Raw genomic sequence first — 57671 nt, 5'->3', positions numbered from 1 at the left:
TTCCGCCTTCATCAACTGTCCAGGTATGGTAATGTAATCTTTTCCATTTACCACCATCTTCACCATGACGACCTTTAGTCGGCCACGCCAATTGATCCCCGGATAGTTCTGCAAGTCTCCACCAACCATCTTGTCCGGAAGGTGTAGCCCATGCATTGGCATGGGTATATGGTCTTAAAACAGCGGATATGACTTCAGTTTTATTGTTATAAAAATCATCTGCAGCAATTACGTTATACGCATTTTCATCCAGTTTGGTACAAGCGTTTGTTAAGCACAATACGCCAACCAATGCAGTATATATAAGTGATTTACTTTTCATTTTTTTATTAATTAAAATCCAACATTTAGACCTACTAAGAAAGAACGTGTACTTGGGTAAGGCCCCCTGGTGTCGATTCCTAAAAATCTTCCGTTGTCCTCATTCCCAATTCCTGTATCCAATACATAGTCGGGATCATTACCAGAATAACCAGTGATCGTAGCCAAGTTCTGACCTGTAAGGTATACCCTTAGGTTTCTCAGGCCTTTAGCTTTCAATTTGAAGTTGTACCCTAAAGTGATCTCATCAATTTTCACAAAACTTCCGTCCTCTATATAGTAATCAGAATACATGTAAGTATCGTTGATCTGGCTGTATTTGGTAAACGCATCTTTTAAGATGTTTCCGCTCCAGGCCGATTTATTACCATAGCTTAAAGCTGTTGTATTTAGAATATCAAAGTCAAATTTCCCTCTAAGGAAGATACTTAAATCAAAGTTTTTGTATTTGAAATTGTTGGCCCATGACGCATAGTACTTAGGTACCGCATTTCCAATTGGTGCAAGATCTGTTGCATTTAAATCATTTCTTGAATTGTTGATTTGATCATTTCTGACCTTTTCTCCATTTCTATTGTAGAATAACCACTTACCATCATCTGTAAAACCGGCGAACCTTTTTCCAAAGAATACACCGATTTCTTTACCTTCAAAAGTGGTAAAAGCTTGCCCTAGATCACCTGCCCCTTGTATATCTCCTTTTTGGATAAATTTAACAACATATTGAGAGTTGGAGTAACTATCCATAACGTTGTTGGTTGTACTTGCTGTTATATTGGTATTCCAGGAAAAATCTTCGGTAGTAATGGCCTTATAGCCTAATGCTAACTCAATCCCTTTCGATGAAAATGTACCTACGTTAGTCCAAATTTCCTTCACTACGTACGGAGGCTGAGGTGATCTGTAAACGTCAAGGAGATCTTTTGTTTTACGGTTAAATACATCCAATGATCCGGTCAATTTATTGTCGAACATGGTGAAGTCAACACCAATATTTATCTCTCTTTTTGATTCCCATTTCAAATCAGGATTATAGTTGGTGGTTGGGCCATATGTTTCATAATAGCTACCATCCGGATACAGGTATTTACCACCTCCTCCGAGCATAACTCTTGAAACATTATTTGCTGTAGGCGCATTCCCTGTCATACCATAACCAGCTCTCAATTTCAGATAATTGATAAATTTAACATCCTTCATGAAATTTTCCTGAGACATATTCCATCCAAGAGATACTGCGGGAAAATTACCCCATCTGTTGTTTTTACCAAATTTCGAAGAACCCTCATGACGTAAAATAAATTGCGCCATATACTTGTCATTGAACACATAGTTCACCCTTCCAAAAAAGGCGATCAATGTGTTATCAGATTTTGAGCTGGACATACCTGCTTTTCCAACACCCAGGGCTGCACCAGCGCCTATATTATCTTCATGAAATACATCATTGATAAAACCCCTGTTTTCCAGGCTAGATGCCTCCTGAATCTCGTATCTGTAGCTGTAACCACCGATTGCAGTTATTTTATGTTTATCAGCGAAAGTATTTTCATACTGAATTGTTGGCTCCAAAGCATATTTCTGCTCTAAAAAGTCACCTTTATAAGCGTATCCGCCGCTCGGAAAATCTGTGTTTTCCATTGAATCTTCACTGGCTTTCAAACGGTATTGTCCATCAGTATAACTGTTGCGCTGTACCGATCCGAAAATTGATGCTTTCAGACCTTTAACAATTTCCAGGTCTGCCTTTGCATCTGCAGAACTCGTTTGCTGTTTCCTGTACGAGGTTTGCTGGGCTAAACGCGCATACTCATTGGTACTGGTCAGGTCAAAACGGTAACTGCCATCGTCATTAAAATTAGATAATGTCGGGTTTTTTGTAGATTCGCTTTCCCAACCACCACCGCCTAACAAGTTTGCTTTGTTGATGTTGGTAGCTAAATTAAGCTGCACATTTAGCTTATCATCTAATCCCTTTTGATTTACATTTAAACGCAGTCCATATTCCTCGCGACCGTTTTCACGGGCGATACCATCAAGATTTCTGTAATTTACGCTGGCACGATAGCTGGTTTTATCGGAACCTCCAGTTAATGCCAGGTTATGATTCTGAGAAAAATTGTTGTGATTGATCAAGTCATCAAAAAAATCAGTACTATGACCGAAATCTTGTTGTTTAAGTTCGCCAGAAGCAATTTTCTGTCTGTACTCATCTGCTGTTAAGAAATCTGGTCTGTTTTGGATATACTCTTTTCTAAAGTATGAAGAGTAATCAAATGTAGCAGGCCCTGATTTACCTTTTTTGGTGGTAATTAGAATTACCCCAGCATTGGCACTGGTACCATATATTGCAGCACCAGATCCGTCTTTCAAGATATCTACCGAAGCGATATCGTCTTGTTGCAAGAGATCAGGGTTACCACCTGGTATACCATCAATGACATACAAAGGAGTTCCGCTACCTGTTGAGGTTACCGCTCCCCTTAGCTGAACACTTACACCAGAATTCGGATTAGATCCACCCGGTCTGGAAATTTGAAGACCCGCTACTTTACCTTGGATAAGGTCAAGTGGGTTTCTTGAGCCACTTTGTCTGAAATCTTCTCTGCCTACGTGAGCCACTGATGAAGTAACCTCTTTTTGCTTTAATGTTCCGTAACCTACTCCTACTACAACAACATCATCAAGGTTCACACCTTCATCAAGAGCCATTTTAATAGTTAATGGTGAAGTACCATTTCCAGCAGCTTTACTTTGTGTTGCATAGCCTAAATAAGAGAAGGTAATTAGTTCTGTCTCACTTTCGGCTTCTATGCTAAATTTACCACTAGCATCAGTTACTGTAGCTTTATTTGATGCTGTCTTAACTCCAACACCTGGTATAGGCTGAGATTTTTCGTCAAGGACTACCCCTGATACGATTACTTTACGTGCAATAGCCTGCCTATCTGGCTCAGATAAGGCCCGACTTAAATTATTCGTTTCCAGATAACCCTCTGTAGCAGAGTAGCTTCGAAAACTCATGGAACAGAGTAGACATACCCCCGTACCAATTAGTAGTTTAATGTTCATGGGTTTTTAGTTTAAATTATAGTTAGTGTTAATAAATATTTCAAGTTCATACTGTTGCAAAAGCGCCTAAAACGTTTTACTAGCGACTCCCATTTATCAAAACCGTAAGGCATAAAAAGTCTGCGGTTCTACTTTGGAAGTAGCCTAAAAAGAGAGAAAATTAGATTAGTTGAGAGAGGGTTTAAGATTATACCCTTACGCGGTTATTGATAAAAAGAAAATATTTTTTTAACGGAACAACCTGAATGTTTTGTGAGAGTGCAGCAGCTAAGAATAATCGTTGGTTTTTCATGAATATTTGGTGTACGTAGATTTCAGTAAAACGTTTTATCAACGCCAATATTAAAGAAAATTGTTCAAACCTGAATTTTTTTTTTGTTTTTTTTACAAACAATATTGTTACAATTTGAAATTATATGAAGGTAAAACTGAAGCTAAGTCCCCTTAAAATAAAGCAATTACTATAAGAATTTAAGGCAAAAAAAGAAGTCATATAATTGACGAAAAAACTAGGCTTTGTAGCAAAAAAATCACAAAAAAAAGCCTGCAGTATAAACATGACTGCAGGCTCTATCCTGATTAATTATTGTTAAATATTATTGATATCCGGGATTTTGAGGTGTAAGATTAGGATTGTTTTGAAGCTCCGGCCTTGGAATAGGGAAAAGCAGGTGTTTGCTCTGTAAAGGTTGATTGGAACTCAGGTTCACGTGCCCTACAAAATTATCAAATCCCTTTGTAGTTTCGTTATATACTTTTCTAAGCCGCACCATATCAAACCATGTGATCTGCTCATAACACAGCTCATGCCAGCGCTCTCTCCAGACAGCTTCCCGGAATGTTGTTTGATTGTAAGTGCCAAGTGCCGGGGTTACCAGCTTGGCGCGATCGCGAATGCGCTTAAAGGCATCATAAGCATCCTGCGTTGGGCCACCTAACTCGTTTTGGGCTTCAGCGTAAACAAGCAGAATTTCCGCGTAGCGAATCACCGGTACATTCAAATTGTTATTGCGTGTACCCGCTACACCCGAAGAACCATTGGCTATGGTATTAAAGTGTTTGAATATATAGGGTGCACCCAGTTGAAATAAAGCTCCGTTACCATTAGTAAAGTAGCTGGTATAAAAATACCCTTCCCTGTCTTTGGCACGTTCATCTCCTGGCTCGTAGGAATTATAAAACTGACGGGTAGGAACGGTACTTCCTGTACCCGATGCACCATTAAATGTAACTGGTTTGAAGTTTGGATACATATTGTCCATTGGGTTACCTGCGACTAACGAATTGTACTGAAGCATAAAGAGGTGTTCTTTTTCATTTTTCAGCTTTTCACTATGTACATCAGCATAAGTAGGAAAAAGATCAATGGAAGCAGGATTGGCTTTTGCATAAGTAATTACCTCATTGGCCTTATCAGCGGCCAGTTTGTAGTGAGACGCCCCTTTGTTTAAAGGTTGGCCTGCCATGGTCAGGTACACAAGGGCTAATTCCGATTTCACTGCAGCCAAGGAAACCCTGCCCCTTTTATCCATCCAGGGCAGCCCTGCATTTTCCGCTGCAATCAAATCTTCTACAATTAAAGCATATACACTTTCGGCTGTAGCCCGCTTAGGGAAAAAATCCTCTGACTCCAATGTCTGTGGTTTTGTGATTAATGGCACATCTCCCCACAGTCTTACCGCATAAAAGTATGCCCAGGCACGTAAGAAACTTGCTTCTCCTAAAATGCGTTTCTTTTGTGCGTCATCCATAGGCGTAATGCCAGGAACTTTTTCAAGAACAAGATTTGCCTGAGCGATAACCCTGTATATCCCGTTCCAGTAATTGATCACATGGCCGGTATTCGAATCATAAATCAAGCCGTATAGGTTATTAAGGTCCGAGTTTTGAGCAGTTTCAGTGGTAGATGTTCCGGTAACCGCTTCCAGTAATTGCCAGTTTGAAGAGAAAATTCCGGCCCCGTCGCCCATGAATCTGGAACTTGAATATACTGCAAATATCGCAGCCTCAGCATGTTCTGGTATTTTATAGAAATTCTCGGGAGTTAGGTTCGAGGGATCCTGTTCATCTAAGAATTTTGAACAGCCTGATCCAAGCAGCAACAATCCAGAAAGGAAAATTCCACCTATATATTTTGTTATGTTAATTTTCATCAGTATAAATTTTATATTCATGTAATAAATTATAAACCAACATTTAAGCCCAGCATAAAAATTGTTGGTTTTGGATAACTGTGCCAGTTCATCCCCTGAGAGAATACGTTATTGCCGTCATTTGCATACCCTCCCGTAGGTGTTGTCTCAGGATCCCCCTGGAGCTCCTTACTGGTGATCAGAAAAAGGTTTTGCGCAGATACGTAGACCCTTAATCTATTCAACCGCATTTTTTGAACAATTGAATTGGCGAAGTTATATCCGAGCAATACATTCCTCCCGCGAATGAACGATCCGTCTTTGATCCAGTGTGTATCCACATTGGTTACATATCCTGCACGGGTATCACGGATCTCGGCTATCTGCGTATTCTGGTTTTGAGGAGTCCACGCGTTCAATACCGTAGCATAACTGTTGGCCAGAGAAACCCTGTCTTCACTAGAGTGAGCAGTCATGTCCATTACGTCGGCCCCCACTGAATATTGAAGTTCAACAGTTAGGTCAACATTCTTATAGCGGAAAGTATTGGATAATGCGCCCCATGCATCCGGACTACCATTACCAATGATTGATCTGTCGGCATCGTTTATAGCATAATCTCCATTCACATCAAGATATTTAATATCCCCTGGAAGGATTGTATTCCCATTTCGGTAGCTGACAAATTTGGCGGCTTCAGCTCTTTCTGCTTCAGACCAAACACCCAAACGGGTAAGTCCCCAGAAAGATCCGGCAGCTTCTCCAATCCTGATGATATTCGTTGGATTGGTAAAATTAGGTCCCCCGATTCCAAAAATATCAGCAGGAGTAGCCAACGAAAGAACCTTATTCTTATTTAGAGAGATATTAAAAGAGGTTTTCCAAGAGAAATTTTCTGACTCGAAGTTTGTGGTATTTAATTGAGCCTCTAACCCTTTATTTTCCATTGATCCAATATTTTTTCGGATGGTTACGTAACCACTTGTACGTGGAACAGGAGCATCTAACAACATATCAGTGGTTTTTCTATAATAAAGATCCAGCTCCAGTGATATTTTCCCACCAAACATTCCCAGTTCAACACCAACATCACTTTGTGTGGTTTTTTCCCAGCGCAGATCCCTATTAGCCAGTCTGTTGAGACCCATTCCCACAACCCTTTCATCGTTAATAACAGCTGGATAATTTGAACTCAACAGAGACAATGAAGAATATGGAGGGATCTCAGAGTTACCCGTAACGCCAATGCTACTGCGAAGTTTTAAATTAGAAATTATCCTGCTGTCTTTTAGAAAATCCTCTTCAGAAACCCTCCAGGCTATTGCCGCTGAAGGGAAAAAAGCATATTTATTATTTTCACCAAATTTGGATGACCCATCAGCCCTTCCGGTAGCAGTGAACAGGTATTTATCTTTCAGACTGTAATTGATCCTTCCAAAGTAGGAGTTGAGTGCCTGACTTGATTTATTAGAGCCAACCTGCGGATTCCGGCTGCCGGCTCCTAAATTGTTAAATTCGAAATAATCCGTTGCAAAGCCTCTTACTTCAGAGCTGATGTTATTAAAATTACTTTTCTGCCAGGATATCCCCAATAAACCAGTGATGGAGTGATTCTCGTTAAATCGCTTGTTGTAGGTCAGGAAATTTTCTATAGACCAGAAGGCTTCTTTCCTGGTGCGTCCGGCAGCATAACCTTGATCAGAAATGTTCAGTGTACGCCCACTATATTCATTATTTTCCTGTGAAATCACATTTGCACCAATTATGGTCTTCATTTCTAACCCTTCGGCAAACTTGATGTTTGAATACATACTTCCAAGAGTCGTTTGAGTTCCAAGTAAAAACTTGGTATCGTACAACCTGTGAACTACATTGAAACGGCCCTCAGCATTTGGATAGTCCCTGTTGTCAGCATATAACCCGTTATCATATTTTACAGGTAAAAACGGAAAATCTTCTACGATGCTACGCGCGACCTGGTCACTTTGATCTACCAGATTTTCGTTCTGATTGGTATAGCTTAGCGTACCGCCCACCTTTAACCATGGTTTTACCTGGTCATCAATACTGAACCTGCCCGAATATCTTTTAAGAAATGAGGTCTTGATCAGTCCCTGATCATTTCGGTGTCCGATTGAAAAAGCATAAGTAGTACGCTCATTACCTCCACTAAAACCAAGCTCATGATTTTGAGATAGCTTGTTCTGAGTAGCCTCTTTAAGCCAGTCCGTATCAAAATAAGGATTGCCGCTGCTGTCAAACAACCTCGGATCCTTTCTGGCCAGTGCCGGATTTCTGGTAACATATTTACCTGCTGCCCATCCTGCCGGATCATATTTCTCCATGTTTTTATATGCCAGATCTTCCACAGCCAGGAATTCTTTCGCATTTAACACTTTTGGGAAATTAGGCCCTACAGATGGTACGCTTACGTCAACGTTATAATCTATTCTGCTTTCACCGGTCTTTCCGCGCTTGGTCGTAATCAAAATAACGCCATTGGCTCCCCTGGAACCATAAATAGCGGTAGAGGATGCATCTTTCAACACTTCTACCGAAACAATGTCATTAGGATTGATGTAGTCAATCGCCTGACTGGCCTGAGCTTGATTCCCCGTAGGTAACTGAACCCCATCTACTACATACAATGGATTATTAGATGAGTTGATGGAGCTAAAACCACGGATCCTAACATTAGCCCTTCCCCCAGGTCTTCCTGAGTTTGTATTGACCTGAACGCCGGATATCCTTCCTGTTAAGGCCTGATTAAGAGAAGATGCCGGCCGTTCCTGCAGTTGCTCTGCTTTTACCGTACCTACTGCTCCCGTTAAATCAGACTTTTTGGAGGTACCATAACCAATCACAACTACATCTTCCAGCTCCACCCCTTCGGCAGGAACCATTTTAATTGTAAGTGGTGAAGCTCCGGATCCCGCGGCCCGTGTTTGAGTAGCGTACCCGATATACGAGAATGTGAGCTGCTCATTTGCATTATCTACCTCAATGCTGAATTTACCACTGGCATTGGTAACGGTAGACTTGTTTGTTTTGAGAGATTTGATCCCTACCCCAGGTATGGGTTGAGATTTTTCATCAACCACAGTACCTGTAATTACAATTTTCTGTGCCTGAAAGAAGGCGACGCTGCCCATACCGGAACTGATTTTGGTGTAATCAGCGGGATGCGCATAGGATTGTAACCCTGTTAAACAGAGCATTGGAATCCCTGCGAGGATAATTTGTTTGATTTTCATTAGCTTAATTTTAGTTTATATTTAGTTAGAGTAAGCGTACAAAAAAAACCATTCCAATATAAAATCATAAGTGCACAACTAACACACATGACCTCTAAGAGGAATGCTTAAGAAAAGTTTGAAAAGGGTATAATTAGGATGCTTTTATAGCAACGGGATCATACATCGTGGGTTGTAAAAAAAATCTAATTTCTCTTACAATCAAAAGGAGAAATTCCTGGTGTAGATTTACTGCTGGTTGGTTGGTTCTGTTTCTCATAATATATGGGAGCTATATTTTATAAAAACGTTTTATCTATATCAATAATAAGGAAAATAATTCAAAAAAGAATGTTTTTTTAAAAAATAAATCAAGCTTAAAAAACTGAAAAAGAGGAACTTCCTAATTCCCCTTTAGATACGAAATTATGAGCTTTGCAGTCCGTTCTGATGCACCCGAAGTCCCCATTTTTGAAGACAATTCTTCGTAATCGCTCAGCATTTTTTGTCTGCCTTCTCCACTTAAGATGATGCCAAGCTCATCAGAAATATTTTGTGTATTACAATCTTCCTGAATTAATTCTGTAACCACCTTTCTATCCATAATTAAGTTCACCAAAGAAATGAACCTTATTTTAACAAGCATTCTGGCAATAGCAACAGAGATTGCCCCTCCGCGATAAACCACAACTTGCGGTATATGAAATAACGCAGTTTCAAGCGTTGCCGTGCCAGAAGCCACAATTGCGGCCGTAGCAACATTCAATAAGTCGTAAGTTCGTTCAAAAACGAGCGTTACATTTTCAGACGAGATGAATTGTTTGTAATAGCCCTCATCAAAATTAGGAGCGGCTGCAACAACAAACTGATAATCGGAAAAACGACCTGTTATGCTTAGCATATCCGGCAACAAACGCTCAATTTCTTGTTTTCTGCTGCCAGGAAGGAGTGCAATAACTTTATCATTTAACCCATAAGTTTTTTTGAAAGAAGGGTCAGGAGTAAATTGGGCAATTGCATCCAGTAAAGGATTGCCAACATAATCAACCTCCATGCCCCATCCTTTATAAAAATCAACTTCAAAGGGTAAAATGCAAAACAGCTTATCAACTATTCTTTTGATTTTTAAGACACGTTTTTGGTTCCACGCCCAAACCTTTGGAGAGATATAATAGCAAACCCGAATTCCATTCTCTTTTGCAAACGCTGCGATTTTTAAATTGAAGCCCGGAAAATCAATAAGGATCAGTGTATCCGGATGATATTCTAATACATCAGCCTTACATGCCTTCATGTTTTTGAGGATGGTCCGCAGATTTAATAAAACCTCAGTGAAACCCATAAATGCCATTTCGGCATAATGCTTTTTGAGAACACCACCCTCAGCTTTCATTTTATCGCCACCATAAAATCTGAATTCCGCATTTGGATCTTGAACTTTTAATGCCTTCATTAAGTTGGCTCCATGTAAATCTCCGGATGCTTCTCCGGCTACTAAATAGTATCTCATGATTGGGTAACTTTATAATAAAAGAAGGCAAATGCCCATAGAAAAGTCGCACTAATAATACCTCTACCCACATTATCCTTATTCTGCTTAAAAAAATAGTGCATTAATAAGGCATTAACAGCAATACAGCCAATCAGCAAAAGATCTGCTTTAGCTAAAAAAGCAAACCTATGCATCAGGTACCATACCCCCGCAACCAGCACACCTGGCACCAATGCACCAATACCCAAACCTATTAATACAGAATTCTTTACATTTCTAAACATCAAATGTCCAGGTATTTAAAACAGGAATTGCATGATGAGCTGTTAAATCAAACTGAACAGGAACAACTGAAACAAAACCATTCTCAAGCGCCCAAACATCTGTATCCTCACCTTTATCATTATTTTGAAAAACGCCCGTTAACCAGTAATATGGACGCTCATATGGGTCTTTTCTTTCATCAAATTCTTCTGCCCATTTAGCATTCGCTTGCCGGCAAATCTTAATGCCTTTTAAACCATCGCCTTTGGGAAAATTAACATTAAGCAATGTTGCAGGCGGCAAACCATGCTCAAGTACCTGTAAAGAAATGGCCTTAATAAACTTTTTGCAATGGCTAAAATCTGCTTCTTGCGAAAAATCATCAAGTGAGAAACCAATTGAAGGAATGCCTTCTATTGCCCCTTCAACCGCGGCTGACATGGTTCCTGAATAGATCACGTTGATGGAATTATTTAACCCATGATTTACACCAGAAACACACAGATCGGGCTTTTTACCTTTAAATATTTTGTTTACAGCAAGCTTAACACAATCAACCGGTGTACCAGAACATTTGTACATTTCCACACCCGGATACAAATCTACCCGATCAAAACGCAATGGCTTACCAATGGTAATTGCATGGCCCATCCCTGACTGAGGTCCATCTGGTGCTACGACAACTACATTCCCGATTTCCTGAACAACTTCAATCAAATTCTTAATTCCCGGAGCGGTTATACCGTCGTCGTTTACCACTAAAATATTAGGTCTGGATTGCTGCTTTTTCATTTAAGATATATCTGTTTTGTTATGATCATGAAAGCCTGTTGATATGTCAGAATCACCTATTTAAGCAAAACTGGTATGCCTACAGCCCTTGTTGCTGTAAAAGTACAAGAATTCGATCTAAAGTTCAGGACTTAATATACAATCCACATATATTTGATGTATAACTTAAAAGCTGTGAGGCCATATGGGATTTACATTTATTTTAATAAGAACCCAAAACAACCTTACAATACATAAAAAAATAAAATATATGAAGAACAAACTATTAACGCTATCCTTTTTCCTTTTAATAGGGTTTGGGGTTATGGCTCAATCTGGCTATCAATGGAAAACAACCACCACTGATGGATACACTTACAAATACGTAACAAACGACCCAACCAAGTCGCGGTTTTACACACTAAAAAATGGGCTAACAGTTATTCTATCACAAAATTTAAAAGAGCCTACCATTGAGTTCAGAATGGCGGTTAGAGCTGGAAGTAATACCGATCCGCGTACAGCAACCGGTTTAGCACATTACCTGGAGCACTTGCTATTTAAAGGTACCGACAAATTCGGCACAATGGACTATGCAAAGGAGAAACCTTTGTTAGACAAAATAGATGGATTATATGAGCAGTACAACAAAACCACTGATCCTGCTAAACGAAAAGAGATTTACGCACAGATAGATAAAACATCTGGTCTGGCATCTAATTATTCTATTGCCAATGAATACGATAAAATGATTAAAGCAATTGGCGGGCAGTCTAGCAACGCCCATACATGGTATGAAGAAACTGTATACAATGAAGATTTTCCGGCCAATGCCACTGATAAGTTTTTAGCCCTGCAGGCAGAAAGATTCCGCAATCCTGTTTTCCGCATCTTCCACACTGAACTGGAGGCTGTTTATGAAGAGAAAAACCGTGGACTTGATAATGATGCCTGGAAAATGGATGAGAAAATGTCGGCATTATTATTCCCTACCCACAACTATGGTCAGCAAACAACAATTGGTACAATAGAGCATCTTAAAAACCCATCTCTTGTCGAAATCAGAAAATATTACAACAAATACTATGTGCCTAACAATATGGCAATAGTATTGGCTGGAGATTTTAACCCGGATGAAATGATTAAAAAAGTTGACAAGTCATTTGCCTTTATGCAATCAAAACCTGTTACACTTTACAACCCGGCTCCTGAAAAACCATTGATTAAAATTCAAAAGGTCGACATATATGGCCCCAGCGCAGAGAGTGTAGAAATATCTTATAGAGGATATGCCGAGAACACCAAACAGAGCATGTTATTAGATTTGATATCAAGCATTTTAGCTAACGGAAAAGCAGGTTTGTTCGACATCAATTTAAACAAGCAACAAAAGGTTTTACGCTCAAGCGCCGGCTATCAGCAGATGAAGGATTATGGTGTTTTCAATATGTCAGCCCAGCCTAAACAAGGCCAAACATTAGAAGAAGTTCAAAAGCTATTACTTGATCAAATTGAGATCTTAAAAAAAGGAGATTTTGATGAAAGCCTTATCAAAGCAACCGTAGCCAATAGCAAACTAGGATTACTGCAAGCCTTCGACAATAACGCTTACCGTGTTGACGCCGCCACTAATGAGTTTATTTTAAACCGTGGAACCAAATGGGACAAATCTTTAAGCAATCCTGATGAGATGGCCAAGATTACCAAAAGCCAGGTTACTGCATTTGCAAAACAGTTTTTCATTAATAATTATGTTATTGCATTTAAACACAAAGGCGAAGACAAAAACATTGCAAAGGTCGAAAAACCTGCTATCACTCCCGTAAACACAAATGCTGCAGAAACATCTGTTTTCACCAAAGATCTGCTTGCAGCCCCAACAAATCCTATAGCACCTAAGTTCCTGGATTACAAAAAAGACTTAAACTATGGCAAAGTGGGCATCGCCGATGTAATAACAGTTCAGAATAAAGAAAACAGCATTTTCCGCTTATCTTACCGTTTTGAAATGGGTGCATTAAACAATCTGCTGCAACCATATGCTTCGCAATACTTAACTTTTTTAGCGACTGATAAATACTCTGCCGAACAGATCAGTAAAGAATTTTACAATATTGCCTGCACCTACAGCATCAATGTGGGCAACGAAGTTACCACTATAAATATCAGTGGATTGCAAGAAAACTTCGAGAAAGCTGTAACTCTGGTTGAGCATATTTTAGCCAACTGCAAACCTAATGAGCAGGCATTGGTAGAACTTAAAAGCCGCATCCTTAAAGCAAGAGAGAACAACAAACTTAATAAGAGTGCAATACTAGGTGGTTTAATGAACTATGCTCAATATGGTGCTAGCAATCCTTTTAATTCTACCTCAAGCAACGAAGAAGTAAAAAACATTACTTCAGACCAGTTGATCAGCATCCTACATAATATCGACAACTTTAAACACACCATTACCTATTATGGACCACAAACGCTGGAAGCATTTACAGAAAGCATAGGTAAACTTCATAAATTACCTGCAGCGTTTAGCCCTGAACCACCAGCCAAAAAATTCACCTATACCAACAATGCGACCAATCAGGTCTATTTTGCAGATTACGACATGGTTCAGTCAGAAATTCGCTGGATAAGAAATGGAGGTGTTTTTAACCCGGAGCTTACAGCCAAAGTAAACTTATTTAATAGCTATTTTGGTGGCGGTATGGGATCTATAGTTTTCCAAACTATACGTGAATCTAAAGCTTTGGCTTATTCAACGTTTGCCGTTTATTCCTCGCCCGATAGAAAGGACAAGAATTACGCTATGATAGCTTATGTAGGTAGTCAGGCTGATAAAATGAACGACGCTGTAGCAGGGATGAATGAATTGCTGAATGTTTTGCCACAAGCAGATAAGTCTTTCGAAGCCTCAAAATACAATGCATTAAATGCATTGGAAACCAGTCGTGTGACTAAAGATGATATTATACAGAGTTACTTTGCAGATCAGAAACTTGGGGTTGACCATGATTCGAGAATTGATGAGTACAATGGTTTAAAGCCTTTAACATTTGCTGACATCAAAGAATTCCATACCAACAATGTTGCCAATAAACCTTACAATTATTGCATTGTTGCTTCAGAGAAAAAAGTGAAATTAGAAGATATGCAGAAGTTCGGAACGGTAACCAAGCTAACATTAGAACAGATATTTGGGTACTAAAACCAAAATATCCTTATAAATAAAACGCCTGATCATGATCAGGCGTTTTATTTATGTTTTTTATAATGATTTTATCCAGGTTACCAGTTCATCTCTGGTTTTACCTGTTTTTTGTTGCAATTTGCCCAACAACTCATCATCTTTCCCTTCTTCATGCTTCAAATCATCCTCGGTTAAGTCAGCATATGCTTGTTTCACTTTACCCTTAATTTCATTCCATTTTCCTTTTAATTCTAACTTATCCATGATAGTTTCTTATTTTGTTTAACAATAAATAGATACTACATGAACAAGCTTAAGGAACAATTGTTTGTTACTTTTTTGCTTTTTCGATAATTTCATCAACCACAGCAGGATCCAGAAGTGTAGTAATGTCTCCTAAATTGGCAGTATCACCCTCTGCAATTTTCCTTAAAATACGGCGCATAATTTTGCCAGATCTTGTTTTAGGTAATCCCGAAACGAAGAGTATTTTATCAGGCTTGGCAATAGCCCCGATAACACGGGTAACCGTTTGAAGAATATCCTTACGGGTAAGGTCTTCATCACCATGTGCATTAGGAAAAATTACAAAAGCATAAATACCTTGGCCTTTTACCTCATGAGGGAAACCTACTACCGCACTTTCTACCACACCTGCGTGCATATTTATTGCGTTTTCAACTTCGGCAGTACCAATTCTGTGACCAGATACATTAATTACATCATCTACCCTACCGGTAATTCTATAATAACCATCTTCGTCTCTTAAACAACCATCGCCTGTAAAGTACATGTTCTCGTAAGTAGAGAAATAAGTCAGTTTACAACGTTCATGATCTCCGTAAGTTGTACGCAGCATACCAGGCCAAGGGAATTTAATACATAAATTACCGCTCACACCGTTACCTTCAATCTCGTTGCCTTGCTCATCCACCAACACCGGCTGTATACCAGGTAAAGGAAGTGTTGCAAAACTAGGTTTAGTTGGCGTTACAAAGGCGATTGGCGAAATCATGATGCCACCAGTTTCAGTTTGCCACCAGGTATCAACAATAGGGCAATTGCTTTTGCCTATATTCTCGTCAAACCAATGCCAGGCCTCCTCATTTATAGGCTCTCCTACCGACCCTAAAACCCTTAACGAGCTTAAGTCAACCCCTTCAATAGGCTGCAGACCAAAACTCATTAAAGAGCGTATTGCTGTTGGGGCGGTATATAAAATATTTACTTTACGTTTTTCAACCACCTGCCACATTCTTGATGCATCTGGATAAGTTGGAATACCTTCAAATATTACCGTTGTTGCGCCCTGCGAAAGGGGCCCGTAAACAATATAAGAGTGCCCTGTTATCCAGCCTATATCTGCTGTACAAAAGAACACTTCATCAGGCTGATAGTTGAATACATTAGAAAACGTGTATCCGGCATAAACCATGTATCCACCAACGGTATGTACTACACCTTTTGGTTTCCCTGTAGAGCCGGATGTATATAGTATAAACAGCAAATCTTCGGCATCCATTTCTTCTGCCGGACAATTGGTATCAACTAATTTTATCTCATCTTCCCACCAGATATCACGTCCTTTTAACATAGAAACAGGAGTTCTGGTATGGGTTAAAACAATCACTTTTGCAACAGTCGGGCAACCGATCAGTGCATCGTCAATTACTTCTTTTAATTGAATTTGCTTATTACCTCTAAATGCACCATCAGCGGTAATTACGACCCTGCATTGGGCATCATTAATACGATCGGCTATAGATTTAGCAGAAAAACCACCAAATACAACAGAATGCACAGCGCCAATACGTGCACATGCAAGTACCGCCACCGCCAGTTCCGGAACCATTGGCATATAAATACAAACCCTGTCGCCTTTTTGCACACCGTTCTTTTTCAGAACATTGGCAAAGCGGCAAACCTGTTCATGTAATATTTTATAGCTTAAAGTAATGCTGTCTTTTTGCGGATCATTTGGCTCCCAGATAATGGCGGGTTTATCGCCATTTTCAGCCAGATGGCGATCAAGACAATTTTCGGTAATGTTCAGTTTGGCACCTTCAAACCATTTGATGCTAGGCTCTGAAAAGTTCCAGGAAAGTACTTTATCCCATTTTTTTTTCCAAAGAAAATTATCGGCTATACCTGCCCAGAATTGCTCAGGTTGATCTACGCTTAACTGATAAGTTTTTTGATATTCTTCAAATGAATTAATTTGCATATTTGGCTTATTTCAACAACTAAAACCCAAACTTAGATAAAATTGCGCTCTATAAAAACAATTTTATTGATCTATATTTACAGTATAGGAGAGTTCTTCGCAAGATTAGTGTTTTTTCATACATAGTTTACACCTCCTTCAAATCAATTCCACAATCAGCTCCCTTTTTGTGAAGAATGTGTGAACTAGGTGAGGACTTGACTACTCCGAGCATCCAACGAGGTCTTTACTTTAATACCAGTTGCTGGTGCTAAATAATAATTGAAATTATTTTTGACTCTTACTTGATGATTACAAATATTTTACTGATATTTGCACACTCTTAAAAAAATTAAGCGAAGAACAATTAACAATATATTTAAAGGCATGTCTAGAGTTTGTGATTTAACCGGAAAAATGGCAATGACAGGTTTTAATGTTTCTCACTCAAACGTTAAAACCAAGCGTAAGTTTTATCCCAACTTACAACTTCAGAAATTTTATATTCCTGATGAGGATCGTTGGATAACACTGAAAGTATCTACTTCAGCTATCAAAACCATCAATAAAATTGGTATTACAGAAGCGATTAACCGCTTCATGAAAAAAGGATATTTGTAGAAACATTGGTTGATGTGAAATCAACCTTAATATTAATAAAATGGCAAAAAAAGGTAACAGAGTACAAGTTATTCTAGAGTGTACAGAACATAGAGCAAGCGGCATGCCTGGTGCTTCTAGATATATCACTACTAAAAACCGTAAAAACACTACTGAGAGATTAGAGTTGAAAAAATTCAATCCAGTGTTGAGAAAAGTAACTGTACACAAAGAAATTAAGTAATACATTTAGTATTTAACTAAATACAATCTATTTAGATCATGGCAAAAAAGGTAGTTGCAACCCTGAAAACGGGTAAAGGAAAGGAATATTCGAAAGTTATTACAATGACTAAGTCGCCAAAATCTGGTGCTTATTCTTTCAAAGAAGTTATTGTTCACAACGATCACGTTCAAGATGCTATTTCTGCATCTAAAAAATAATTTTAATATTTTATAATATTAAAGCCGTCCCTTTATTCTGGGAGGGCTTTTTTTGTTTTTCTATACATTCTTATGGGTTTATTTGATTTTTTTAAGAAAAAAGAGACCGCGCCTGAAGCGCAGGAAGCTCTCGACAAGGGATTAGAGAAAACTAAAGAGGGTTTTTTAAGTAAGATCACTAAAGCTGTAGCAGGTAAATCTACAGTGGATGATGATGTACTGGATAACCTCGAAGAAGTTCTGGTAACCTCGGATGTTGGTGTAACCACCACATTAAAGATTATCGATCGTATACAGAAACGTGTAGCAAAGGACAAATACTTATCTACTTCTGAACTAAACAATCTGCTGCGCGATGAAATCCAACTGTTACTTGCAGAAAATAACAGCAACGATTTCAGAAGTTTCGAATACGGTAACCACAAGCCATACGTTATTATGGTAGTTGGTGTAAACGGTGTGGGCAAAACCACAACAATAGGAAAACTGGCACATAAACTTAAAGCAGAAAATCTAAAAGTTGTTTTAGGCGCTGCCGATACTTTTAGAGCCGCCGCAGTTGAGCAGATTAAACTTTGGGGTGAGCGTGTTGGCGTTCGTGTGGTCGCACAAGCAATGGGGTCTGATCCCGCTTCTGTAGCCTTCGACACGCTGCAGTCGGCCGTTGCCAATGGCGAAGATGTTGTAATTATTGATACAGCCGGACGTTTGCACAACAAGGTTGGCTTAATGAATGAGCTTGGTAAAATTAAAAATGTGATGCAAAAGGTAGTCCCTGGTGCACCGCACGAAATATTATTGGTACTTGACGGATCTACAGGACAAAATGCTTTTGAACAGTGCAAGCAGTTCACTGAAGCAACTGATGTAAATGCCTTAGCTATTACTAAACTTGATGGTACTGCTAAAGGTGGCGTTGTTATCGGAATCTCAGATCAGTTTAAAATACCCGTAAAATATATAGGCGTTGGCGAAAGCGTCAACGATCTGCAATTATTTGATAAAAAGGCATTTGTTGACAGCTTGTTTAAATAGCGGCAACCATACTATAATATATAATACACTCGTCATCCTGAATTTATTTCGGGATCTCGGAGGAGAAAAGCCGTCATGCATGTTTGGGATCCTGAAATAAATTCAGGATGACGTGATGCATAAAATAAATAAAAAAATATACTGACTTACAAAACATGAATACAAAAACTTCCACAAAAATAACCCCTGTTAAAAAACCAAAGATCAACGTAATCACACTGGGCTGCTCCAAAAACACTTACGATTCTGAGGTTTTAATGGGTCAATTGCGCGGAAACAGTTTAGATGTTGTTCATGAATCTAATCAGATTGGCAAAAATGATATTGTAGTAATCAATACCTGTGGATTCATAGATAATGCAAAGCAAGAATCTATAGATACCATATTACAATACAGCCAGCTAAAAGATGAAGGAAAAGTTGGTAAAGTAATTGTAACCGGATGCTTATCTGAACGTTACAAACCTGAATTAGAAGCTGAAATCACTAACGTTGATGCTTACTTTGGCACCAATGATTTAAATAACTTACTGCACTCTTTAGGTGCAAATTACAAGCATGAACTAATAGGCGAACGCCTGTTAACCACTCCTTCTCATTACGCTTATTTTAAGATTGCAGAAGGTTGCAACAGACCTTGTTCTTTCTGTGCCATTCCGCTGATGCGCGGTAAACACGTATCTCGTGATATGGAGGAGCTGGTGAATGAAGCTAAAATATTAGCGGCCAACGGGACCAAGGAACTTATTCTAATTGCACAAGACCTTACTTATTATGGCCTTGACATTTATGGAAAACGCAACCTTGATGAATTACTACGCAGATTATCAGACGTAAAAGGCATTGAGTGGATCAGATTGCAATACGCCTACCCATCTGGCTTCCCTATGGAAATTCTTGACGCCATGAATGAGCGTGAAAATATTTGTAAGTATTTAGACATGCCTCTGCAACACATTACAGACAACATGCTGAAATCTATGCGTCGTGGCATTACCAAGCAAAAAACCATCGACATTGTGAATCAGATTAGAGATAAAGTACCGAACATCGCTATGCGTACTACTTTAATTTGTGGATACCCTGGAGAAACTGAGCAAGATTTTGAAGAAATGCTTAGCTGGGTAGAGGAAACCCGTTTCGACAGGTTAGGATGCTTCACTTATTCTCATGAAGAAAAAACCCATGCACATAATTTAGTTGACGATGTTCCTGAAGAAGTAAAACAAGCACGTGTTGATGCGATTATGGAATTACAACAAGGTATTTCTTTTGATATAAACCAGGATAAAGTAGGTAAATCCTATAAAGTTTTGGTTGACAGAAAAGAAGGTGATTTCTTTATTGGCCGTACTGAATTTGACTCTCCTGAGGTTGACAACGAAGTTTTAATTGACGCTACAACAGGCTATGCAGCCAATGGAACCTTTGTAAATGTTAAGATTGATCGTGCTGAAGATTTCGATCTATATGGACAGATTGTAAAATAAAGGCTTCATATTTAGATTTATAATTTATTAGCTTAAATTCGTGGCAATGCAAGCTAAATACATCTCTTATCAGGAAACTAACGCGTTCTCTTCCACCGTACTAGACTACATCGGAAAAAATGAGAAGCTGAGCCCTTTTTACAAGTATGAACCGGATTTTACTGGTTTTGCAAAGGCTATTGCTGAACGAAATTTTAGTGCCGACAGCGCGATTCTGGTTAGCACTTTACAAAAACAATATTCATCAATTCATCCCTCGCCGCTTGTAAAGGCCAACATTGAGCTGTTAGCCGACAAGAAAACCTTTACTATTACCACGGGCCACCAGTTAAATATATTTACCGGACCTCTATATTTTATCTACAAAATAGTAACGGCAATAAACCTTGCGGCTGATTTGAAACAACAATTTCCTGAGTACAATTTTGTTCCCGTTTATTGGATGGCCACAGAAGATCATGATTTTGAAGAGATCAATCATGTTAAGGTAGAGGACAAAATGATTACCTGGAATAAAGAAGCTGCCGGTGCAACAGGAAGACTGGATACCTCCGATATTGCTGAAGCACTTGCTGCTTATAAAGGATACCTTGGGATAAGCGAAAATGGCATTAAGTTTTCTAAAACAGTTGATCATGCTTATGCTAAAAATAAAAAGTTAAGTGATGCTACCCGCGAACTGGTAGATGCCCTTTTTGGCAAATATGGTTTGGTTTGCGTAGATGCAGATGACCACAATCTTAAAAGTCAGTTTGCCGAAATTATATATAAAGACATTACCGAAGAAAACAGCTTTAAGCATATCAGCAAAACCAATGCTAAGTTGGAAACCCTTGGTTACAAGGCCCAGGTTAACCCGCGAGAGATCAATTTCTTTTATATGATTGATGGCTTAAGGGAACGTATTATTGAAGAAAAAGGCCATTACAAAGTGATGAACTCTTCGATTGATTTCACTAAAGAAGAGCTGCAAAAAGAAATAAATACGTACCCTGAAAGATTTAGCCCTAATGTGGTTATGCGACCTGTATACCAGGAGGTCATTCTCCCTAATATAGCCTATATTGGTGGTGGTGCGGAAGTTACTTACTGGTTGCAGTTAAAAGCAAATTTTGATCATTATAAAATAGATTTCCCTGTGTTGATACTACGTAATTCGGCTATGCTTATTGATAAAAGAAGCGAAGCCAGAATGGAAGTATTGGGGATTAGCCACAGGAATTTATTTAATGAACCAGAAGCGCTAAAGAACGAGTGGGTTAAATCTCACGTCAATCTTCAGTTCGATCTTGATAATGAAGAACGATCGATAAGAGCTGTTTTTGATCAAATAAAGCTTAATGCTTATAAAATAGACAAAAGCCTTTCTCAATCTGCAGATGCCGCAAAAACAAAGGCTTTAAAACTAATCTCTACGCTGGAGAAAAAGATGTTACGAGCCGAAAAGCGAAAGCATGTTACTTCATTCTCTCAAATAGATAATCTTAAAGAAAAACTATTCCCTTCGGGTGTGCTACAGGAAAGGGTACTTAATATTGCACCAATGATTGTACTTTATGGTGATGATTTTATTGATTCATTGATCACCCACTTCAACCCCTTAGACCATCAGTTTACAGTTCTTTTTGCTTAAAAAATCCGATGACCTTTTATACTTTTACAGAAACCAAATTACGCCAGTTTACAGAGAATGTATTTCTAAAAATGGGATGCCCATTAACGGATGCTCAGCTGGCGGCAGATGTATTATTAAAATCTGATTTAAGAGGTATTGATTCGCATGGTGTAGCACGTTTAAGCGGCTATGTTCGCTTATGGGAAAAGCAGCGGATAAATGCGAATCCGGTAATAAAAATTGTTCATGAAACGGCTACAACCGCCACAGTTGATGGCGACGGCGGTTTGGGCCTGGTGGTTGCCCCTTTTGCAATGAAGGTAGCCATTGAAAAAGCACGTATTTATGGCAGTGGATGGGTTGCTGTTAAAAATTCAAATCATTTTGGTATTGCGGGCTATCATTCGTTAATGGCAGTTGAACAGGAAATGATTGGAATTAGCATGACTAATGCAAGCCCGCTTGTTGCACCTACTTATGCCAATGAGCGTTTACTAGGCACTAACCCTATGTGTTATGCTTTTCCGGCAGGTAAATACCCTCCTGTTATAGTTGATATGGCCACTGCCGCAGCGGCAAATGGAAAACTGGAGATTGCGCAAAGAGCGAATCAGCCTATTCCTGAAGGATGGGTACAGGACGCTTCGGGTAATACTTCAACAAATCCGCATCAATTAAAAGAAGGTGGTTCTTTGCTGCCTCTTGGTAGCGACAAAGATCATGGAAGCCATAAAGGTTATGGTTTAAGTGCTACTGTAGATATTTTATCGGCAGTATTGTCTGGTGCAAATTATGGCCCTTGGGTACCACCATTTGTTGCTTTTTTAGAGCCGCCTACCGACCCTGTTGGAGAAGGTATAGGACATTTTCTTGGTGCGATGAGAGTTGATGGTTTTAGGTCGGCACAGGATTTTAAAGATCATCTTGACAATTGGATTGAGCGCTTTAAAAGCGCTAAAACTGTTGATCCGGATAAAAAGGTAATTATTCCGGGTGAACCGGAATTTGCTTATGAGCAAGAGCGCAGAATTAATGGCATTCCGTTAATTGACGTGGTTGTTAATGATTTGAATGAAGTCGCTAAAAAATTGGAAATAGAGGGGCTATAAAGCCCCTTTAAAAGAAAATGCTAATGCCGGTAGATCTTTCTGGATATTTTTTGGCAACCATACCTTTACAGTAGTCCCCTTATTTTCCCATTTTAGCTTCTGAGCGGTTTGAATTAGTTGAACTGCCGTTCCTTTGGCTGGTATGTTTCCATTCCAAACTACATATTCCGGAGTTTTATCTTTAAGGCAGGTTAATGCATATTTGGTTTTGCCGTCTTTACTCTGCGTAAACCAGGTATCACCATCGTGATATTCCTTAGTGATTCTTGTATTATAAATAGCTTTTCCATTTACATTTAGCCATTTACCTATATCTTCAAGTCTGGTTATTGCATCCTGAGGAATGGTTCCGTCTGCTTTTGGACCAACTCCCAGTAATAGACTACCCCCTTTTGCCACTACCTCAATTAAAGTATGGATCACCTGGGTGGCAGATTTATATTGGTCGTTAGGAACAAAGCCCCATGCACCACCTAAGGTCATGCAACTTTCCCATGGATTTGCCAATTGTTTTTTTGGCACGCTTTGTTCAGGTGTTTGATAGTTTTCGTAAGGCCCGTGAACGGTTCTATCCACCATTAGTAATCCTGGCTGCGCTTTACGTGCCATATCCGCAATTGCAGGCATATCAATGTCTTGACTCCATTCGGGAATTTTCATTCCCCATGCAAGTACTTCTTCATTTACAGTTTCTAATGGTCTAACCCATCCACCATCTAACCAAAGAATATCAACTGAACCATAGTTATGCATTAACTCGCTAATCTGGTTAAATGTTTGTTTTTTAAACATGCTCCATCTCCATGGATTTTTCCTGATATCGTAGTTATTGTTTCTATCTGCGGTTGCATATTTTGGCCACCAATAATATTCAGAATGCCAATCGGGTTTTGAAAAGTAAGCACCAATCATGAAGCCCTGTTTGCGAAAAGCATCGAATACGTATTTTGCCACATCTGCTTTAGGATTATCTTTAAATGGTCCGGCAGAGATCTTAAAATCTGATTCTTTAGTATCAAACATATTGAAACCGTCATGATGTTTGGTTGTAAATACCAGGTAACGCATACCCGCATCTTTACCTGCCTTTGCCCATTGGTCCGGATTAAATTTAACGGGGTTAAATTCTTTACTTAAGCCCCAGTACCATTTTTTATAATCTTCGTAATTGCTTGTACTATCTCTTGAGATCCAATCTTCAGAACATATAGACCATGATTCAATAATACCAGGAACGGCATATAGCCCCCAGTGAATAATCATTCCGAATTTTTGATCTTGCCATTTGTCTAGTTTTTGACTTACAAGAGGATCTTTGGGCCATTCGTAAATTGTAGATTGTTGGTGAACACCGTTATCCTGGGCATTTACAGTATTAAAAAAAGCCACTAATAAGGCTACAATTAGGAATCTCTTTCTTTTCATCAGCATATATTTATGATTACAAGGTATTAATTATTTATAGGCAAATGGTCCGCTAAAAAAATTGTCCTGCCTGCAAGTGCAGCCAGGACAATTTTATTCAAATTCACGAACCATCAAAACAAGTACTATGGTTGCCAGAATACTTTGGTCGCTCGGGTATCCTTACTTTGTACAGCTGAATAGTTGGCAGAGTTATTAGATTTTTCTATTGAAGGGTATAATAATCTGTTCGGTGGCAAAGTGTAATTAGCTAATGTCGCTGGGACAAATGTAAGTGCCGGAATACCGGTACGTCTCATTTCTGCCCATGCATGTTGAGCTTGCAATGTTCCGTAATGCAACCATTTCTGCGTACCAATCATTTTCAGCTTATTTGTGGCTGATCCTGTATAAGCAATAGTAGATGTAGTGATGAAGTTATCAATCACCACGTTTGTAGGTTTTTCTTCTTTTTTACCCGAACTGATGCTGTTCAAATAATAGTAAAAAGATACAGACTGACCAACTGCTGTTTCATATGCTGTTTTAGCAACGGCAGTGGATCCCCAGCGTTCCTGGGCTTCAGCTTTCAAGAAATTAACCTCAGATGAAGTCACCACCAAACCGGGTAATGCAGAGTTCATCCAAATTGTGGCTGAATCAAGGATAGAATAGTCCTGATAATTAGCGGATACCTGCGACTCATTAAAGGTAACGGGCATTGCTTTATAAGTAGTATTAGGAACAAATACATTGTCTGTAGTACGGCCGAATTTATCAAAAAGCACTGGAATCCTTGGATCGTTAGACGGGTTCATTACTGTATTCAACATATAATCAGGAGCATAATAGCTTGGACCCTCCCTAAATGCATCTACAAGTGAAGAGGTGAAGGTAGTTAAAGGTCTTAGCAAGATATCACTGGTAAGTGGTGAATAATCTTTGTTGTTGTTACCATCAACCAACGGATAAGTTGTCGGATTATTTAACATTTCCAATACAGCGGGCCTGGCCACAGCTTCATTTTTACTAGAAATCCGCATTAACAAACGAAGTCTTAATGAATTCGCATATCTTCTCCATTTATCGACACTACCGCTGTTCAAGATATCTGCTTTACTAAAATCTGGAGTGGCTGACACTGTAGAGAAGTATGTAGCTGAACTAGCTAGGCCTTCAATAAAAGAGGCATACAATGCTGTCTGATCATCAAACTTCGGAAGTGAGATGGTGTTTGTGGTAGGCAAACTACCAGCTTCTGAAAAAGGAATATCACCGAAGTTATCTACCATCTGTGCAGCCTGATCATATAATAGAACTTTAGCAGCTTCCATGTAGATTTTCTTAGATTCTTTTTCAGCTTCAGGAAGAGCATTATATGTTACTTCCATTGCCCTGTAAATCCCCAATACACCCGGAGAATAAAAATCCTTCCAATAATCGTTAGTGTATCCATCTTGCTGTTGGTACATGCTAGGTGCAGGAGAATAGAAAGAAGTTTGCGTATATACGGATGAATTTAACAGCAGAAATGTACGCAGGTTCCAATAGGAAGGTCTTACTCTGTCGTTATTGATCATATCAGTTAGGAAAGCAGGTAAACTTGCTGTTGTTGAAGACTCTGGATTCAGATATTTTTCTTCTAACGTCTTCTTACATCCGCTGAATATCAAAGCAAACAGGGAAAGAACGACGAATGATTTTATGGTTAAGTTTTTCATTTCTTTTTTATTTATTATGCATTTCTGCTGTTAGAAATTAGCGTTTAGAGAGATACCAAAGCTTCTTGTTGCAGCTGTTGAACCAAAGTCTACACCCTGAGAATACCATTGGTTACCGACTGGAGCCTCCGGATCAAGATTTTCGATAGTTTTCCAGAAGTAGAACAGGTTTCTTCCGATTAATGAGACACGAAGGTTGTTCATACCAATCTTTTTTGAAAACTTATTATCTACAGTATAACCTATTACCGCCTCACGCATTTTGATAAAGCTGTTATCGTATACCATTCCTTTTTCGTTCCAGGCATCATTACCCCAATAGAAAGTATTGATATAATAAGAAGCACCATCCAACTTAACTGTGTTAGGCTGGCCAGTATTTACATTAACTCCTTGAAGGGTTATGCCTGAATCACGATAAGGCAATGTACTTTCGTACAAACCTGCGCTTGTTCCATACTTCAATGGAGGGGAAACTAACTGGCCGCCAAAACGATAATCCACTGTAAAATCTAAGCTAAAGTTTTTGTAAGTGAATGTGTTTGATAAACCACCAACTGCCTTAGGTAAGATATTTCCCACTTTTTGAAAGTGCTCCGCGTTCTTATCCATAATGTAATAACCAGCGTCATTAATCAGGAAGTTTCCGTTAGCATCTGTACTACGTGGATAAACATAGATATTACCTAAAGATTCACCTGGCTTGGCACTAATCCTAACTGAACTCTGGTCAGCTTCGAAGAAAATTAATTCAGGTACATTTCCATTCAGATAATCCAGTTTGGAAGTATTTTTAGAGAAATTCAATCTTGTTTTCCAACTAAAATCAGGCGTCTGGATTGGTGTACCGCTTACTGAAACCTCAAGTCCTTTATTGGAAATTCTACCAACGTTAACCAGTTGGCTGTTCGCACCAGTACTTGGCGCAGTACTTAAGCTCAGGATCTGATCATCGATGTAGTTGGTATAATAACTTACATCAAACCCTACACGATTGTTAACAAACCTCATTTCGGCACCAAATTCAGTCTCATATTTACGTTCAGGCTTCAAAAGAGAGTTACCATAAGCACCTGGTAAGGTTAAAGATGGAACAGATCCATTTACTGTTTGAAGTGGCGTTTGTGTGTACGCTATATTTGATTGATAAATTGGCGCGTCGTTGCCAACAATTCCGTATGAAGCCCTTAGTTTACCAAAACTAATTGCATTTGGCATTTTGAACGCATCGCTAAATACAAAACCCGAGTTCAGGGAAACATACTTGTAGTTGTTATTTTGAGGAGGTAACGACGATGAATACTCAGAACGTCCAGTTGCTTCAAGGAACAAGTAGTTTTTATATGAAATATTAGCAATACCGATGTATGCATATTTCAATAATTCCTGTCTTTTAGTTTTACTACCTATTGAATTGTCAAGAACACCTACAGAATTTGCCAAAGAGAACCAGTTTTCGCTGATTAAACCTTGTTGTGTACCTGCATACTGGTCATTATACTTTTCAGCTCTTGACTGGAAACCTCCCGTTAAGGAGAAATCAAGATCTTTAGATATCTTATCGTTATAAGTTAACAATGCATCACCGTATGTAATGGCATAATTTCCTTTTGAAACACTATAAGAACCAGTGCTGCTACCACCTGAGTTATAAGCGATAGGATACTCGTTATAGCGCCTATCTTCAATCCCTAGTGAAGTAAAGTCATTACCAATTCTACCTCTTAATTTAAGTTTAGGAATGATTGTATAGGTTAATGTAGCACTAGAAAGCAATCTGTTTTCTGTTTCATCATAGCTATTTTTATATTGGCTCCAGAAAAAGTCCATCAAACCTCCAGCGTTGGTATTATAAATAAATGCTTCCGGCCTGTTTGAACCCAGCGTAGAATACTTATAACCTAGGGAGTTATGGTAGGTAGATTTTAACATATCCATATCTTCAGCACGGTTAATGAAACCACTATAAGAAGCTAACACATTACCCATCAATCCCGAACGGTTATGAGTTTTTGTATTCATGTAGTTAACAACGATATCAGCAGTTAAATTTTCTGCAATTTTCACGCTGCTATTGATGTTGAATGTATTGCGTTGTTGTTTGTTTCCTGGAGTAATACCTTTATAATCCATGCGTGTCGCCGAAAAACGATAGTTCAATTTATCAGTTTGGTTGGATATACTTAAGTTTGCATTGGAGTTGTAACCATGATCAAAAATCTCTGCATAGTTATTGTCCTGAGCTGAATATGGTCTTACAACACCATCCCACCATTTTACATCTCTACCATCATATTTAGGTCCAAATTGTGCCCAAGCACTCCACCAAGGACGTTTACCGCCCGGAGCATTTGCATCTGCTTGCCATCCTTCCACATTTCCTGTGCTAGATTGATTGGTTTCCGGATCATAACCCGGTCCGTATATATTCTGCATTTTAGGCAGAAAAGCCGCTCTCTCGATTGACCCGGTATAATTAAAATCAATACCTAAACCGCGGTCTTTAGAGCCTTTCTTGGTAGTAATTACGATTACACCACTTGCCGCATCAGAACCATATAATGCACTTGCACTCGCTCCTTTTAAAATCGTGAACGTCTCAATATCTGCAGGGTTAATATCCAGCATACCATTACCGGAAATACGGTCGTTGTTCCAAATACCCTGACCACCTGGATTACCTAATCCACCATTATTATTAGCACCACCAGAGCCATTTTGTTGATCGTTACGGATTACAACGCCATCTACAACATAAAGTGGCTGACGGTTGAATCCTAAAGAGTTGATACCTCTGATTTGAATGTTTACCGCGCTACTGGCACCTCCAGGGGCAGTTGTCACTTTAACGCCCGCAGCCTTACCATATAAAGCGGAGCCAAAATTGGTATTACCTGACTGTGTAATTTCTTTTGCTGTTACTGTACTAACTGCATAACCCAGGGATTTCGATTCTCTTTTTATACCTAGAGAAGTCACTACCACTTCGTTCAAATTGTTGTCCTGTTCCTCAAGAACAATGTTGATCACAGCGGCAGAACTCACAACAGCTTCTTTCGGTTTATAGCCTATGTAACTAAAAACCAGAACGCTTCCTTCCGCTGCTGATATTGCATACTTACCTGTAGCATCGGTGCTTACACCGCTTTTAGTGCCTTTTACCAGAACGCTGACTGCCGGAATAGCTGTTCCTGTCGCATCCCGAACAGTTCCGGTAACATTTTTTTGTGCGTAAACAGACATTGTTAAGAAGCTTAACAATAGCATGCTTAAACACATTAAGTACATTTTTTTCATGTTTTTGTCTTTAAGTTTAGAATTTAGTTAATTGTTGTTATTTGATTAGTTGTCAGGATGTTTCTTATATATTAATTGAAATTGCAATTCTCAATCACCAGGGTTGCTGCTCCTAAAAGTCCCGAATTCAAAGCCACATCAGACACTTGAATATCAGTTTGCTCAGCAAGTCTTGGGATGCAAAATTCATTTATCGCTTGTTGTATCGGGGCCATTAAAATTTTACCGGCTATTGCGCCTCTCCCACTCAAAACAATAAGTTTTGGATTTAGAATATGGATCAGGGTAGACATTCCCTTACCAATTAAAAATGCCGCATCGGAAAGTATTGATACCGCTAATGGGTCCCCGGCTTTTGCTGCCGCCAAAAAATGATCGCCAGGCAACTTACTTTCATCCTTAAATAAGTGTTCTAAACTGGAACTGACACCGGCTCGTAATTCTGATTTTGCTCTTTCAACCTGCACCAGTAGTGAGGTATCTACTTCAAGGCATCCTCTTTTACCGCAAGAACATAATTTATTACTTTGGGATAAAGGGATATGGCTAAATTCACCTGCATAGCCACTATGTCCTCTAAAAAGGCTTCCATTAATAATCATACCCAAACCTATACCCCATCCCACATTCACCACCAGGATCTCTTTTAGTCCTTTCCCAGCACCAAATTTTAATTCTGCAAGGGCAATCAGACTGGAATCATTCCCAACAGAAACCATCACACCCAGTTCTTTGGTTAAATATTTTTTTAAGTTCAGGTCTCCCTTAATTTTGAAGAAGGTATGACTTACACCCAACTCACTATTTACAAATCCGGGCATCCCTATACCTACCCCTAATATTTGGTCAAGAGGTATTTCAGAACGAGAAATATAATCCTTTAGGAATTCAGCAAGCGTCTTGATCAAAGAAGGATCCTCTGTAAGTACAAGCCTCTTTATTTCAGATTTCGTTTTAATTTCATTTAACAGGTCATAGATTACTACCTCAGTAACCAACTGGTCGACTGCTACTGCTACTATATATCTTTGTTTTTGTTTGTTTAAAAGAAAAGTAAGCGCTCTTCTTCCTCCAGTAGAGGGTGCAAGTCCATGCTCTAACACATAACCTTCACCAACTAAATCATTAACGGTACTAGTTACCAACGGCAAGCTTTTATGGGTTAGCTTACTCAATTCGGTCAGCGTAAGCATTTTATTATAATATAAATGCTTAATAACATCCTTCCGTAATTGATGGTATTTCTTAATAGTAGCCGTCATCCCTTTGTCATTAGTAAATCAAACTTAAAAATATTACATTGAAAAACATAATACTTTTTAAATTATTTTTCAACTTACCTTGTATTATATAAATAATTAACAAAAGAACGGCGTGATTTCAAATACTAAATAAAAAGAAAAGGAAATTGAATAATTATTTTAATAAAAAAAGCGGGATGTAGTCACACTACATCCCGCTTTACTATTTTTATATGTTAGCCCTTAATTTATCCCTCTTAGTAGCCTATTCCATCTTATTTTATTAAAGAATGATCCATTTGTATTATAGCTCATCCAAATAAATAATGCTTTTCCTACAATATGATCTTCAGGCACAAATCCCCAGTAACGAGAATCTAATGAGTTGTGTCGGTTATCTCCCATCATCCAGTAGTAGTCCATTTTAAAAGTATAACTGGTTGCAGGTTTACCATTAATCAACCAGCCATTGCCAGCTTTCTCTAACTTGTTACCCTCATAAATCCTGATACTTCTCTCATAAAGAGGCATTGATGCGCTATCCAGTTGAACGGTCATTCCCTTTTTAGGAATAAGAATGGGACCAAAATTATCAGCATTCCAATCTCTTTTTGAATCAAAAGGAAAAACATCTTTCTCCTGATAACCCTCTGGCTGGGTCACCTCTTTCACAGATTGCACAAAATCCAGTTTACTAACCTTATCCATCATTGGCTCTGTGCCTGTAAAACTATAAGTATTGGGAGATGACTGATTAATATCTTCTGATATGTTAAATCCAAGATCCTCAAAAACAGAGAAATTAATATCGGCTGTTTTAAATGTAACTGCATAGCTCATCTGGCCAGTGCTCTTCAGTTTCTCTGGTTTACCATTTACAGAAACAAGACCATTTTTCATACTAATTATATCACCGGCAATACCGATGCACCTTTTAATATAATTCTCTCTCTTATCAACAGGCCTGCTTACAACAGTGTAGTGTTTATTAATTGCATCCCAGCCTTCTGATCTCACCATTTTATAGTAATCAACATCCTGAATCTCCAGGGCTACGGTATCACCCTGAGGATAGTTAAATACCACTACGTCATTTCTTTTGATCTCAGACAAGCCTGGCAATCTACGGTACTTCCATTGCACGCCGTCCCAATAAGCTTTAGTACCGGTTAAAGGCATTGTATGATGAGCAAAAGGGAACGCAACAGGCGTCATTGGCACACGAGGACCATAATTAACCTTACTAACGAATAAGAAATCACCTATTAGTAATGATCTTTCCATAGAGCCTGTAGGGATAGTATATGCTTCTATAAAAAATACCCTGATTATCGTAGCAGCAATTACTGCAAACAAAATAGCATCAACCCATTCTCGGCTTCTGGATTTTTTCTTTTTTGGCTTAGTGTCCTTATTCTCCTTTTGCCAGAATTTCCAATTCATATTTCTTTATAATTTAAAATTAAATATATCAGCTATATTATAAAAGCCCTGCTTCTTTTCAAGCCATTCCGCAGCTACTATTGCACCTAATGCAAAGCCAGAACGATTATGAGCAGTGTGTTTAAATTCTATCTCATCCACCTCAGAGCTATACACCACTGTATGTGTACCTGGTATATTCTCTATTCTATGCGATTCGATCAGCAGTTGTTCTTTCTTTAATACATCATCGAACTGTGTACCTACAAGTTCATTTACCCATTCACGTTTTCTATCAACATTCTCTATAATGCCTTCGGCAATAGTCATAGCTGTACCACTTGGTGAATCTAGTTTCTGCGTATGATGTATTTCCTCTACCTGAACCTCATAAGCAGGGAAGTCGTTCATTAACTTCGCCAATACCTTATTCATGTGAAAGAAGATATTAACCCCAATGCTAAAGTTTGACCCATAAAGGAGTGCATTGTTACGTGTAAGGCACTCATTTTTTACTTCCTGCAATTGGCCATACCATCCAGTGGTACCTACCACAACAGGTACATTTGCATCAAAACAAGTATAAATATTATTTATTGCGGCATCAGGAGCACTAAAATCGATAGCTACATCGGCCTTTCGCAGATTAGCAACCGTTAAGTCATCAAGGTTATCAATGCTGATTTTTAAAACGACCTCATGTCCTCTTTCTAAAGCAAAACGTTCAATAATCTGACCCATTTTACCATAGCCTAGTAATGCTATTTTCATTGGTTATATTCTTTTATTTGTTACGAACCAGACTTAAACCTAAGGCCGCCTCATCTAATTTTTTGCTAAAGGTATTAAAAGCCCCCATATACGAGCTCAAACTTGCGTAAAATATACTATAATCTGATGGTAAGCTTTATCCCGGGCGTTACATTATTAAAACCATACATTGTATCAGTGTTGATTAAACCGGGAGAAATTTTCATTCCTATATCGTCTACATTAAAATATTTTAGACGAGCATCTATATAAGCCTCAACTACATTCAGGAGATACAATCCTACGTATGAGAAAATAATTACCTCTTTATTTCTTCTGAAAAGGTCTTTTGCAGTAATTAACCCGGCCTCATCCATATTGTTATACGGAAAACCGTCGGTTTTCTGTCCGCCATTCAATCTCCGAGCAACAATCTCATCATAAAAAAGCTTGTAATTCTTACTATTGTCTATAAATGAAATGGTGAGAAGCGTTATCCCTGTATAAAGACCTGCAACCTTTGCGAGCCTATAAACAGTAACACCATTTCTGATTTGCCCAAGTCCGGGAACCATAAGTGAACTAAGGGCTGCCCTTCTACCTGCAATCTTACCAAGATTTACGTAGGCTGGTTTTTTAAGTGTGTCTACTTTTTGAGCTTTTATGGGTTCTACCACCGGTTTTGGTTGAATAACCAGAGTATCCTTTTTAACAACAGGAGTTTCCTGGGCACGAGCTAACGCTGTCACAAAAAGAAACAAAACCGATAGCAGCAGACTTTTGTACATTACCAATCTAATAATTCCAGAATACGGCTTAGGTCATCCTCAGACATAAATGGGATTTCAATAGCCCCTTTCCCATTTTCGCCGACTTTGAGCTTAACTTTAGTGGCGAATTTAGATGCCAGATCTCTCTGTAGTTTTTGATACTCAAATGAAACACCAACAGGCTGCTTACTTGATTTCGCTTTTACCTGAACGCTATTTATGCTTCTTACTAGCTCTTCAACCTTACGCACAGATAACCCTTTATCAATGATTTCATCATGAATAAAAAGCTGTTTTTCTGCTTGCTCAACATTTATTAGCGCGCGTGCATGCCCCATAGAAATCTTTTGATCTCTAATAGAAACTTGTATTGCCGGAGGCAATTTTAATAAGCGAAGATAATTGGTTACCGTGGTGCGGTTTTTACCAACTCTTTCACCTAATTGTTCTTGTTTCAGATTACATTCATCTATCATTTGCTGAAAGCTCAGTGCAATCTCAATTGCATTAAGATTTTCGCGCTGAATATTCTCAATAAGAGCCATTTCCAGCATTTGCTGATCATTGGCACTACGGATATAAGCAGGTATTTCGGTTAGGCCTGCTAACTTAGAAGCCCGCAATCTTCTCTCTCCAGAGATCAACTGATATTTACCTCCAGGCTGTTTCCTTACCGTAATTGGCTGTATTAAACCTTGGATCCTGATAGATTCAGAAAGCTCATTTAAAGCAACCTGATCAAATTCAGTACGAGGCTGATATGGGTTAGTTTCAACATCTTTAATATTGATATGTCCAATATTGTTGTTGTTACCGCCCTCTTGTTTTGTTTCGCTTACCGGGTTCACCCCGTTCTTTGGCGGGTTTACAGCATCTGAGTCATCCAAAAGCGCACTTAACCCTTTACCTAAACCTGTTTTTCGCTGAAAAGATGTCATTAAAAATATTTTTAAATAATTGCTGTAGTTGTATTCTGTACTTCCTTAACCATTCCGTTTTTATGAACAATTTCACGGGCAAGGTTCAGGTAGTTAATTGCCCCTTTACAAGTGGCATCATGCATAATTACAGATATACCATAACTTGGGGCTTCACTTAGACGCGTATTACGCTGAATAATCGTGTCAAAAACCAACTCCTGGAAATGGGTCTTAACCTCTTCTACAACCTGATTCGACAGCCTTAAACGCACATCATACATTGTTAGTAGAATTCCTTCAATTTCCAACTCAGGATTTAAACGGTTTTGAACTATTTTAATTGTGTTCAAAAGTTTCCCTAACCCTTCAAGTGCAAAATATTCACATTGTACAGGGATAATTACTGAATCAGCAGCGGTAAGCGCATTAATGGTAATTAAACCTAAAGATGGTGAGCAGTCTACAATAATAAAATCATACTGGTCTTTCACTTTTTCAAGAACAGCTTTCATCTTATATTCCCTGTTGTTCAGGTTTATCATTTCAATCTCTGCACCCACCAAATCGATATGCGCAGGAAGCAGATCAAGATTAGGCGTTTCTGTTTTCTGAATGGCGTCTACTGCATCAATATCATTAATGATACACTCGTAAATGCTATTTTTGATGCTTCTTGGGTCAAAACCAATACCAGAGGTAGAATTGGCCTGAGGATCAGCATCAACTAATAATGTTCTATATTCTAGTACGGCTAAACTTGCGGCTAAGTTAATTGATGAAGTAGTTTTCCCTACGCCACCTTTCTGATTTGCCAATGCAATAATTTTACTCATCTATCTTATTAATAATTACAATTATTCTCTAACGGCTTGTATTTACTCGACGTAAATCTATAAAAAATGCTATTTTTGTGTTTATTTAGGCATATTTTAACGAATAGCTAAGATACAAACTAAATGGCAAAATTAGTATTAAAGCCTTAAGTGTTTTAAACATCTTATTAACAATTTATACATGGTAACCATCATATCCGGAACCAACAGACCTGAAAGTAATACGCTAAAAGTCGCTAAATATTATCAGAAAACACTGGCTTTAAAAGGCTTAGAATCTGCCATCTTCAATCTTGAAGATTTACCCGATAACCTTATTGCATCCGATTTGTATGGGCAACGGAGCCCTGAATTCCAGGCTATTCAGGAAATGGTAACCCAAACTACTAAGTTTCTTTTCATCATACCAGAATACAACGGAAGTTTCCCCGGAGTATTAAAAGTCTTTATCGATGCGTGCAATTTTCCCGAAAGCTTTTATGATAAGAAAGCAGCACTTGTAGGCATATCATCAGGCAAATATGGAAACATCCGCGGTGTTGATCATTTTGGTGGCGTATGCAGTTACCTGCACCTAAATGTGCTACCCCTTAGGCTGCATATTGCAACCATTAAAGCCGAATTAAATGAGCAGGGCGATTTCTTTAAAGAGGACACACTTAAATTTACTGACCAGCAGATAAATAAATTTATTGCGTTTTAAAACTCATCCAGGTTTTACCTTCATTTCCAAAAACAAAGTATCCCGGATATAGCATTTCCGCCAGATCTTCTAATGCGTTTACTGCCACATCTGCCTCATTTGCCACTGCCGCCTCATCATCCCAAAGATATACCCTATCGTACTCAACAGAAGGCCAGTCCTTATCCAACAATGAGGGAACCACCCCCATTAATTGCAACATACTGGTACTTTTTTCATAATAAATAACAACTCTGGCAGTGTGAACATCATCTTGCAAAACCCCACCGGCTTCAGCAATAAGATCTTTCAAATCCTCACTAAGATTGTTTTCAGTATCAAGACAAGCCACTGCAACTTTGTCCATAAACTTAATTTTATGCTGAATTATATCTACCCGTTCCTGAAAATTCTCACGTAATTGTTCATCCCCAACTCTATTTATAACCGCATTTAAAAAAGACATATTGATTTATTTATTACTTTGTGCAAAATTAGTATTCCTAAACTGATGCATCGTATTATAATAAATATTTTTTGCGTACTCCTTCTTCTTATTGCTTTTTCATGCAATAGCTCTTCGTCCAATAAGGATAAAAAAGTATTCAGCATGAACCTTGATCAGAATTTAACCTCTCTGGATCCCGCTTTTGCCCGCAATCAAAATGCTTTATGGATGATTAACCAGGTGTTTAACGGATTGGTACAGGTTGATAGCAACCTCAACATCATGCCCTGCATCGCAAAAACCTGGCAAATAGCTACAGATGGACTAACATACACCTTTAACCTCCGCAACGATGTGTATTTTCACAACGACCCCATTTTTCCTAACGGAAAAGGCAGAAAAGCCACAGCTGCTGATTTTGTTTACAGCTTTTACCGCCTGATAGACCCTAAAGTTGCATCATCTGGAGGTTGGATATTTAGCGACAAGGTAAAAGACATCAACAATTTTATAGCAATAAACGACAGTACCTTTCAGGTTAAACTCATAAAGCCATTCCCCGCTTTTATGAAATTACTTACAACTCAATATTGCTCTGTTGTACCAAAAGAGATTGTAGATCACTATGGCAAAGATTTTCGAAGCCACCCTATTGGAACAGGGCCCTTTAAATTTAAATATTGGAAAGAAGATGAAATACTGGTATTACTCAAAAATGAAAATTACTGGGAAAAAATAGGCAATACCAAATTACCTTATCTGGATGCAGTAAAGGTTTCCTTCATCACAGATAAGCAAAGTGCATTCATGAATTTCCTTAAAAAGGATCTCGACTTTTTTGATAAGGTGGATGGAAGTTATCGTGATGACATATTAACAAAAAGCGGAAAAATGACCGCAAAATATAAAGGTAAATTCAACCTTAAAAAAAGCCCCTATCTTTGCACGGAATATGTAGGCATACTTGTCGACACCAATATAGCCATCGCCAAACGCTCTCCATTAAAATATAAAAAAGTAAGGCAGGCCATAAATTACGCCATTGATAAACCCAAGCTAATTAAATATTTACGTAACAGTATAGGCATACCCGCAAATTCAGGTTTCATTCCTCAGGGTATGCCGGGGTTCGATAGCACAGCAGTGAAGGGGTATCATTATAAACCTGAAAAAGCTGCAGCGCTGTTAGCAGAAGCCGGCTTCCCAAATGGCAAGGGAATGCCCCAAGTTACCCTCAGCACTTCTACCACTTATAAAGATCTTATAGAATTTATACAAGGTGAATTGGCAGCAGTCGGCATTAAAGTAAAAGTAGATGTGAGCCCCAATGCAAGCTTAAGAGACTTGATGTCTAAAAATGAAGTGAATTTTTTTAGGGGTTCCTGGATAGCCGATTATCCCGATGGCGAGAATTACCTTGCCATGTTTTATTCTAAAAACAAAGTTCCTAACGGCCCAAATTACACCGCTTACTACAATAACGATTTTGACAGGCTATTTGAACAAAGTTACTATGTTAGCGATAATGCGAAACGCTATCTTCTTTATCAAAAAATGGATCAAATGGTAATTGATTATGCCAACATAGTTCCCATTTATTATGATCAATCAGTGATCATGACTCAAAATAATATTACTGGCTATAGCATGAATCCACAAAATCTGATGATTCTTAAAACGGTTAAAAAGGATTGAGGTAATGGCAGTCAGTCCTACTATCGCCACCTTCGTCATCACCTTTGGTTAACCAAAGGTGATGACTACAGCTTTAGAGAATCTTTAATTGGCAATATTACTATTGCACACCACCGCCCATTCCGCCTTGCTCTTCTTTCTTCAAGTCGTCATTTTTAATAGATTTCTTTTGAGTAAACTTAAGCTTACCGAAGTTATAACTAAAGTTCAAACCAAATGAACGCAATGGATAATGGATATCGGTATTCTGTGTTGACGTTGCTGTATTATTTACAGTCTTAATATTCAAGTCCCTGCTAAACGGATTCAATACATTTAAACCAATAGTTGCCTTTTTATTAAGAATCTCTTTTTTCACCGCACCACCATAAAAATACATGGCATCCGTTTTTCCCTGAAATGTCCTTCTTGGCGAGTTAATCACACCCCAAAGTTCAGTACTCCAACCACCTGTCAAAGCATATGCTGATCTGGCAAAAGCAGTATAATTAACAAAAGTTCCGGTATTTATATTATTGTTTGCATTGCTAACATCATATGTATTCATTCCAAAGTTGGCCATTAAAGTCCATTTTGGTTTAGGGTTATATGAACCAAATACGTTAAAACCATAAGATTGACTGGTACCTACGTTTGTATACGATGTTAAGTTCTTATTTACACCATCTTCTACAATTGGGCTGATAAAACTTTCAATCACATTTTTTGTATTGCGGTAAAATACCGAGGCATTAATTACAGACCCTTTAATATAGGTTGAATATCCCAGTTCAATGTTATCACTCAACTCTGGCGACAATTCCGGGTTACCTTGCATCGGATTATAAATATCACTTTCATTTCTAAAAGGATTTAGATAAAACAAACTTGGTCTCTGTATCCTGCGGTTATAACTCACTTTGACAGTCGTCATTCCTTTTAAAGTTTGCGACAAAACTACACTTGGAAACAAGTTAAAATAGTCGTTTTTAAACGGTAAAATATTACCAGCCAGTCCATCAATTTTAGTATACTCAGCTCTTAAACCCGCTTTGGCAGTAATTTTCTTAGACAATTTAAAACCAAGTACCCCATAAGCAGAACCTACATTCTGATCGTAATCAAAATCCTGAGCATTCTGATCATAGTCACTTATAATATTTCTAAAAATCCCTTTCAACCCAGTTTCAAGTGTGGTTGTTTTACTAAAAGGATAAGTATAATCAGTTTGCAACGTGTACTCATTATTTTTACCGGTATTGCCTCCAATTAAAGTAAAATCAGGAATACCCTCACTTACAAACCTGTTTGTAAAATCACTGGTGTTTCTTCCTCTAGAAAGCTGTGCAGAAACGCTCAGTTCTTCACCCTCTTTTTTGCTTGTTTTCCTGTAATCTACGTTCCAGTCCATGTTATTGAAGCCCATATCCATATCTCGTATATTCTGAGAAAAGACATTATTGGTCAATATATCTGAGCTTCCAGGTCCTCCGTTAGAGAATCTGTTAAATTTAACTGTAGAACTAATGTTGTGGTAACTGTTAAAATCATAATCCAGTCCGGCACTCCCGTTGTAACCAACTCTTGACCATTTGGAAAAACCATTCTGTGAAACTGTATTTGTAACCCCATCTACAACAGAACTGTTAAATACAACAACCTTCGAATTCTGCGGATAAGCATGATTTACACCTAAATTACCCGTTAACGATAAACGGCCTGTTTTAGCATTTAAATTAAACGCACCATTATTTGAGCGTGTACCGGCCGATGTATTTATACTTCCACTAACACCTTCAGCAGTTTTCTTTTTGGTTATGATATTGATAATCCCACCAGAGCCTTCAGCATCGTATTTTGCAGAAGGACTTGTAATTACTTCCACACTTTTGATCTGCTCCGCAGGAATCATTTTCAACGCATCAGCGACACTGTTTGCCATTGTTCCCGAAGGTTTTCCATTAATCAAAACACGAACTGAACTTCCACGTAGCTGCACATTTCCATTGATGTCAACAGAAAGCATAGGCACTTTACGCATTACATCAGTGGCATCTCCACCAGCATTGGTAATGTCGGCCTCAGCATTATAAACCAATTTATCAACCTTATTCTCAATCAAAGATTTTTCTCCTACAATTGCCACTTCTTTAAGGTTACTTTCCGTTGGGCTTACATAGATAGTGCCTGCATTTAAATCAGGTTTTTCCGGACTGGTTTTAACCGGTATTGATTTTGTTTTATATCCCATAAACCCAATAGAAAGCTTATACTGATCAGGAGCGACGTTTTGTAAAACCACTTTACCTTTCTCATCAGTTACCCCTCCATTTACAGATTTATTATCAGCTGTTTTTATTAATGATACTGTTGCGTAGTCAATAGGCTTTTTTGTAAGCGAGTCTAAGATCAATGCTGTAATACGTCCAGTCACTTTAGGTTTTTGTGGTGCCCCACCTAAAGAAAACTGCGCATTAGCATTCAGCATTAAGCCCACTCCCGCAAATAATAGTATAATTCGTTTCATAAAAATTTTATTTCTTCAATTAGTCTGCGCAAAATCGGTTTTGTTACACTTTCAATCAATAGAAATTTGATTATCTGCAAACGGGAAGCGGCGAAATGCTCTTTTTTATCGGCCAAAAGCTTCGGCTAACAATTCATAAGAACGTAATCTGGCATTATGATCAAAAATATGCGAAGTAGCCATAATCTCATCAACTTCTGTCTGATCCAAAAATTGCTGTAAATCCGCTTTTATAGTTTCCTTGCTTCCTGTAAAAGTACAAGCCAGCATTTGTCCTGCCTGCTCTTCCTCATAATCTGTCCATATTCCCTCCATGCTATCAACTGGAGCTTGCAAAAGTCTGCGCTTGCCGGTTACAATACCTCTAAACAATTGATACAAAGAAGTGGCAAGCTTATTAGCCTCCTCGTCAGTATCCGCAGCAACAACATTTACACAAGCTAAAACATATGGTGCAGCCAAATGCTCAGAAGGCTTAAAGTTATTTCTATATATATTTATTGCGGTAAGAAACTGAGCTGGCGCGAAATGACTTGCAAAAGCATATGGTAAGCCCAGAGCAGCAGCCAGGTGTGCACTATCAGTACTCGACCCCAATATCCATATCGGAATGTCAAGCCCCTCACCGGGAATTGCCCTTACATTACTTCTATAGTTATCCGCCGATAAATAGGCTTGCAACCGAAGTACATCTCCCGGGAAATCCTGAGCAGCATGCATACGCTCACCTCTAATTGCAGCAGCCGTTGCCTGATCAGTGCCTGGTGCTCTTCCCAATCCTAAATCTATTCTATCAGGATATAAAGAGGCAAGGGTACCAAATTGTTCAGCAATGACTAAGGGCGAGTGGTTCGGCAACATTATGCCACCTGCGCCTACTCTTATTTTTTTAGTTCCCCCGGCAATATGGCCTATTACCACCGATGTTGCAGAACTGGCAACACTAATCATATTATGATGTTCGGCCAGCCAATACCGGTTATAGCCCCAATCTTCAGCATGACGGGCAAGGTCTAAACTTTTCTTAAAGGTATCGGCTGGGGTCTTGCCCTCAATAACAGTTGCAAGATCTAATACAGAAAAAGGAATGGTATTCAGTAATTTTTTCATGTTGCTTAAAAGTAGGCTGCAAAACTACAGCCTATTTCAGCGAAACTCTTCTTTCGAATCACTATATGACTTTAAATCCACGGAACTTTCAAAAGCAGGCAACTATTTAAAAGGTGCCAACGTATCTGTGTATAATAAAGCTTAAGTAAAATCTAAATTACAAACATCATGAAAACTTATCTAACGAGTCGTGTTTGCGTTTTTTTAGCCATAACCGGGATCTTTTTTCTGCTTTTCTTTATCTGTAAAGTCGGTTAAACCTCTTATCTGCCTGGATCACACTTGTTCTAGGCCGGGTTTACTCTTTATTCACACAATGCATCCAGCCTTGTAGTATCTCCGGCAATATCCTTGTCAGTTGTTGCTAAACCTCTGTTGTATCTTTCAACTAATTCTTTTGCTTGTTGCTTGTCCATGCTATTTTGATGCTCATCAATAGCTAAACGGACTAAGGGAATCTCGGAGATAGATAAATTTTAAAAAATCGAAATTTACCATGTTAGAAATCCAAATGTTTATATATTTGCGCATTATCTATATTAAGTCTAAATAAATATAAATGTATATGCTTAAATTTCTAACTCTATTTTTAACTGTCCTTACAGCACAGGCATTTGCTCAAACTGGCACCATTAAGGGTACAGTAACCACTTCTGATGGCAAACCCGCTGAATTTGTAAATGTTGTGCTGGGCGGAACAAATAAGACCAGCATAGTAAACGAAGCCGGCAATTATACCATAAACAAAGTTCCTGCAGGCACTTATACGTTAACTGCTAGTTTTACCGGACTGCTTACACAAAAAAGCATCATAACAGTAACAGCTGGGGAAACCAGCGTGGTTAATTTTACTTTGATTGAAGACAACCGGCAATTACGGGAGGTTGTCGTCAATAGCAATGGCCGGCAAACAAATAAAGAAACAGATTATGTTGCCAGGATGCCATTAAAAAATCTCGAAAATCCACAGGTATATAATGTGGTGGGCAAGGAGTTAATGAAAGCGCAACTGATGACTGACGTTAAGGAAGTCTTCCGAGCTGCTGCCGGCGTTGCGCCAACGGAATACGTTACCGGAAGTTTTGCAGTCTTATTTAGAGGATTCACCAACTTCGATTATGCCAGGAATGGGATGGCAACATCAGTTTACAGGTCAGGAACAGAAATAGCAAATCTGGAACGGGTAGAATTAATTAAAGGCCCATCAGGCACGCTGTTTGGCTCACAGATATCCACTTTTGGTGGGGCAATAAATCTGGTGACCAAAAAACCTTATGCAGGGTTTGGAGGCGAGGTAGATTACAGCATGGGAAGCTTTGATTTAAGCAGGGCCTCTATTGACCTGAACACACCGCTAAATAAAGAGAAAACAGTATTACTAAGGTTTAATGCCGTAAAGCATCAGCAAAACAGTTCAAACGAATATGGTAAAAATAAAAGGTACGCCATTAGTCCCAGCCTTTCTTACCAGGCTAGCGATCGCCTTTCATTCCTGTTCGATTTTGAATATTTTAACAGCGATGCAAACCGCCTGGCATATACATTACTTTTTGGAGATCAAGTGCCTTTTAAATCTGCAAAAGACATTCCCCTTGGGTTTAAAAAAGCTTTCTTTCAGAATGATCTGCTTAGCGATGCAGAGGCCTCAAAATATTTTGGACAGGCCAAATATCAGATCAGTAAAAACTGGACATCAACTACAGGTGTATCCCACGTAAATGAATTTTTAAACCACAGCTATCAGCCTTATGTGGAATGGACCAATGCATCCACAGCCAAAACTAGTATCAGGCATTTTGGCCCAAGAGAAAGAACTTATGCAAATATCCAGCAGAATTTTAATGGAAATTTTAATACCGGTAAAATTCATCATAACATATTGATTGGAGCTAGTTATGAATTTAATGATGAAACACTTACCTATAAGGCCCTTGAGCTTGACGAAATAGACATTACCCAGCCTTTTGAAAAATCGGGTCTGAGTAGGGTTACCGGTCTTTTGGCAGATAATTCAATAGCCTCATCTACTGATGCATACGGAGGAAATTCTTTTGGTGTATATGCTTCTGATGTAATCAACTGGACGGACCGTTTGTCGACGATGTTAAGCTTACGTTTTGATCGTTTTAAACAAACCTACGAAGGAGGTTTTGTTCAGCCATCACTTTCACCCAAGTTAGGAGTTGTGTATCAGCTGGTGAAAGATAAAGTATCTTTATTTGGGAACTTTATGAATGGTTTTCAAAACCAGGGTCCTCTTGAACAGCCTGACGGCAGTCTGTTTAAACCTAAACCAGTTTTTGCCAACCAATTGGAAGGCGGTTTAAAAGCTGAATTACCGGGAGGTGTACTGGGTGGAAGTATCAGTTATTATCATATTGGTATTGACAATGCTTTGCGTACGGATGATGCGTTATATAGTTTTCAGGATGGCAAACAGGTAAGCAAGGGAGTAGAAGTAGAACTTACTGCTAACCCCCTAACCGGCCTGAACATTGTAGCCGGATACGGATTTAATGAAAATAAATATACTAAGGCTGATGCATACGAAGGTAAGCTCGCAACACAGGCACCCAAACATATCGTTAACTATTGGCTTAACTATCGTCTGCCTTTTGAAAGTATTAAAGGTATTGGACTGGGTTTTGGGGGAAATTATATTGGCGATTCGTATCTTAATTCCAGCAACACGTATACCATTCCAGCATATCATGTTATTAATGCGGCTATCTCTTATCAAAAAGAAAAATGGAAATTCGGTTTTAAATTAAACAACATCACGAATGTAGAATATTGGGATTTCGTAGGAAACCCGCAATTTACCAGAAACTTTGTAGCTAACTTTTCTTTCAGATTTTAAGCGTTGAAAGTTTATTTATATTTTAGACAATTCGGGGGGCAGTGTCCCCCGAATTACTTTTTTTGGCGCATTAATTAGCCGCCAACCCATCTGTGAATATAAAATTAGTTCGATTTACTTTAGAAGCGCAATACTTGCTTCAAGATCAGATATCTCTTTTTCTCTTTCTGCAATTAAAGTCGCTTGGCTATTAACATCCTTATTCAGATCAGATATTTCAAGTTTTATTTCAAATGTCTGAGTTTCCTTCTCTAGATCACCAACAAGATTTTGAACTTGTTTTAAGTTACGCTGTTGATCTGCCAAACGCGTCTTTGCCACCCCTAATGATTCGGTTAACTCCTTAATTTCCATGATTTTTCAATTAACCCACAAGGTACGTATAATAAACCGTTAAAAAATTAAGGTAAAATTCTATCTTGCAGGTTATGAGATTACTTTTTAAATGCCTGCTTTTTTTCGCTGTAACCCAATTTACAGCAACATCACAGCCTTTATTTGCCCAGGAAATAACAGCGGTTATTCCAGGAGATTTTGCCGACCCCTCAATCATCGGGAAAGGAAACGAATATTATTCCATCGGGACTTCCTCAGAATGGGCTCCGCACTTTCCAATTTTTAAATCCATCGATCTAAAAACCTGGAAACAAACAGGCTATGTATTCAAACAAGCCCCAGAGTGGGCAAATGCTTCCTTTTGGGCCCCTGAATATTACTACCACAACAAAACCTATTTTATATATTATACCGCACGACGTAAAAAAGACGGCATTTCCTGCATCGGGGTGGCCACTTCCAAATATCCGGATAGGGATTTCAAAGACCATGGAATCATTATTGAGTATGGTAAAGAAGCGATAGATGCATTCGTATTTAACGACAAAGGGCAACTATACATAACCTGGAAAGCTTATGGCTTAGACGGCAGACCAATAGAAATACTTGGCAGTAAACTGGCCAACGACGGCTTATCTTTAACCGGTGATGCCTTTACTATGATGAAAGACGAGAAGGGTGCTGGCCTTGAAGGACAAAGCATCCTTAAAAAGGACGATTATTATTATATGTTCTACTCTGTTGGAAATTGCTGTGGCAGCAAATGCGATTATAACGTTAGAGTTGCCAGGTCTAAAACCTTTCAGGGACCTTATGAAGATCATCCAAAAAACCCTCTGTTATATGAAAATGAATGGTGGAAATGCTCCGGACATGGTACTTTTGTAAACAGCCCTGATGGGAAATTCTACTACATTTACCATGCTTACAATAAAGCCAGCAGTGTTTTCACTGGACGCCAGGGTATGCTTGCAGAACTGATCTGGTCCGGGAAAAATGAGTGGCCTGAATTTAAAGAACTATCATCGGCACCAAATAAACCGTCAGCCAATAGTTTCAAGGCTAATTTCTCTACACAAACTCCATCTGTAGATTGGCAGTGGGATTTCAGAAACTCCACTCCTAAATTTGCACAGCAAAAAGGAATCCTTCATTTATCAGGCGTCATTAAAAAAGAAAACAACGCTGGCATTGCGCTAACCATTCGTCCATCTCATTTGAACTACGAAATGACAACAACCGTTGTCAGTAGCAACAACGCTTTAAAAGGTCTGGTAATTTATGGAGACGCAAATGCCGCAGCAGGTGTCGGAATAGTAGCCAATAAAGTCCGGTTCTGGATGGTAAAGGATAATAAAGACGCTGTTTTAAATACAGCTACAATTGACAATCCTAGCACTCCTGTTCAATTAAAAATGCTGGTGAAAGCTGACCTCACATGTCGTGTTTACTGGAGACAACAGTCTGCAGACTGGAAAGAATTATCTGCAGGTGATAAAGCATATTCAATAGATTTTCTTCCCCAATGGGACAGAAGTCCGCGGCCGGGCCTAAATTTTAAGGGAGCCTCTACAGAGGATGCCGAATTCTCATCATTTGAACTTAACTATTTAGACAAATAATGGACTTACTTAATTCTCTCAGGAAAATTGATACAAGCTCTCTGGTAGATCGCGTGGAGACAAAACTTGTTGAGCTTCTTCAGGCGAAACAACTTAAAATTGGAGATAGCATTCCTACTGAGTTAGAGCTTTGCTCTTCTCTGGGTGTAAGTAGAACTGTGGTGAGAGAAGCTTTATTACGATTAAGAATGATGGGCTTAATCGAAACTAAAAAGAAAAAAGGCACCGTAATTACAAGCCCTGATCTTTTTGGCATACTCAGCAAAAGTATGAACCCGCATATTCTGGATGAAGAAACTTTAAAAGAAATTTTTGAAATAAGATTAACACTTGAAATTGGAATGGCCGACTTCTTATTTCGAAATATCACCCCAAAAGACATCAAGGAGTTAAAAACCATTGTTGAGAATGAGCCAGCAATGGCTAAAGATTATCTTTTTGAAATTGATCATGAAATCGCCTTTCATTCAAAACTTTATGAAATAACGGGAAACAAAACCATGAAGAAATTTCAGAAAATGTTACTCCCAATATTTGATTACGTAAACAACAGCGGCATGCTCAAGAAACCAACTACCTATGGAAAGTTCGTTTCACACAAAGGGCTAATTGATATCCTGGAAAATGGCTCCCCTGAATTGTTCAGAAATGCAATGCGCAATCATCTTGAAAACCATTTTCTAAGATTATCTTAATTATTTTGCTTCGCCAGTTTCCTGCTTGTATAGCCCTATTTCAGCAATAACGGGATTTAACCTCGATGAGATAATTCTTAATCTTACTTCCGAGGCCGTAACAGGTGTAAAACGCAATAAGCGTTTATAGCCGATGGTAGTGCCTTTTGTAGCTTCCTTCCATTCACTTCCATCTTTGTATTCCAAAACAAAACTTTCTACCCTCTGCCCTACGACCAAATTCTCCTGTAATAGCAACAAATCAAACTCCTTTGATTTTGATAATTTAAAATCAATAACAACCGTACTGTCACCCGGCTTAGTTGCCCAGGCTGTATTATCTTTACCATCAAACAATACATTTACTTTTTTTACACGGCTACCCTTAACCACTGCACCTGCTAACAGGTTTACCGCAAATGTATTTTCCTTTTGTTTCTTAAAACCCTGCAACGACTTAATATCACTATCACTAATCAAGCCCCTGGTATCCGGAGGTATGTTCAACAGCAATACGCCATTCCTTCCAACCGAACTATAATAGATATCCATTAACTTCTCCGGAGATTTAACATCCTTATCTTCGGCAGGATGATAAAACCATCCCGGGCGGATAGAAACATCGATCTCTGCCGGATACCACACCAGGCTTTTTGCTTTTGCAATTTTTGACCTGCTGCCCAAGTCATTTGCCATCATATCTTTTGGTGCAAATTCAACTTTCTGCTGCGAATTTTCAGCTATTTTTTCAGTCTTAAGTTCATCGCCAGGCACAACGCTCCATTCCGTCTCTCTGCCATAGCCACTTTCCGTTCCAACCCATCTTACATCCGGTCCTGAAACAGCAATAGTAGCCTTGGGTTGCAGTTTACGAATCAACTCATACCATCTGTTATATTCATAAACCTGTTTTTTACCGGAAGGTCCCTCGCCATTCGCCCCATCAAACCAAACTTCATCTATCTGGCCATATTGAGTTAACAATTCAGTAAGCTGGTTAATGAAATAGTTATTGTATTCCATGCTGCCAAAATATTTCGAATTGCGATCCCATGGAGAAAGATAAATTCCAAATCCGATACCGAATTCCTTACATGCATCAGCGGTTTCCTTTACAATATCTCCTTTCCCTTCTTTCCAGGGACTATTTTTCACAGAATGTTCTGTGTATTTACTTGGCCACAAACAAAAACCATCATGGTGTTTTGCTGTTAAAATAATTTGCTTAAAACCAGCTTCCTTACAAACCTTTACCCACTGCCGTGCATCTAGATCTTTCGGATTAAATATTTTAGGGTCTTCAGATCCATCACCCCATTCCTTATTGGTAAAGGTATTTATCCCGAAGTGTATAAAAGCAGTTAACTCTAATTGCTGCCACCTTAATTGCCGGGCGGCAGGCACTACATTAGCAGCTTTTTTTACAATGTCCTTTTCAGTATCTCCCGGATTAATTGTAACATGGTTTTTATTGGTAAAGATCTGAGCAGAACTACTGTTTGATAAGCCCACACAAATAGCCAACTCAAGCCCTATCAACAGGATCCAGTTTCGCCTGTTAAAATAATATCTCTTCTCCATAACCTGATTAAATTGAATAATGATCAACTTCAAAGAAAGCTTGATTTTCATTATCAATAGTATAATTTTTTGTCAAAACGTTAAGTGATTTTGTCAAAAAATAATATGCCTTATTTATTCAGCAAAGAATTCATAACCTCTTCAAATTCCTTTTTATACTGCACAAAATACTCGCCGGTTCCAGGGCCATAAAATGAAGTATTGATATGATTTACCACTCCTTTTTTATCTAATATGATACTAGTAGGGAACACCTTAATTGCAGTTAACTGAGGCAAAGTCTTTTCAGTCTTTTCCGGATCGCCGGCGGTAACACCAGTAATTAGCATTGGGTATTCAACCTTAAATTGTTGCTGAAACTTTTGCAGGCTTTTTCTTGACCTTGCCTCATCCGTACTTAATTCATAAGCTAATGCAATTACCTCAACACCACGGTTTTTATTCTTGCGGTAATAGTCGCTTAAAAACGCCATTTCGTCCATACAGTTAGGGCACCAAGAACCCATTAACTGCAAGACAACCACTTTATCCTTAAATCGTTTATCATTTATAGATACCACATTACCTTCCAGGTCTTTAAAACTAAAATCCAGGCGACCACTTTCTCCTTCTTTAAGCGCAGTAACCGGAGCTTCCAATTTAACATTCGAGTCTTTTACAGCAGTCCATTTTTCGAATGATGTAGCACCACTATAAAGTGAGCCGTTAATGCTATCTCCCTTAATTTTAGCAGAGAAAACAAGTGCATGTATACCATCAAAAGTTGAGATCATTAAAGAGTCACCGATGATCTTGCCATCAAGATAACGATAGTCACCAGAAGGAGTTAGCACTGAACCGCCCACTTTCTGGCCATTTTGCGTAAACTCACCAATTGCCAATCGTTCAGACTGATCAGCCCTGGTAAACTCAATCTTCCATTTTCCTTTCACAGATACATTACCGGCACTTCCCTTTGGAAAACGACTGGCTTTTGAAGTGGCAGAGAACGGCATAACTAGATCTTTAACTGACCCTCCCTTTATCCATACACCATTTAAACTGTCTTTATTGATAATTTTAACCCTAAACGAAGACTCGAATACCGGCATTTTTATTAAAAGCGAATCTTTAGAGATCTGTGTTATTTCTGTTTTAAGCTGTTCAGTATCATTTACCACATAACAAATTGTAGTGTTACCTTGCTTTTGAATTCCAAGCTCAAAAGGTATCTCCTTTCCATCTGCCCGATGCAATGCTGCTTTCCATTTTCCTTGCTGCAAATTAATCTGCGCATTGCAAAATAGAGAAAAGGCCATTAAAACAGCCAAAAATGCGTATCTTACCATATTTTTTGTACTCTTAGTCTATACAAAGGTAGCGCAATCGCTCCTGACGCGTGTAAAAATATTTCATACGAAAGTAAAAAACAGTTCTATGGCCGAAAATACGACAAAAAGACTAGGGTATTAAACCCGTACAATTATCTTTCCCTGAGTTTTTCCCGTTTCAAGCGATCGGTGCGCTGCCTTCATCTGGTCAAACTCAAATACCTGCGACACATGCGATCTGATGGCACCATTTTCCAGTAAAGCCGCAATTTTTTCCATCTCCTCGCCGTCAGATTGTACCATAATCGGATAACCAATCATACCCTGTGCTGTAGCTTTCTCAGCTACAGCATCATTTTTCCCAGATGGAATACTAATGATTGTTCCTCCCTTTCTCATTACTTTTAAAGAGTTGTCAATGTTCTCGCCTCCAATTGCATCAAGTACAAAATCAATATTACCGGTAGCATCTTCAAAAGCCTGGCTTGTATAATCGATATGTTCATCAGCCCCTAAACCTAAAACAAAATCCCTTTTACCCGCAGATGAAGTACCAATTATATAAGCTCCACTATGTTTTGCAATTTGCACAGCATAGTGTCCTACCCCACCCGCGGCTGCATGAATTAAAACCCGGTCACCTTTCTTTATTTTTGCATGATCAACAAGCGCTTGCCATGCAGTTAAGGCAGCTAAAGTAGCAGCCGCAGCTTCTTCGTGGGGCACATTAGCGGGTTTTAAAGCAAGATGACTTGCAGGGGCGGCTGCATACCCGGCATAAGCCTTCCCATGTCCAGGGAAATTTATCATTCCAAATACCTCATCACCTGCTTTAAACAAGTCAGATTTAGATGAACTAACAACTCCCGAAACATCCCAGCCAAGAATAATAGGATTCTCATCTTTTAGCTTTGCTGCTCGTCCTTTGCCCACACGTGTTTTAACATCAACCGGATTTATACTAATGGCCTTTACCTGTATAAGCACTTCTCCATCATTTATTGATGGTATTGGCAAGTCGGTATAAACTAAATTATCTACACTACCAAAATCCTTTAATATGATACTTTTCATTCGCTGAACCAATTTATATTGCAAATTACAAAAATTGAGTAGGTTTGAGTTCCCATGAAATCATATAAATTTGAGGAGTTTACTTCAACGATCGAACGTAATATCATTGAAGGAACTTTTAAACCCGGACATAAGCTTCCTTCAATACGTGAGCTTAAAGAACAGTACAAAACCAGTACAAGTACCATTCAGAATGGTTACGAACATTTAATTATTAAAGGTCTTGTACAAAGTATTCCTAAATCCGGATACTATGTGAGCAATAAATTAACCCAGCCCAAACAATCCAAACAAACTAAAAACACACCTGTAGCAAGAGATGCTGTATTTGAAAACAATCTAAATCTCATTACGTCCATAAACCCGGGCTCCAAACTTTCCGAATTCAATGTTGCTGCACCCGGAAGCCTCATCATACCCCAAAAATTGCTTTTGCGTACCATGCAACAAGTCATCAGAACGCAAGGTGTTGGCTTATTAAAGTACTACCCCTCAAACGGATCTCTATCATTAAGAGAACATATTTCTATCAGAGCAGCTACCTATCAAACGGCAATTAATCCGGCTGAATTGATCATAACCGATGGAGCCTTACAAGCATTATACATTGCGCTTGTGTCTGTTTGCGCAGCAGGCGATATTATAGTTATAGAAAGCCCGTGTGTATTCTCAGTATTGGAAGTGATTAGGGTTTTGAAGTTAAGAGTAATAGAAATCCCTATAGACAGTCATACAGGATTCGACATAGATTATCTTAAAAAAGCATGCTCAGACAATCCGATTAAAGCTATTCTGGTTACCCCAAATTTCCAAAATCCAACAGGCATTTTATTAACAGATGTACAAAAAAAGGAATTACTTCAAATTGCACAACATTACAATATTGCTATCATAGAAAATGATATTTATGGAGATTTAAACTTTAGCGGATACAGACCCAGCACAATTAAAAGCTTTGACCAGAGTGGCATGGTTATGACTTACTCGTCTTACTCCAAAACACTATCTCCAGGCATCCGATTAGGTTGGCTCTCTACAGGTAAATTCTTCCAACAAGCAGAACAAGTCAAGTTCTCTTTAGGCAGCACTGTCTCTCCGATATATCAGGAAACGGTAAATAAGCTCATCCAAACGGGAAGTTACGACCGACATATCCGCAAGTTCAGGATGCAGTTAGCTAAAAATGCTTACCATTCTTTAAACATATTATCAACCAGCTATCCAGCAGACACCATATTTTTACCCCCCGCCGGAGGATATAACATATGGGCCAAGCTATCCGATAGAATTGACATCAACTCATTTTACAATGAATGTGAACGCATTGGAATAAGATTTACACCTGGGCACACCTTTTCATTTTCCAACACGTATAACAGGTTTTTCCGAATCGTATTTGCCGACCAACTTTCTCCTAAACGAATCGAAGCCTTAAAACAGGTAGGCCAAATGTTCAGATAGCATCTGTACTACCCATTCTTTCACAATGTGTACCATTCGTTTTTTATCATTCCCGCTACCTTTAGCGCTTATTAAATAAAAAAACGATGGACCATAAGATCATTACTAAATTCACAATAGCAAATGAACAAGGCATAGATACATTAATAAATCTTACCAAAGATATAGCGCGCGAAAAATTCTCAGCAACTTTAACGCATTCCACTTTAGAAAAATACATTGCCCTTAATTTTAATGGAGAAACTTTGATTGATGAGATAAACAGCATGTCTAATCAATGGCTGGTTGTATACATCAACAACGAAGCTGCAGGCTATACACGCCTGACAACAAATGGCAAGAGACCAGTTTCTATTGACAACAAGAAAGCAATTAGAATAGCTGATTTTGGTGTGCTTCTAAAATATGCCAGCTCTGGCTGCATTGAATCTATGTTCGAAAAATGTATTGGCATTAGTAAATCCTACCAGGCAATCTGGCTTAACGAATATGAAAATAACCCGCTGTTAAACTACTTTGAGAACAACGGATTTAAAATACAAGACCAGAGAACTGAAATGGATGAATTACCCATTCCATCTGTTTACCTCATAAAAGAACAACAGAATGCTTGATCAATGTAGGTATTGTCTAATTTTAGCGTGTAATTCTGTAGGACTAAAAGGCTTCGCTACGTAATCATCAATGCCAGCTTCCAAAATTTGTTTGTTAATTTCTGTCAGTAGAGATGCAGTTAAAGCAATTATTGGAAGCTGTTTAAATTTATCATCACCAATAGATCTTATTACTTTGGTAGCCTCATACCCATCCATTTTTGGCATTTCCAAATCCATCAATACAAGGTCATAATGGTTGTCAATTACCTTCTCAACTGCTTCAGCACCATTTCCTGCGCAATCTATATGAAGCCCCCATTTTTGCATAAACTTGCACGCAACAATTACATTTATCTCATTATCCTCAACCAAAAGTATCTTATACCCGGCAAGGCTTGAAAAATCAGGAACTGCTTTAGGAATATAAGTATCACCCGCCTTCTTTTTACTTTTCTTAAACTGCAGGTTAAATAAAAAACTAGCCCCCATGCCAACCGTGCTCTTAACGGAAATACTTCCTTTGAGCAACTCTACTATCTTTTTTGTTATTGCAAGCCCTAAACCTGTTCCGCCAAAAACTCTGGTTGTATCAGTACTTGCCTGAGTAAAACTCTCGAAAATATAATCTTTCTTATCTGCCTCAATACCAATCCCAGTATCTGTTACAGCAAAATCGATATCAACCAAATTACCCACTGCCCTGTTCAACGATAAATCAATAATAACCGAACCCGAACTTGTAAATTTAATGGCATTGCTTACCAGGTTGTTCAATATCTGGGTTAGCCTTGTTGGATCACCAATTATCATTGTCGGCAAATCTGAATCTACCTTTACTTTAAACTTTAGTCCCTTTTCTTTTGCTGCCAAGCAATGAGTTTCTTTAACATTATTTACCAGCTCTATTAAGTTAAAATCAATCTGCTCAAATAAAATTTTTCCGGATTCTATTTTACTATAATCCAGCACATCATTTATCAGGTCCAAAAGATTCTCACTAGAGAACTTTAAAATTTTTAAACTATCTATCTGATCGGGCTTGGGGTTTTCCTGCAATAACAAATTGGTCATCCCTATTACCGCATTCATAGGCGTTCTTATCTCATGATTCATATTAGAGAGGAACTGTTGTTTTGCCAGGGCGGCATTTTCGGCTACCTGTTTTGCCTTTAGCAGCTCTTGTTCTGCCTGTTTTATTTCTGTGATATCTGTTACAGCTCCAACAACTCTTATTGTTTTACCATTCTCAACTATTGGAATACCGATGCTCCTAAAGCATTTCTGCGTACCCTTAGGTATAAGTTCAATATTATATGGCAACTGATTTTCAATGGCATTTTTCATTCCCTCCCTAATTAACTCTGCACCATTATCTTCATACAAAATTGCAGCATCATTTAGGGAAGTTGTTTCCTCATTAATCCCCAGCAACAACTTCATGTTTTTTGTTCTGTAAACCAGATCTGCTTCTATATCGTACTCCCAACCGCCCGTCTTACTTATTTCTTCTCCGGTATTTAGCAACTCAACTGTCTGCCCTAATTTTATCTTAGCCTTTCTTAGCTCCTGCTCTACATCGTTTTGCTGAGAGATGTCTAAAATGGAACCAATAACACCGCCCAAATCAAATGGATCCGGGCGAAGCGTAACATCAAGGAGTATTACTCTCCCTTTAATTTCCATGTCAGTGATAAATTTAAGCGATTCACCCGCCAGTGCACGACGCATTCGTGTACCTACGGCCGGGTATAACTCAAAAATATTTTTCCCTACAGACTCATTGTCTTTAACTCCAAACAGCTTTAATCCCAGCCCTACTGAGCGCGTAAATATGCCGTCTTTATTTATTCTGAAGATGACAACAGGTACGTTGTCGAGTAACATTTGAAAAAGATAAATCTTTTCTTCTATTGATTCTTGCATTGTCGGCGGCCAGCAAATAACAGTTTTTTATTATACGCTATTGCAATTTGCCCGCCAAAGTTCTATACACACAAAAGCCGGCTTTAAAAAGCTGGCTTTTGTACCTTGTACTTATGCTGTGCCTGCCCTTCGCGGATCACCCACTCACAGGACTTTTTTGTCAAAACAGACTTGAATTATTTTATAATCTAATTTAACGAATCTTATCCCAATCTTTGTAATAAATGTTATAAACAAATTAACAATTTAACATTAAAAAAAAAGCAGGCGCTCCATCCGAATACTGCCTGCTTTTGAACCTAAATTTACCAATTACTTCTAATTGTATTTTCTTATGGATATACTTCAATGTTACTAAGCATATCTTTCACCATTTTTTGCAAATCATATGCAGGTTTCCAGCCCCAATCTTTGCTTGCCACACTGTCGTCAATGCTTTGAGGCCAGCTGTCAGCAATCTGTTGGCGAAAATCAGGAGCATATGTGATCTCAAACCCTGGCACCTCTTTAGCTATTTCATCATAAATTTCTTTCGGGGTAAAGCTCAAAGCACTCAGGTTATAAGCGGTACGTACAGATAAAGACTCCGATGGAGCATCCATAAGCTCCAATGTTGCACGTATGGCATCATGCATATACATCATTGGCAAAGCCGTATCTTCTTTCAAAAAGCAGGTATACTTTTCGCCTTTAACTGCGCTGTGAAAAATATCTACAGCATAATCAGTTGTTCCACCTCCCGGCGCACCTGTATAACTAATAAGACCAGGATAGCGCACACTACGCACATCAAGTCCATGTTTTTCAAAATAATACTTACACCAATACTCTCCTGCTGCCTTACTGATTCCGTAAATTGTACTTGGCTCAGTAACACCTTGCTGAGGGCAATTTTGCTTCGCAGAATCAGGTCCAAATACAGCTATACTGCTCGGCCAGAAAACTCTTCCCACCTTATATTTAACAGATAAGTCGAGGATACTTAATAAGCTATTCATATTCAATTCCCATGCTGCCTGAGGATTACGCTCTCCGCTTGCGGAAAGCATTGCCGCCAAATGATAGATCTGAGTAAATTTGTGTTCAGCTATAAGACTTTCAAGTGCCTCCTTATCCATTACATTTAATTGCATATAAGGCTGTTTCTCAAAAGAAACATCATCTTTAGGTCTGATGTCCGCAGCTAATACATTTTCCTTTCCGTATCTCTCTCGTAGTTCATCGGTTAGCTCTCTTCCAATTTGTCCAAGTGCTCCAATGATTAGTATATATTCTTTCTGTTTCATGTTTATTTATAAATATTGTCTGAGGCGCTTTGCCCCTTCCTCCTTGCCAAGGTTATGCAAGGCCTGATACTTGATCTTTCTAACACTTTCTTTGCTCAGATCAAAAAGATCAGCAATGTCTTCCAGGTGCATTGCTTCGTTACCTTGTAGTCCAAAACTGAGTTGGATGATTCGGCGTTGTCTGTCAGGTAGTTGATTTAACAATTTCCTAAGGCTGTATTTTAAATCCTGAGATTGTAGTACCGTATCAGGCGCTTCTATTGAAGTATCTTCAAGAAACACCATCAAACCCGGTTTCTCTTCATCATCACCCGCAGTATCCAGGGAAACTGCATGGCCCGGGCTGTACTGATAGGCTTTTAATTTATCAAGCGCTATTCCGGTATATTCAGAGAGTTCCTCATCAGTAGGCAACCGTTCTAGTTTCTGCTCCATCTCCATTTCCGACCGCCACAGTTCCTGTATGTCGTTAACCTGGTTCATAGGAAGCCTGATCATCCGCTTGTAAGTCCCAATGGCCATCATCATTGACTGGCGGATCCACCAAACCGCAAAAGAAATAAATTTAAATCCCCTGCTTTCATCAAAGCGTTCTGCAGCTTTCACCAAACCCGCATTTCCTTCAGAAATAAGATCGGCAAGAGGCAGGCCCTGTCCTTCGTATTTTTTTGCTACCGAGACAACAAATCGAAGATTCGAATTTACAAGCCTTTGCAATGCAGAAAGGTCTCCTACCTGAATCTTACGAGCCAGCATTACTTCCTCTTCCGCACTTAACAATGGATATCCTGCGATATCATTCAGATACCTGCGAAGGGAATCATGGTCTCGTTTGGTAAAGGATTTTTCTATCTTGATTTCTCTCATGCTTAGCACATTGCAGCCTGCGGTTGCATGGGCTAAAGTTCTAAAGTTGATTTGTTATAACCTTGGATATCCGATTAATCCGCAAATTATTCATAACGCGCCCTCCTCATCAGAATTAAATTTTGCTCTTAAAAAAAACTGTAAGTAATCTCCAAATTTTGTTGTCTACCATTTGTTAATATGAGCTGAATGTTCTTTATTTGCATCACATCTAAACGTATATAAAGCTGTCGTGGTTATGTAAACTACCCAACCACACTTTGTGATGGATTGGGCTTTAGACATCAATAATGTACAGTACAACTATACATATC

The 57671-nt window shown here is 38.7% G+C and carries 43 protein-coding genes (1 of these 43 running past the window's edge); 15 read left to right on the top strand and 28 right to left on the bottom strand.

What is annotated here, in order from left to right; genetic code table 11:
• From AC6CH7_RS00215 to surE, 7 genes are all read right to left on the bottom strand, one after another.
• On the bottom strand, window positions 1-322 hold the start of the coding sequence (locus AC6CH7_RS00215; protein WP_498260748.1) for a RagB/SusD family nutrient uptake outer membrane protein. The gene continues 1331 nt to the left of window position 1, outside the view; only the first 322 of its 1653 coding nucleotides appear in the window; it begins with the start codon at window positions 320-322; its stop codon lies off the left edge, out of view.
• Between the two features lie 11 nt (window positions 323-333).
• On the bottom strand, window positions 334-3393 hold the full coding sequence (locus AC6CH7_RS00210; RefSeq protein WP_498260747.1) for a SusC/RagA family TonB-linked outer membrane protein: 3060 nt from the start codon (window positions 3391-3393) through the stop codon (window positions 334-336).
• 596 nt (window positions 3394-3989) lie between these two features.
• On the bottom strand, window positions 3990-5546 hold the full coding sequence (locus tag AC6CH7_RS00205; RefSeq protein ID WP_498260746.1) for a RagB/SusD family nutrient uptake outer membrane protein: 1557 nt from the start codon (window positions 5544-5546) through the stop codon (window positions 3990-3992).
• A 29-nt stretch (window positions 5547-5575) separates the two neighbouring features.
• A complete protein-coding gene (locus AC6CH7_RS00200; protein ID WP_498260745.1) occupies window positions 5576-8779 on the bottom strand; it encodes a SusC/RagA family TonB-linked outer membrane protein in 3204 nt (1067 codons plus the stop codon).
• A gap of 382 nt (window positions 8780-9161) precedes the next feature.
• Window positions 9162-10268 carry a lipid-A-disaccharide synthase gene (gene lpxB / locus AC6CH7_RS00195; RefSeq protein ID WP_498260744.1) on the bottom strand — a complete coding sequence of 369 codons (1107 nt, stop codon included), beginning with the start codon at window positions 10266-10268 and terminating at the stop codon, window positions 9162-9164.
• Window positions 10265-10534, bottom strand: a complete 270-nt coding sequence (locus tag AC6CH7_RS00190) for a stationary phase survival protein SurE (protein WP_288883184.1) — start codon at window positions 10532-10534, stop codon at window positions 10265-10267. The genes lpxB and AC6CH7_RS00190 overlap by 4 nt, the downstream gene beginning before the upstream one ends.
• Window positions 10527-11306 (bottom strand): 5'/3'-nucleotidase SurE, encoded by a 780-nt coding sequence (gene surE, locus AC6CH7_RS00185; protein ID WP_048903771.1) that lies wholly within the window; start codon window positions 11304-11306, stop codon window positions 10527-10529. Before surE ends, AC6CH7_RS00190 begins: the two co-directional genes overlap by 8 nt.
• A 250-nt stretch (window positions 11307-11556) precedes the next feature.
• On the opposite strand from surE, the gene AC6CH7_RS00180 reads away from it, so the two are divergent.
• Window positions 11557-14490 carry a M16 family metallopeptidase gene (locus AC6CH7_RS00180; protein WP_498260743.1) on the top strand — a complete coding sequence of 978 codons (2934 nt, stop codon included), beginning with the start codon at window positions 11557-11559 and terminating at the stop codon, window positions 14488-14490.
• Window positions 14491-14550: 60 nt separating this feature from the next.
• Here AC6CH7_RS00180 and AC6CH7_RS00175 read toward each other — a convergent pair whose 3' ends face one another.
• Complete coding sequence (locus tag AC6CH7_RS00175; RefSeq protein ID WP_048903769.1) at window positions 14551-14736, bottom strand: CsbD family protein; 186 nt, start codon at window positions 14734-14736, stop codon at window positions 14551-14553.
• Window positions 14737-14803: 67 nt separating this feature from the next.
• Window positions 14804-16696 (bottom strand): acetate--CoA ligase, encoded by a 1893-nt coding sequence (gene acs, locus AC6CH7_RS00170; protein WP_498260742.1) that lies wholly within the window; start codon window positions 16694-16696, stop codon window positions 14804-14806.
• Between the two features lie 366 nt (window positions 16697-17062).
• On the opposite strand from acs, the gene rpmB reads away from it, so the two are divergent.
• The 7 genes from rpmB (at window position 17063) to AC6CH7_RS00135 (ending at window position 22968) form a co-directional block, all read left to right on the top strand.
• A complete protein-coding gene (rpmB, locus tag AC6CH7_RS00165) occupies window positions 17063-17296 on the top strand; it encodes a 50S ribosomal protein L28 (protein WP_039866682.1) in 234 nt (77 codons plus the stop codon).
• A 40-nt stretch (window positions 17297-17336) separates the two neighbouring features.
• Window positions 17337-17519: a 50S ribosomal protein L33 gene (gene rpmG, locus AC6CH7_RS00160; RefSeq protein WP_048903767.1), complete on the top strand. Its 183-nt coding sequence runs from the start codon at window positions 17337-17339 to the stop codon at window positions 17517-17519.
• A 38-nt stretch (window positions 17520-17557) separates the two neighbouring features.
• Window positions 17558-17719, top strand: coding sequence for a DUF4295 domain-containing protein (locus tag AC6CH7_RS00155; RefSeq protein WP_069378912.1), 162 nt, complete (start codon window positions 17558-17560; stop codon window positions 17717-17719).
• Window positions 17720-17791: 72 nt separating this feature from the next.
• On the top strand, window positions 17792-18754 hold the full coding sequence (gene ftsY / locus AC6CH7_RS00150) for a signal recognition particle-docking protein FtsY (protein WP_498260741.1): 963 nt from the start codon (window positions 17792-17794) through the stop codon (window positions 18752-18754).
• Window positions 18755-18909: 155 nt separating this feature from the next.
• Window positions 18910-20244: a 30S ribosomal protein S12 methylthiotransferase RimO gene (gene rimO, locus AC6CH7_RS00145; protein ID WP_498260740.1), complete on the top strand. Its 1335-nt coding sequence runs from the start codon at window positions 18910-18912 to the stop codon at window positions 20242-20244.
• A gap of 46 nt (window positions 20245-20290) precedes the next feature.
• Entirely contained in the window at window positions 20291-21877 is a 1587-nt protein-coding gene (gene bshC, locus AC6CH7_RS00140) for a bacillithiol biosynthesis cysteine-adding enzyme BshC (RefSeq protein ID WP_498260739.1), read from the top strand.
• Window positions 21878-21885: 8 nt separating this feature from the next.
• Window positions 21886-22968, top strand: coding sequence for an Ldh family oxidoreductase (locus AC6CH7_RS00135; protein WP_498260738.1), 1083 nt, complete (start codon window positions 21886-21888; stop codon window positions 22966-22968).
• Here AC6CH7_RS00135 and AC6CH7_RS00130 read toward each other — a convergent pair.
• The 9 genes from AC6CH7_RS00130 to AC6CH7_RS00090 form a co-directional block, all read right to left on the bottom strand.
• A complete protein-coding gene (locus tag AC6CH7_RS00130) occupies window positions 22963-24393 on the bottom strand; it encodes an alpha-L-fucosidase (protein ID WP_498260737.1) in 1431 nt (476 codons plus the stop codon). The two genes, AC6CH7_RS00135 and AC6CH7_RS00130, sit on opposite strands and share 6 nt — an antisense overlap.
• Window positions 24394-24518: 125 nt before the next feature.
• The gene (locus tag AC6CH7_RS00125) at window positions 24519-26093 is read right to left on the bottom strand and encodes a SusD/RagB family nutrient-binding outer membrane lipoprotein (RefSeq protein WP_498260736.1); all 1575 of its coding nucleotides are present in this window, start codon (window positions 26091-26093) and stop codon (window positions 24519-24521) included.
• Between the two features lie 30 nt (window positions 26094-26123).
• A complete protein-coding gene (locus AC6CH7_RS00120) occupies window positions 26124-29390 on the bottom strand; it encodes a SusC/RagA family TonB-linked outer membrane protein (RefSeq protein WP_498260735.1) in 3267 nt (1088 codons plus the stop codon).
• Window positions 29391-29461: 71 nt separating this feature from the next.
• A complete protein-coding gene (locus AC6CH7_RS00115; RefSeq protein ID WP_498260734.1) occupies window positions 29462-30652 on the bottom strand; it encodes an ROK family protein in 1191 nt (396 codons plus the stop codon).
• Window positions 30653-30874: 222 nt separating this feature from the next.
• The gene (lepB, locus tag AC6CH7_RS00110; RefSeq protein ID WP_498260733.1) at window positions 30875-32074 is read right to left on the bottom strand and encodes a signal peptidase I; all 1200 of its coding nucleotides are present in this window, start codon (window positions 32072-32074) and stop codon (window positions 30875-30877) included.
• A gap of 6 nt (window positions 32075-32080) precedes the next feature.
• Window positions 32081-32824 (bottom strand): 4-hydroxy-tetrahydrodipicolinate reductase, encoded by a 744-nt coding sequence (gene dapB, locus AC6CH7_RS00105; RefSeq protein ID WP_498260732.1) that lies wholly within the window; start codon window positions 32822-32824, stop codon window positions 32081-32083.
• 116 nt (window positions 32825-32940) lie between these two features.
• A complete protein-coding gene (locus AC6CH7_RS00100; protein ID WP_498260731.1) occupies window positions 32941-33591 on the bottom strand; it encodes a DUF5683 domain-containing protein in 651 nt (216 codons plus the stop codon).
• Entirely contained in the window at window positions 33591-34511 is a 921-nt protein-coding gene (locus AC6CH7_RS00095; protein ID WP_498260730.1) for a ParB/RepB/Spo0J family partition protein, read from the bottom strand. Before AC6CH7_RS00095 ends, AC6CH7_RS00100 begins: the two co-directional genes overlap by 1 nt.
• A gap of 11 nt (window positions 34512-34522) precedes the next feature.
• Window positions 34523-35326, bottom strand: a complete 804-nt coding sequence (locus AC6CH7_RS00090) for a ParA family protein (protein WP_048906375.1) — start codon at window positions 35324-35326, stop codon at window positions 34523-34525.
• Between the two features lie 181 nt (window positions 35327-35507).
• Here AC6CH7_RS00090 and AC6CH7_RS00085 point away from each other — a divergent pair, with 181 nt between their 5' ends.
• Window positions 35508-36029, top strand: coding sequence for an NADPH-dependent FMN reductase (locus tag AC6CH7_RS00085; RefSeq protein WP_498260729.1), 522 nt, complete (start codon window positions 35508-35510; stop codon window positions 36027-36029).
• On the opposite strand, the gene AC6CH7_RS00080 is transcribed toward AC6CH7_RS00085, so the two are convergent.
• Window positions 36016-36474, bottom strand: coding sequence for a hypothetical protein (locus tag AC6CH7_RS00080; protein ID WP_498260728.1), 459 nt, complete (start codon window positions 36472-36474; stop codon window positions 36016-36018). The genes AC6CH7_RS00085 and AC6CH7_RS00080 overlap by 14 nt on opposite strands.
• 144 nt (window positions 36475-36618) lie before the next feature.
• Between AC6CH7_RS00080 and AC6CH7_RS00075 the strand changes: the two genes are divergently transcribed.
• Window positions 36619-38151, top strand: coding sequence for an ABC transporter substrate-binding protein (locus AC6CH7_RS00075; protein ID WP_498260727.1), 1533 nt, complete (start codon window positions 36619-36621; stop codon window positions 38149-38151).
• Window positions 38152-38251: 100 nt separating this feature from the next.
• Here AC6CH7_RS00075 and AC6CH7_RS00070 read toward each other — a convergent pair whose 3' ends face one another.
• Both AC6CH7_RS00070 and AC6CH7_RS00065 read right to left on the bottom strand, forming a co-directional pair.
• Complete coding sequence (locus AC6CH7_RS00070; protein WP_498260726.1) at window positions 38252-40657, bottom strand: TonB-dependent receptor; 2406 nt, start codon at window positions 40655-40657, stop codon at window positions 38252-38254.
• A gap of 105 nt (window positions 40658-40762) precedes the next feature.
• The gene (locus AC6CH7_RS00065; protein ID WP_498260725.1) at window positions 40763-41767 is read right to left on the bottom strand and encodes an LLM class flavin-dependent oxidoreductase; all 1005 of its coding nucleotides are present in this window, start codon (window positions 41765-41767) and stop codon (window positions 40763-40765) included.
• Window positions 41768-42332: 565 nt separating this feature from the next.
• Between AC6CH7_RS00065 and AC6CH7_RS00060 the strand changes: the two genes are divergently transcribed.
• Window positions 42333-44627 (top strand): TonB-dependent siderophore receptor, encoded by a 2295-nt coding sequence (locus AC6CH7_RS00060; RefSeq protein WP_498260724.1) that lies wholly within the window; start codon window positions 42333-42335, stop codon window positions 44625-44627.
• Between the two features lie 114 nt (window positions 44628-44741).
• Here the strand turns inward: AC6CH7_RS00060 and AC6CH7_RS00055 are convergent, their stop codons facing one another.
• On the bottom strand, window positions 44742-44981 hold the full coding sequence (locus AC6CH7_RS00055; RefSeq protein WP_498260723.1) for a hypothetical protein: 240 nt from the start codon (window positions 44979-44981) through the stop codon (window positions 44742-44744).
• A 74-nt stretch (window positions 44982-45055) separates the two neighbouring features.
• On the opposite strand from AC6CH7_RS00055, the gene AC6CH7_RS00050 reads away from it, so the two are divergent.
• A complete protein-coding gene (locus tag AC6CH7_RS00050; RefSeq protein ID WP_498260722.1) occupies window positions 45056-46585 on the top strand; it encodes a glycoside hydrolase family 43 protein in 1530 nt (509 codons plus the stop codon).
• The gene (locus AC6CH7_RS00045; protein WP_498260721.1) at window positions 46585-47280 is read left to right on the top strand and encodes a FadR/GntR family transcriptional regulator; all 696 of its coding nucleotides are present in this window, start codon (window positions 46585-46587) and stop codon (window positions 47278-47280) included. The genes AC6CH7_RS00050 and AC6CH7_RS00045 overlap by 1 nt, the downstream gene beginning before the upstream one ends.
• On the opposite strand, the gene AC6CH7_RS00040 is transcribed toward AC6CH7_RS00045, so the two are convergent.
• The 3 genes from AC6CH7_RS00040 to AC6CH7_RS00030 all read right to left on the bottom strand — a co-directional run bounded on the left by AC6CH7_RS00040 (window position 47281) and on the right by AC6CH7_RS00030 (window position 51224).
• Window positions 47281-48891 carry an alpha-L-fucosidase gene (locus AC6CH7_RS00040; protein WP_498260720.1) on the bottom strand — a complete coding sequence of 537 codons (1611 nt, stop codon included), beginning with the start codon at window positions 48889-48891 and terminating at the stop codon, window positions 47281-47283.
• 59 nt (window positions 48892-48950) lie between these two features.
• The gene (locus AC6CH7_RS00035; protein WP_498260719.1) at window positions 48951-50168 is read right to left on the bottom strand and encodes a peroxiredoxin family protein; all 1218 of its coding nucleotides are present in this window, start codon (window positions 50166-50168) and stop codon (window positions 48951-48953) included.
• A 120-nt stretch (window positions 50169-50288) separates the two neighbouring features.
• Window positions 50289-51224 (bottom strand): NADP-dependent oxidoreductase, encoded by a 936-nt coding sequence (locus AC6CH7_RS00030; RefSeq protein WP_498260718.1) that lies wholly within the window; start codon window positions 51222-51224, stop codon window positions 50289-50291.
• Window positions 51225-51278: 54 nt separating this feature from the next.
• Between AC6CH7_RS00030 and AC6CH7_RS00025 the strand changes: the two genes are divergently transcribed.
• Together AC6CH7_RS00025 and AC6CH7_RS00020 are read left to right on the top strand one after the other, a co-directional pair.
• Window positions 51279-52685 (top strand): aminotransferase-like domain-containing protein, encoded by a 1407-nt coding sequence (locus AC6CH7_RS00025; RefSeq protein ID WP_498260717.1) that lies wholly within the window; start codon window positions 51279-51281, stop codon window positions 52683-52685.
• Between the two features lie 86 nt (window positions 52686-52771).
• Complete coding sequence (locus AC6CH7_RS00020) at window positions 52772-53299, top strand: N-acetyltransferase (RefSeq protein WP_498260716.1); 528 nt, start codon at window positions 52772-52774, stop codon at window positions 53297-53299.
• On the opposite strand, the gene AC6CH7_RS00015 is transcribed toward AC6CH7_RS00020, so the two are convergent.
• The 3 genes from AC6CH7_RS00015 to AC6CH7_RS00005 all read right to left on the bottom strand — a co-directional run bounded on the left by AC6CH7_RS00015 (window position 53300) and on the right by AC6CH7_RS00005 (window position 57357).
• The gene (locus AC6CH7_RS00015) at window positions 53300-55204 is read right to left on the bottom strand and encodes a hybrid sensor histidine kinase/response regulator (protein WP_498260715.1); all 1905 of its coding nucleotides are present in this window, start codon (window positions 55202-55204) and stop codon (window positions 53300-53302) included.
• A gap of 332 nt (window positions 55205-55536) precedes the next feature.
• Entirely contained in the window at window positions 55537-56490 is a 954-nt protein-coding gene (locus AC6CH7_RS00010) for an NAD-dependent epimerase/dehydratase family protein (protein WP_498260714.1), read from the bottom strand.
• A 6-nt stretch (window positions 56491-56496) separates the two neighbouring features.
• Window positions 56497-57357, bottom strand: a complete 861-nt coding sequence (locus tag AC6CH7_RS00005; RefSeq protein WP_498260713.1) for a sigma-70 family RNA polymerase sigma factor — start codon at window positions 57355-57357, stop codon at window positions 56497-56499.
• Between the last annotated feature and the right edge of the window lie 314 nt (window positions 57358-57671).

Source organism: Pedobacter sp. GQ55, assembly GCF_059758925.1.
The sequence above is the reverse complement of the archived record's forward strand: the minus strand, read 5'-3'. Positions and strand labels throughout refer to the sequence as shown.

Bases quoted from the DNA above. Each gene is read 5' to 3' on its own strand.
- AC6CH7_RS00210 (WP_498260747.1), bottom strand. From the start codon at position 3,393: ATGAACATTAAACTACTAATTGGTACGGGGGTATGTCTACTCTGTTCC.
- AC6CH7_RS00205 (WP_498260746.1), bottom strand. From the start codon at position 5,546: ATGAAAATTAACATAACAAAATATATAGGTGGAATTTTCCTTTCTGGA.
- AC6CH7_RS00200 (WP_498260745.1), bottom strand. From the start codon at position 8,779: ATGAAAATCAAACAAATTATCCTCGCAGGGATTCCAATGCTCTGTTTA.
- lpxB (WP_498260744.1), bottom strand. From the start codon at position 10,268: ATGAGATACTATTTAGTAGCCGGAGAAGCATCCGGAGATTTACATGGA.
- AC6CH7_RS00190 (WP_288883184.1), bottom strand. From the start codon at position 10,534: ATGTTTAGAAATGTAAAGAATTCTGTATTAATAGGTTTGGGTATTGGT.
- surE (WP_048903771.1), bottom strand. From the start codon at position 11,306: ATGAAAAAGCAGCAATCCAGACCTAATATTTTAGTGGTAAACGACGAC.
- AC6CH7_RS00180 (WP_498260743.1), top strand. From the start codon at position 11,557: ATGAAGAACAAACTATTAACGCTATCCTTTTTCCTTTTAATAGGGTTT.
- AC6CH7_RS00175 (WP_048903769.1), bottom strand. From the start codon at position 14,736: ATGGATAAGTTAGAATTAAAAGGAAAATGGAATGAAATTAAGGGTAAA.
- acs (WP_498260742.1), bottom strand. From the start codon at position 16,696: ATGCAAATTAATTCATTTGAAGAATATCAAAAAACTTATCAGTTAAGC.
- rpmB (WP_039866682.1), top strand. From the start codon at position 17,063: ATGTCTAGAGTTTGTGATTTAACCGGAAAAATGGCAATGACAGGTTTT.
- rpmG (WP_048903767.1), top strand. From the start codon at position 17,337: ATGGCAAAAAAAGGTAACAGAGTACAAGTTATTCTAGAGTGTACAGAA.
- AC6CH7_RS00155 (WP_069378912.1), top strand. From the start codon at position 17,558: ATGGCAAAAAAGGTAGTTGCAACCCTGAAAACGGGTAAAGGAAAGGAA.
- ftsY (WP_498260741.1), top strand. From the start codon at position 17,792: ATGGGTTTATTTGATTTTTTTAAGAAAAAAGAGACCGCGCCTGAAGCG.
- rimO (WP_498260740.1), top strand. From the start codon at position 18,910: ATGAATACAAAAACTTCCACAAAAATAACCCCTGTTAAAAAACCAAAG.
- bshC (WP_498260739.1), top strand. From the start codon at position 20,291: ATGCAAGCTAAATACATCTCTTATCAGGAAACTAACGCGTTCTCTTCC.
- AC6CH7_RS00135 (WP_498260738.1), top strand. From the start codon at position 21,886: ATGACCTTTTATACTTTTACAGAAACCAAATTACGCCAGTTTACAGAG.
- AC6CH7_RS00130 (WP_498260737.1), bottom strand. From the start codon at position 24,393: ATGAAAAGAAAGAGATTCCTAATTGTAGCCTTATTAGTGGCTTTTTTT.
- AC6CH7_RS00125 (WP_498260736.1), bottom strand. From the start codon at position 26,093: ATGAAAAACTTAACCATAAAATCATTCGTCGTTCTTTCCCTGTTTGCT.
- AC6CH7_RS00120 (WP_498260735.1), bottom strand. From the start codon at position 29,390: ATGAAAAAAATGTACTTAATGTGTTTAAGCATGCTATTGTTAAGCTTC.
- AC6CH7_RS00115 (WP_498260734.1), bottom strand. From the start codon at position 30,652: ATGACGGCTACTATTAAGAAATACCATCAATTACGGAAGGATGTTATT.
- lepB (WP_498260733.1), bottom strand. From the start codon at position 32,074: ATGAATTGGAAATTCTGGCAAAAGGAGAATAAGGACACTAAGCCAAAA.
- dapB (WP_498260732.1), bottom strand. From the start codon at position 32,824: ATGAAAATAGCATTACTAGGCTATGGTAAAATGGGTCAGATTATTGAA.
- AC6CH7_RS00100 (WP_498260731.1), bottom strand. From the start codon at position 33,591: ATGTACAAAAGTCTGCTGCTATCGGTTTTGTTTCTTTTTGTGACAGCG.
- AC6CH7_RS00095 (WP_498260730.1), bottom strand. From the start codon at position 34,511: ATGACATCTTTTCAGCGAAAAACAGGTTTAGGTAAAGGGTTAAGTGCG.
- AC6CH7_RS00090 (WP_048906375.1), bottom strand. From the start codon at position 35,326: ATGAGTAAAATTATTGCATTGGCAAATCAGAAAGGTGGCGTAGGGAAA.
- AC6CH7_RS00085 (WP_498260729.1), top strand. From the start codon at position 35,508: ATGGTAACCATCATATCCGGAACCAACAGACCTGAAAGTAATACGCTA.
- AC6CH7_RS00080 (WP_498260728.1), bottom strand. From the start codon at position 36,474: ATGTCTTTTTTAAATGCGGTTATAAATAGAGTTGGGGATGAACAATTA.
- AC6CH7_RS00075 (WP_498260727.1), top strand. From the start codon at position 36,619: ATGAACCTTGATCAGAATTTAACCTCTCTGGATCCCGCTTTTGCCCGC.
- AC6CH7_RS00070 (WP_498260726.1), bottom strand. From the start codon at position 40,657: ATGAAACGAATTATACTATTATTTGCGGGAGTGGGCTTAATGCTGAAT.
- AC6CH7_RS00065 (WP_498260725.1), bottom strand. From the start codon at position 41,767: ATGAAAAAATTACTGAATACCATTCCTTTTTCTGTATTAGATCTTGCA.
- AC6CH7_RS00060 (WP_498260724.1), top strand. From the start codon at position 42,333: ATGCTTAAATTTCTAACTCTATTTTTAACTGTCCTTACAGCACAGGCA.
- AC6CH7_RS00055 (WP_498260723.1), bottom strand. From the start codon at position 44,981: ATGGAAATTAAGGAGTTAACCGAATCATTAGGGGTGGCAAAGACGCGT.
- AC6CH7_RS00050 (WP_498260722.1), top strand. From the start codon at position 45,056: ATGAGATTACTTTTTAAATGCCTGCTTTTTTTCGCTGTAACCCAATTT.
- AC6CH7_RS00045 (WP_498260721.1), top strand. From the start codon at position 46,585: ATGGACTTACTTAATTCTCTCAGGAAAATTGATACAAGCTCTCTGGTA.
- AC6CH7_RS00040 (WP_498260720.1), bottom strand. From the start codon at position 48,891: ATGAAAATCAAGCTTTCTTTGAAGTTGATCATTATTCAATTTAATCAG.
- AC6CH7_RS00035 (WP_498260719.1), bottom strand. From the start codon at position 50,168: ATGGTAAGATACGCATTTTTGGCTGTTTTAATGGCCTTTTCTCTATTT.
- AC6CH7_RS00030 (WP_498260718.1), bottom strand. From the start codon at position 51,224: ATGAAAAGTATCATATTAAAGGATTTTGGTAGTGTAGATAATTTAGTT.
- AC6CH7_RS00025 (WP_498260717.1), top strand. From the start codon at position 51,279: ATGAAATCATATAAATTTGAGGAGTTTACTTCAACGATCGAACGTAAT.
- AC6CH7_RS00020 (WP_498260716.1), top strand. From the start codon at position 52,772: ATGGACCATAAGATCATTACTAAATTCACAATAGCAAATGAACAAGGC.
- AC6CH7_RS00015 (WP_498260715.1), bottom strand. From the start codon at position 55,204: ATGCAAGAATCAATAGAAGAAAAGATTTATCTTTTTCAAATGTTACTC.
- AC6CH7_RS00010 (WP_498260714.1), bottom strand. From the start codon at position 56,490: ATGAAACAGAAAGAATATATACTAATCATTGGAGCACTTGGACAAATT.
- AC6CH7_RS00005 (WP_498260713.1), bottom strand. From the start codon at position 57,357: ATGAGAGAAATCAAGATAGAAAAATCCTTTACCAAACGAGACCATGAT.